The 57,671-nt window shown below is 34.0% G+C and carries 59 protein-coding genes, 2 tRNA genes, 1 other RNA gene and 1 other annotated feature (2 of these 63 cut by a window edge); of the genes, 16 read left to right on the top strand and 46 right to left on the bottom strand.

The window, feature by feature from the left end; genetic code table 11:
* Positions 1 to 1,350: the 3' portion of a bifunctional lysylphosphatidylglycerol flippase/synthetase MprF gene (mprF, locus tag PBV87_RS03240; RefSeq protein WP_053982439.1), read on the top strand. 1,017 nt of this gene lie to the left of the window's left edge; only the last 1,350 of its 2,367 coding nucleotides appear in the window; its start codon lies off the left edge, out of view; the stop codon is at positions 1,348 to 1,350.
* Between the two features lie 41 nt (positions 1,351 to 1,391).
* Here the strand turns inward: mprF and PBV87_RS03245 are convergent, their stop codons facing one another.
* The 15 genes from PBV87_RS03245 to PBV87_RS03315 form a co-directional block, all read right to left on the bottom strand.
* On the bottom strand, positions 1,392 to 2,090 hold the full coding sequence (locus PBV87_RS03245; protein WP_053982438.1) for a response regulator transcription factor: 699 nt from the start codon (positions 2,088 to 2,090) through the stop codon (positions 1,392 to 1,394).
* Between the two features lie 10 nt (positions 2,091 to 2,100).
* Entirely contained in the window at positions 2,101 to 4,005 is a 1,905-nt protein-coding gene (locus PBV87_RS03250; RefSeq protein WP_271011134.1) for a sensor histidine kinase, read from the bottom strand.
* Positions 4,006 to 4,017: 12 nt separating this feature from the next.
* A complete protein-coding gene (locus PBV87_RS03255) occupies positions 4,018 to 5,229 on the bottom strand; it encodes a DUF4097 family beta strand repeat-containing protein (RefSeq protein WP_271011135.1) in 1,212 nt (403 codons plus the stop codon).
* A 3-nt stretch (positions 5,230 to 5,232) separates the two neighbouring features.
* Entirely contained in the window at positions 5,233 to 6,048 is an 816-nt protein-coding gene (locus tag PBV87_RS03260; RefSeq protein WP_271011136.1) for an MFS transporter, read from the bottom strand.
* Between the two features lie 181 nt (positions 6,049 to 6,229).
* Complete coding sequence (locus tag PBV87_RS22820; protein WP_271011137.1) at positions 6,230 to 8,023, bottom strand: MutS-related protein; 1,794 nt, start codon at positions 8,021 to 8,023, stop codon at positions 6,230 to 6,232.
* Positions 8,024 to 8,025: 2 nt separating this feature from the next.
* Complete coding sequence (locus PBV87_RS03270) at positions 8,026 to 8,301, bottom strand: YkgJ family cysteine cluster protein (protein WP_271011138.1); 276 nt, start codon at positions 8,299 to 8,301, stop codon at positions 8,026 to 8,028.
* A 17-nt stretch (positions 8,302 to 8,318) separates the two neighbouring features.
* On the bottom strand, positions 8,319 to 9,449 hold the full coding sequence (locus PBV87_RS03275; RefSeq protein ID WP_271011139.1) for an ABC transporter permease: 1,131 nt from the start codon (positions 9,447 to 9,449) through the stop codon (positions 8,319 to 8,321).
* Positions 9,446 to 10,486 (bottom strand): ABC transporter permease, encoded by a 1,041-nt coding sequence (locus PBV87_RS03280; RefSeq protein ID WP_271011140.1) that lies wholly within the window; start codon positions 10,484 to 10,486, stop codon positions 9,446 to 9,448. Before PBV87_RS03280 ends, PBV87_RS03275 begins: the two co-directional genes overlap by 4 nt.
* A 10-nt stretch (positions 10,487 to 10,496) precedes the next feature.
* Entirely contained in the window at positions 10,497 to 11,432 is a 936-nt protein-coding gene (locus tag PBV87_RS03285; protein ID WP_271011141.1) for an ABC transporter ATP-binding protein, read from the bottom strand.
* 101 nt (positions 11,433 to 11,533) lie between these two features.
* Positions 11,534 to 12,154: a response regulator gene (locus PBV87_RS03290; protein WP_271011142.1), complete on the bottom strand. Its 621-nt coding sequence runs from the start codon at positions 12,152 to 12,154 to the stop codon at positions 11,534 to 11,536.
* A 4-nt stretch (positions 12,155 to 12,158) separates the two neighbouring features.
* On the bottom strand, positions 12,159 to 13,259 hold the full coding sequence (locus tag PBV87_RS03295) for a sensor histidine kinase (RefSeq protein WP_271011143.1): 1,101 nt from the start codon (positions 13,257 to 13,259) through the stop codon (positions 12,159 to 12,161).
* A gap of 71 nt (positions 13,260 to 13,330) precedes the next feature.
* A complete protein-coding gene (recR, locus tag PBV87_RS03300; protein ID WP_271011177.1) occupies positions 13,331 to 13,909 on the bottom strand; it encodes a recombination mediator RecR in 579 nt (192 codons plus the stop codon).
* Positions 13,910 to 13,932: 23 nt separating this feature from the next.
* On the bottom strand, positions 13,933 to 14,271 hold the full coding sequence (locus PBV87_RS03305) for a YbaB/EbfC family nucleoid-associated protein (RefSeq protein WP_053982427.1): 339 nt from the start codon (positions 14,269 to 14,271) through the stop codon (positions 13,933 to 13,935).
* Positions 14,272 to 14,283: 12 nt separating this feature from the next.
* Positions 14,284 to 15,891 (bottom strand): DNA polymerase III subunit gamma/tau, encoded by a 1,608-nt coding sequence (gene dnaX, locus PBV87_RS03310; RefSeq protein WP_271011144.1) that lies wholly within the window; start codon positions 15,889 to 15,891, stop codon positions 14,284 to 14,286.
* A gap of 55 nt (positions 15,892 to 15,946) precedes the next feature.
* Positions 15,947 to 16,306, bottom strand: coding sequence for an arsenate reductase family protein (locus tag PBV87_RS03315; protein WP_271011145.1), 360 nt, complete (start codon positions 16,304 to 16,306; stop codon positions 15,947 to 15,949).
* 134 nt (positions 16,307 to 16,440) lie between these two features.
* Here PBV87_RS03315 and PBV87_RS03320 point away from each other — a divergent pair, with 134 nt between their 5' ends.
* A complete protein-coding gene (locus PBV87_RS03320) occupies positions 16,441 to 16,701 on the top strand; it encodes a hypothetical protein (RefSeq protein ID WP_207642815.1) in 261 nt (86 codons plus the stop codon).
* A gap of 80 nt (positions 16,702 to 16,781) precedes the next feature.
* On the opposite strand, the gene ffs is transcribed toward PBV87_RS03320, so the two are convergent.
* From ffs to PBV87_RS03335, 3 genes are all read right to left on the bottom strand, one after another.
* Positions 16,782 to 17,046: signal recognition particle sRNA large type (gene ffs, locus PBV87_RS03325), an RNA gene on the bottom strand.
* Between the two features lie 68 nt (positions 17,047 to 17,114).
* Positions 17,115 to 17,555 (bottom strand): hypothetical protein, encoded by a 441-nt coding sequence (locus PBV87_RS03330; protein WP_053982423.1) that lies wholly within the window; start codon positions 17,553 to 17,555, stop codon positions 17,115 to 17,117.
* A 68-nt stretch (positions 17,556 to 17,623) separates the two neighbouring features.
* The gene (locus PBV87_RS03335; RefSeq protein WP_053982422.1) at positions 17,624 to 18,082 is read right to left on the bottom strand and encodes a nucleoside deaminase; all 459 of its coding nucleotides are present in this window, start codon (positions 18,080 to 18,082) and stop codon (positions 17,624 to 17,626) included.
* A 110-nt stretch (positions 18,083 to 18,192) separates the two neighbouring features.
* On the opposite strand from PBV87_RS03335, the gene PBV87_RS03340 reads away from it, so the two are divergent.
* Both PBV87_RS03340 and PBV87_RS03345 read left to right on the top strand, forming a co-directional pair.
* A complete protein-coding gene (locus PBV87_RS03340) occupies positions 18,193 to 19,620 on the top strand; it encodes a spore germination protein (protein ID WP_271011146.1) in 1,428 nt (475 codons plus the stop codon).
* A gap of 74 nt (positions 19,621 to 19,694) precedes the next feature.
* Positions 19,695 to 20,495: a protease inhibitor I42 family protein gene (locus PBV87_RS03345; protein ID WP_271011147.1), complete on the top strand. Its 801-nt coding sequence runs from the start codon at positions 19,695 to 19,697 to the stop codon at positions 20,493 to 20,495.
* Positions 20,496 to 20,524: 29 nt separating this feature from the next.
* On the opposite strand, the gene PBV87_RS03350 is transcribed toward PBV87_RS03345, so the two are convergent.
* The 9 genes from PBV87_RS03350 to PBV87_RS03390 all read right to left on the bottom strand — a co-directional run bounded on the left by PBV87_RS03350 (position 20,525) and on the right by PBV87_RS03390 (position 28,593).
* On the bottom strand, positions 20,525 to 20,959 hold the full coding sequence (locus tag PBV87_RS03350; protein ID WP_271011148.1) for a hypothetical protein: 435 nt from the start codon (positions 20,957 to 20,959) through the stop codon (positions 20,525 to 20,527).
* Positions 20,960 to 21,060: 101 nt separating this feature from the next.
* Complete coding sequence (locus PBV87_RS03355; RefSeq protein WP_271011149.1) at positions 21,061 to 21,639, bottom strand: restriction endonuclease; 579 nt, start codon at positions 21,637 to 21,639, stop codon at positions 21,061 to 21,063.
* 77 nt (positions 21,640 to 21,716) lie between these two features.
* Positions 21,717 to 22,508 carry an endonuclease/exonuclease/phosphatase family protein gene (locus tag PBV87_RS03360; protein ID WP_271011150.1) on the bottom strand — a complete coding sequence of 264 codons (792 nt, stop codon included), beginning with the start codon at positions 22,506 to 22,508 and terminating at the stop codon, positions 21,717 to 21,719.
* 5 nt (positions 22,509 to 22,513) lie between these two features.
* On the bottom strand, positions 22,514 to 24,178 hold the full coding sequence (locus PBV87_RS03365; protein WP_271011151.1) for a PTS transporter subunit IIBC: 1,665 nt from the start codon (positions 24,176 to 24,178) through the stop codon (positions 22,514 to 22,516).
* A gap of 32 nt (positions 24,179 to 24,210) precedes the next feature.
* Positions 24,211 to 25,857 (bottom strand): glycoside hydrolase family 13 protein, encoded by a 1,647-nt coding sequence (locus tag PBV87_RS03370; RefSeq protein WP_271011152.1) that lies wholly within the window; start codon positions 25,855 to 25,857, stop codon positions 24,211 to 24,213.
* 158 nt (positions 25,858 to 26,015) lie between these two features.
* Positions 26,016 to 27,014 (bottom strand): LacI family DNA-binding transcriptional regulator, encoded by a 999-nt coding sequence (locus tag PBV87_RS03375; RefSeq protein WP_271011153.1) that lies wholly within the window; start codon positions 27,012 to 27,014, stop codon positions 26,016 to 26,018.
* Positions 27,015 to 27,139: 125 nt separating this feature from the next.
* Positions 27,140 to 27,213 (bottom strand) — tRNA-Arg (locus tag PBV87_RS03380).
* Positions 27,214 to 27,345: 132 nt separating this feature from the next.
* Complete coding sequence (locus PBV87_RS03385; RefSeq protein ID WP_271011154.1) at positions 27,346 to 28,245, bottom strand: DUF3881 family protein; 900 nt, start codon at positions 28,243 to 28,245, stop codon at positions 27,346 to 27,348.
* Positions 28,246 to 28,395: 150 nt separating this feature from the next.
* Positions 28,396 to 28,593 (bottom strand): hypothetical protein, encoded by a 198-nt coding sequence (locus PBV87_RS03390; RefSeq protein WP_053982412.1) that lies wholly within the window; start codon positions 28,591 to 28,593, stop codon positions 28,396 to 28,398.
* 151 nt (positions 28,594 to 28,744) lie between these two features.
* Here PBV87_RS03390 and PBV87_RS03395 point away from each other — a divergent pair, with 151 nt between their 5' ends.
* Positions 28,745 to 29,620, top strand: coding sequence for a DegV family protein (locus tag PBV87_RS03395; protein WP_271011155.1), 876 nt, complete (start codon positions 28,745 to 28,747; stop codon positions 29,618 to 29,620).
* A 124-nt stretch (positions 29,621 to 29,744) separates the two neighbouring features.
* On the opposite strand, the gene PBV87_RS03400 is transcribed toward PBV87_RS03395, so the two are convergent.
* The 8 genes from PBV87_RS03400 to PBV87_RS03435 form a co-directional block, all read right to left on the bottom strand.
* On the bottom strand, positions 29,745 to 30,668 hold the full coding sequence (locus PBV87_RS03400; protein WP_271011156.1) for a polysaccharide deacetylase family protein: 924 nt from the start codon (positions 30,666 to 30,668) through the stop codon (positions 29,745 to 29,747).
* Positions 30,669 to 30,699: 31 nt separating this feature from the next.
* Positions 30,700 to 31,002 carry a hypothetical protein gene (locus PBV87_RS03405; RefSeq protein ID WP_271011157.1) on the bottom strand — a complete coding sequence of 101 codons (303 nt, stop codon included), beginning with the start codon at positions 31,000 to 31,002 and terminating at the stop codon, positions 30,700 to 30,702.
* 269 nt (positions 31,003 to 31,271) lie between these two features.
* Positions 31,272 to 31,652: a ribosomal maturation YjgA family protein gene (locus PBV87_RS03410; RefSeq protein WP_271011178.1), complete on the bottom strand. Its 381-nt coding sequence runs from the start codon at positions 31,650 to 31,652 to the stop codon at positions 31,272 to 31,274.
* A 220-nt stretch (positions 31,653 to 31,872) separates the two neighbouring features.
* Entirely contained in the window at positions 31,873 to 32,016 is a 144-nt protein-coding gene (locus PBV87_RS03415; RefSeq protein ID WP_271011158.1) for a hypothetical protein, read from the bottom strand.
* Between the two features lie 20 nt (positions 32,017 to 32,036).
* Positions 32,037 to 32,294: a hypothetical protein gene (locus tag PBV87_RS03420; protein ID WP_271011159.1), complete on the bottom strand. Its 258-nt coding sequence runs from the start codon at positions 32,292 to 32,294 to the stop codon at positions 32,037 to 32,039.
* Positions 32,248 to 35,097: a polysaccharide lyase family 8 super-sandwich domain-containing protein gene (locus tag PBV87_RS03425; protein WP_271011160.1), complete on the bottom strand. Its 2,850-nt coding sequence runs from the start codon at positions 35,095 to 35,097 to the stop codon at positions 32,248 to 32,250. Before PBV87_RS03425 ends, PBV87_RS03420 begins: the two co-directional genes overlap by 47 nt.
* A 381-nt stretch (positions 35,098 to 35,478) precedes the next feature.
* A tRNA-Arg gene (locus PBV87_RS03430) sits at positions 35,479 to 35,552 on the bottom strand.
* A gap of 66 nt (positions 35,553 to 35,618) precedes the next feature.
* A complete protein-coding gene (locus PBV87_RS03435; protein WP_271011161.1) occupies positions 35,619 to 36,527 on the bottom strand; it encodes a prenyltransferase in 909 nt (302 codons plus the stop codon).
* 166 nt (positions 36,528 to 36,693) lie between these two features.
* On the opposite strand from PBV87_RS03435, the gene PBV87_RS03440 reads away from it, so the two are divergent.
* From PBV87_RS03440 to PBV87_RS03450, 3 genes are read left to right on the top strand one after another with little or no spacing between them, the layout of a single operon-like run.
* A complete protein-coding gene (locus PBV87_RS03440; RefSeq protein ID WP_271011162.1) occupies positions 36,694 to 37,626 on the top strand; it encodes an ABC transporter substrate-binding protein in 933 nt (310 codons plus the stop codon).
* A complete protein-coding gene (locus PBV87_RS03445) occupies positions 37,626 to 38,360 on the top strand; it encodes an ATP-binding cassette domain-containing protein (RefSeq protein WP_271011163.1) in 735 nt (244 codons plus the stop codon). Before PBV87_RS03440 ends, PBV87_RS03445 begins: the two co-directional genes overlap by 1 nt.
* Entirely contained in the window at positions 38,357 to 39,109 is a 753-nt protein-coding gene (locus PBV87_RS03450; protein WP_271011164.1) for an ABC transporter permease, read from the top strand. Before PBV87_RS03445 ends, PBV87_RS03450 begins: the two co-directional genes overlap by 4 nt.
* A 56-nt stretch (positions 39,110 to 39,165) precedes the next feature.
* Here PBV87_RS03450 and PBV87_RS03455 read toward each other — a convergent pair whose 3' ends face one another.
* Positions 39,166 to 39,804: a TetR/AcrR family transcriptional regulator gene (locus PBV87_RS03455; RefSeq protein ID WP_053982400.1), complete on the bottom strand. Its 639-nt coding sequence runs from the start codon at positions 39,802 to 39,804 to the stop codon at positions 39,166 to 39,168.
* 337 nt (positions 39,805 to 40,141) lie between these two features.
* Between PBV87_RS03455 and PBV87_RS03460 the strand changes: the two genes are divergently transcribed.
* On the top strand, positions 40,142 to 41,410 hold the full coding sequence (locus tag PBV87_RS03460; RefSeq protein WP_271011165.1) for a D-alanyl-D-alanine carboxypeptidase family protein: 1,269 nt from the start codon (positions 40,142 to 40,144) through the stop codon (positions 41,408 to 41,410).
* A 39-nt stretch (positions 41,411 to 41,449) separates the two neighbouring features.
* On the opposite strand, the gene PBV87_RS03465 is transcribed toward PBV87_RS03460, so the two are convergent.
* The 3 genes from PBV87_RS03465 to PBV87_RS03475 are packed head-to-tail and all read right to left on the bottom strand — an operon-like array spanning position 41,450 to position 42,631.
* On the bottom strand, positions 41,450 to 41,851 hold the full coding sequence (locus PBV87_RS03465) for a zinc-ribbon domain and TM2 domain-containing protein (RefSeq protein WP_053982398.1): 402 nt from the start codon (positions 41,849 to 41,851) through the stop codon (positions 41,450 to 41,452).
* 12 nt (positions 41,852 to 41,863) lie between these two features.
* Positions 41,864 to 42,220, bottom strand: a complete 357-nt coding sequence (locus PBV87_RS03470) for a DUF2752 domain-containing protein (RefSeq protein WP_271011166.1) — start codon at positions 42,218 to 42,220, stop codon at positions 41,864 to 41,866.
* 15 nt (positions 42,221 to 42,235) lie between these two features.
* Complete coding sequence (locus tag PBV87_RS03475) at positions 42,236 to 42,631, bottom strand: DUF4190 domain-containing protein (RefSeq protein WP_053982396.1); 396 nt, start codon at positions 42,629 to 42,631, stop codon at positions 42,236 to 42,238.
* Positions 42,632 to 42,758: 127 nt separating this feature from the next.
* On the opposite strand from PBV87_RS03475, the gene PBV87_RS23025 reads away from it, so the two are divergent.
* Complete coding sequence (locus PBV87_RS23025) at positions 42,759 to 43,097, top strand: DUF2752 domain-containing protein (RefSeq protein ID WP_416388413.1); 339 nt, start codon at positions 42,759 to 42,761, stop codon at positions 43,095 to 43,097.
* Positions 43,098 to 43,315: 218 nt separating this feature from the next.
* Here the strand turns inward: PBV87_RS23025 and serS are convergent, their stop codons facing one another.
* The gene (gene serS / locus PBV87_RS03480) at positions 43,316 to 44,590 is read right to left on the bottom strand and encodes a serine--tRNA ligase (RefSeq protein ID WP_271011167.1); all 1,275 of its coding nucleotides are present in this window, start codon (positions 44,588 to 44,590) and stop codon (positions 43,316 to 43,318) included.
* Between the two features lie 66 nt (positions 44,591 to 44,656).
* Positions 44,657 to 44,859, bottom strand: a binding site (T-box leader).
* Positions 44,860 to 45,105: 246 nt separating this feature from the next.
* Positions 45,106 to 45,672: a sugar O-acetyltransferase gene (locus PBV87_RS03485; protein ID WP_053982394.1), complete on the bottom strand. Its 567-nt coding sequence runs from the start codon at positions 45,670 to 45,672 to the stop codon at positions 45,106 to 45,108.
* Between the two features lie 365 nt (positions 45,673 to 46,037).
* Here PBV87_RS03485 and adhE point away from each other — a divergent pair, with 365 nt between their 5' ends.
* The 3 genes from adhE to PBV87_RS03500 all read left to right on the top strand — a co-directional run bounded on the left by adhE (position 46,038) and on the right by PBV87_RS03500 (position 50,454).
* Entirely contained in the window at positions 46,038 to 48,650 is a 2,613-nt protein-coding gene (gene adhE, locus PBV87_RS03490; RefSeq protein WP_053982393.1) for a bifunctional acetaldehyde-CoA/alcohol dehydrogenase, read from the top strand.
* Between the two features lie 158 nt (positions 48,651 to 48,808).
* The gene (locus tag PBV87_RS03495; protein ID WP_271011168.1) at positions 48,809 to 49,531 is read left to right on the top strand and encodes a gamma-glutamyl-gamma-aminobutyrate hydrolase family protein; all 723 of its coding nucleotides are present in this window, start codon (positions 48,809 to 48,811) and stop codon (positions 49,529 to 49,531) included.
* Positions 49,532 to 49,593: 62 nt separating this feature from the next.
* Entirely contained in the window at positions 49,594 to 50,454 is an 861-nt protein-coding gene (locus PBV87_RS03500) for a stalk domain-containing protein (RefSeq protein ID WP_271011169.1), read from the top strand.
* A 74-nt stretch (positions 50,455 to 50,528) separates the two neighbouring features.
* On the opposite strand, the gene PBV87_RS03505 is transcribed toward PBV87_RS03500, so the two are convergent.
* Positions 50,529 to 52,238, bottom strand: coding sequence for a hypothetical protein (locus tag PBV87_RS03505; RefSeq protein WP_271011170.1), 1,710 nt, complete (start codon positions 52,236 to 52,238; stop codon positions 50,529 to 50,531).
* Positions 52,239 to 52,371: 133 nt separating this feature from the next.
* On the opposite strand from PBV87_RS03505, the gene PBV87_RS03510 reads away from it, so the two are divergent.
* Positions 52,372 to 53,283, top strand: a complete 912-nt coding sequence (locus tag PBV87_RS03510; protein WP_053982390.1) for a patatin-like phospholipase family protein — start codon at positions 52,372 to 52,374, stop codon at positions 53,281 to 53,283.
* A 62-nt stretch (positions 53,284 to 53,345) separates the two neighbouring features.
* Positions 53,346 to 54,023 (top strand): peroxiredoxin, encoded by a 678-nt coding sequence (locus PBV87_RS03515; RefSeq protein WP_242847628.1) that lies wholly within the window; start codon positions 53,346 to 53,348, stop codon positions 54,021 to 54,023.
* A 52-nt stretch (positions 54,024 to 54,075) separates the two neighbouring features.
* Here PBV87_RS03515 and PBV87_RS03520 read toward each other — a convergent pair whose 3' ends face one another.
* The 3 genes from PBV87_RS03520 to PBV87_RS03530 all read right to left on the bottom strand — a co-directional run bounded on the left by PBV87_RS03520 (position 54,076) and on the right by PBV87_RS03530 (position 56,570).
* A complete protein-coding gene (locus PBV87_RS03520) occupies positions 54,076 to 54,237 on the bottom strand; it encodes a FeoB-associated Cys-rich membrane protein (protein WP_198524836.1) in 162 nt (53 codons plus the stop codon).
* Positions 54,238 to 54,255: 18 nt separating this feature from the next.
* Positions 54,256 to 56,280, bottom strand: a complete 2,025-nt coding sequence (gene feoB / locus PBV87_RS03525; protein ID WP_271011171.1) for a ferrous iron transport protein B — start codon at positions 56,278 to 56,280, stop codon at positions 54,256 to 54,258.
* A gap of 62 nt (positions 56,281 to 56,342) precedes the next feature.
* Entirely contained in the window at positions 56,343 to 56,570 is a 228-nt protein-coding gene (locus PBV87_RS03530) for a FeoA family protein (protein WP_053982389.1), read from the bottom strand.
* A 247-nt stretch (positions 56,571 to 56,817) separates the two neighbouring features.
* Between PBV87_RS03530 and PBV87_RS03535 the strand changes: the two genes are divergently transcribed.
* Positions 56,818 to 57,201, top strand: a complete 384-nt coding sequence (locus tag PBV87_RS03535; protein ID WP_053982388.1) for a metal-dependent transcriptional regulator — start codon at positions 56,818 to 56,820, stop codon at positions 57,199 to 57,201.
* A gap of 127 nt (positions 57,202 to 57,328) precedes the next feature.
* Here PBV87_RS03535 and nifJ read toward each other — a convergent pair whose 3' ends face one another.
* Positions 57,329 to 57,671 carry the final stretch of a pyruvate:ferredoxin (flavodoxin) oxidoreductase gene (gene nifJ, locus PBV87_RS03540; RefSeq protein WP_271011172.1) on the bottom strand. The gene runs 3,221 nt beyond the window's last position, so the window shows 343 of its 3,564 coding nt (coding positions 3,222-3,564); its start codon lies beyond the right edge, outside the window — the gene reads right to left on this strand; it ends in the stop codon at positions 57,329 to 57,331.

Raw genomic sequence — 57,671 nt, forward strand, 5'->3', positions numbered from 1 at the left:
TTTTCCTACAGCATTACTTTATTTACTTTAGTGACAGGAAGTCTATTAGCTCTACTAAAAGGATTAAATATAGAAGTTGCATGCTTATTAATACTCATTGCTTTTCTACTTGCTCCAGCAAAACAAGTATTCTATAGAAAGGGTTCTACTCTTCAATGGAAAAAGGTATCGTTTTACTTTGTATGTACAACTACTATCAGCTTATTGTATGTCTTAATCTATAACTACTTTACCCAATTTAATCCTTCTTTAGTATTTAAGTCTATCTCAACATTCCACATTGTAGATACGGTTATCTTCCTTTTATTCATGCTAGTGAGTGCATGCTTGTTAAATGCTCTTTCTATCAAACGCACGGATTTTATCTATCCTACAGATGAAGACCTAGAAGAACTTAAAAGCTTTCTTACTCAATATGAAGGTAATGCTATGACTCATCTCCTATTCCTAAAAGATAAGTGTTTCTTCTATACACTAGATAAACAAGTACTCATTGCTTATCGTCCTTATAAAGATAAATTAATGGTATTAGGCGATCCTATTGGAAATCCTAAGCTTTTTAAAGAAGCCATCAATAACTTTAGACAATTTGCAGATCAGTATGATATGATTCCTATCTTTTACGAAATTACTGAAGATAAACTCCCTATTTATCACGAAAATGGCTTTAAGTTCCTCAAACTTGGTGAAGAAGCTGTTGTTGATTTAAAAGAGTTTACACTGGCAGGTAAAAAAGGTGCACCCCTTCGTACTATTAAAAACAAAATGAATCGTGGAGAACTCACTTTTGAGCTTTTAAATACACCATTAGAGCCTGAACTTATGACTAAGCTTCATCATATTTCAGAACTTTGGTTAGATGGTCGTTCTGAAAAAGAATTCTCTCTCGGTGCCTTTGACGAAGACTATATCAATCTTGCTCCTGTAGGTATTATTAAGGTAGAAGATGAGATTGTAGGCTTTGCAACCATTATGCCTATGTATAATAAGCATACTATTTCATTAGATTTAATGCGTCTTATTCCTAATCCACCTAATGGAGCTATGGATGCACTCTTTATCGGACTTATAGAATGGGCTATTAGTGAACAATATGACTATTTCATCTTAGGAAAAGCCCCCCTTTCTAATGTAGGTATGAATCAATTTTCTACTACTAAAGAAAAGGTTGCTAAATACATTTATCACTATGGCAATAAAATATATAGTTTCAAAGGACTACGAAAGTATAAAGAAAAATTCTATCCCGAATGGAAAAGTAGTTATCTTGCTTATCCAAAAGATACACACCTTCCAAGTGCACTTATTCAACTTACAAAGATGATTAGTGGTTCAAAAGATGATAAATAGAGGGCTGTTGCAGATATGCAACAGCCCTCTATTTGTAATGCTTAATCAATACCAAATTTGTATCCTACTCCCCAAACAGTAAATACATACATTGGATCCCTCGGATTTTCTTCTATCTTCTCTCTTAGTTTTCTAATATGCACCATTACTGTATTTGTATTTTCAAAATATGGCTGCCCCCATACACGTTCATAGATTGTTTCTGTCTTAAAGGTAATACCTTTGTTTACCCATAACAGCTTCAATATGCCATACTCTGTTGGTGTGAGTGGTACTTCTACATTATTTTTATACACTTTCCCTGCTTCTAAATCCATTGCAAGTTCGTCTTCTTCTAAAATATTTTCCTTATTTTTAGAAAAAGCATTAAGTTTTGTTGCACGTCTAAGCTGTGCCTTTACTCTTGCAATAAGCTCTAAAGGATTAAATGGTTTTGCAAGATAATCATCCGCCCCTACTGATAACCCCATTATTTTATCAATGTCTTCTGTTTTTGCTGAAAGCATAATAATGGGTACATTAGATGTTTGACGAATCTCCATACAGGCATCAATACCATTTACTTCTGGCATCATTACATCTAATATAACTAAATCTACTTCTACTTCTTTCATTACTTTTAGTGCAGCTAAACCTGTACCTGCTAAAATGATTTCATAGCCTTCATTTCGTAAATATATTCCTACTAAATCTCTAATTTCTTTCTCATCATCTACAACTAAAATTCTTGCTGTTTCCATTTTAATCACCTCATTCTACAGCTTTTCGTAATTTGACGTTGAAACTAATCATATCCTGATCAAGTTGCGCCCATATCTTGCCTTCATGCATATCTACTATATTCTTCGCGATAGCTAGGCCTAATCCACTACCGCCAGCTGTACTATTTCTAGAGCTATCACTACGATAAAATCTATCAAATAGTTTAGGTAAATCTTCTTGTTTAAGCTGATTACTCGTATTACGTACTGTTACATAAATATATTCTCTTGTTTCTTGTATAACAACCTGAATTCTGCCTCCCTCTTCTGAGTACTTAATAGCGTTCTCAATGAGGTTTTCAAATACACGGGTAATCTTCATTACATCCACCCATGCATTGGTTTCCTTTGCTGCAAGATGATAAGTAATGTTAATGGATTTCTCTTCTGCAAGTGGCATTAATTCTTCTGTAAGCTGGCTCACTAGAGTAGCTATAGAAAGTTGTTCTTTTTTAAGTTTAACAGAGCGATTGCTAAGCTTTGTATACTCAAATAAATCTTCTATTAAAATTTTCAAACGTTCAGCTTTATTATAGGCAATTTCTAAATATTTTGCACCCTCTTCTTCATCTAGTGCTTTATTTTCTTTTACAAGTCCAATATAGCCAATAACAGAAGTTAAAGGTGTTCTTAAGTCATGAGCTACATTGGTAATTAACTCACTTTTTGTCTTTTCTGATTGAGCACGCTCTTTCATTTGCTCTTTCAGTTCATACTCCATCTTAGTCATAGCACTAGCAACGCGAGCCAGTTCATCTTCTCCTCGCTTTTCAACCTCAAAATCTAAGTCACCCTTAGAGATTTCACCTAAGCAATATCCTAAATACTCAATGTACTTAATCTTTGACTTCGTTCCTCTCAAGATAATATAAATAAATACACCAACACCTACTAAAAAGCCTAATACAGCTGCTGTATCTGTATAGTATCCCTTCTCTACCCCTGTTAAAGTAGTATTGTTCATAATATAATGTACTTCACCTTCAATAATAACAGGATATAGGCTTGTTCTTTGTTCTTGCCCCTGTGCCTCTGTTGAAAGTGAAGATTTTCTAATTGCTTCTAAAAGATCTATACTTTTAATAAAGCTATCACCATAAATAATATTTCCTTTGCTATCTATAAGAAACGTTTTAGTATCACTAGCATAGCTAATATTAGCATCTAGACGATTTAGAACATACTTAACAGCTTCTTTTTTCAATCGGCTCTCGGTTAGGTCTTGTTGATCAAAAAATGTATTAAGTACTGCAACAACTTCTTCCTCTGTCCATTTATCATTGTCAATTAAACTTGCTAGTTGTTGATATACCTTTTGTATTTCTTCATCTGAAATAGCATAAATATCACTTTTAACTGATTCTATAGCATCATTATAACGTCCATAATTGCCTTCATATTCTAAGCTTTTCATTTCAACTAACACTTGTGATAAATAGCTTATACTAGCATCATCATTTTGAATAGCTATAATGGTTTCATATAATTCATCTAAATCTAAGCGTTGTATTAGACTAGCATATTCCATATCATTGATTTGTCTTACAGCTTGTGTTAACTTACTCTGAAGTTGCTTATTGGCCTCTGTGTAATCCATATAGGTATAGTAACCTACATCAAGCGCTCTTCCTATATTTGTTGTAAAAACACACGCTATTCCCGATAGTATAAAAGCTATAAAAACCATCCATAATATTTGTAGCCTGATACTCTCTAGGACCTTCTTTTTATAAGTAGCACAAAGGGCACAGCTTTTACTTCTTAGCTGTGCTCCTAATGTTTCCATCCTACTTGGGCCTTGTTTTTTATTTCGTTGCTTTTCCTCTTTTTTATTTCGTTTCTTCTCTTCTTTTTTCTTCTCTTTTCCGTTTTCCCTTTTGGATTTCCTAAACATTTTCATCCCTCTTTATTTAGTAATATAGACATTTCCATATCTAGAACCAATAAACATTTTCATAGCTTCATCACCATAATAGATTCTTTTAAGTCCACTATTAATATTTTCACTTTTCACTTCAAAATCTATAAATATATTGCGATCTTCACTTGTTTCTTCTATTGTATTGCCATAATCATCTTCATAGCTATAATAACTTTCATCCATTTGTTTTTTAATTTCAAAACCTGTAATACTTTCTGGAAGTACTGCATGGACATTTATTTCATCGCCAAGGATTTCTACACGTTTAGGTGTATTTGTTGGATATAACTTAACATCTCCACTATACCCCTCAACTATTACATTTTGAAGATTTCCTTTTAAATTTACATCTGTATATTCTGAAGTATGAACTGTTGCATTATATGGTGTGCTACTATTAGCAACTAAGCTACTACTATTTGTATTCAAGTTAAGTTCTCTTACCTTACCATCTACCACAATGTCACCATAGCTCTTGTTAATATTAAGCTTAGCTTCTAAATCGCTTTCAATAGTAAGTGTATCATCTGAACCATGATATTGACCTTTTGTCACATCAACTGATGCAATTTGTCCTTTTAGCTGTGCTGCAAATCCACCTTGTAATTTAACTTGGGCTGGTGTGTTAGATACAATTTCAACTGATCCATTATTCGCTACAATATCAATATTATTATAACTTCCTTTTAAAGAAAGGTCGATGGATGAAACATCCAAATTCACATTTTTAATATTAGCCGTTGAGCTTAATGAAAAAGGATATCTACCATAATTTGTTGAGTTTGTTGATACATTTAAAGTGTCCATATCTTGCTGTGGAATGTACACAACGAGTTCTTCTTTTACATTATTTGTAAATATAAAAATCTCTGTGTTTTGAATCTCTTTTAAGTTGATGCGTGAAGTATCTCCTTCACTTGTTACATCTAATTTAAACTTTGGCTCTGGAAACATAACGCCATTGCCTGTTGCTTCAAATGTTACATAGGCTTGACCATCTGTTGGTACGATACGGACTGGTACATCTGAATTGATATATAAATTCTTAAGCGCTGTAGCTTTAAGCTCTTGTCTTTCATTTACTTCATATACTGTTTGATTGGTTTTGTACATTTCACCAAGTGTAACGCCTGTACCTACTACACCTATCCCTATTAATACTAAACATCCTGCTACAAAAAATTTTAAGGCTTTCATGGATTATGCCTCCTCTCTTTCTTTTCTAAGCTGTCTACGTTGTTTTGATCCTACAATTATATTTTTAATTCCAATAAAGATTAGAGCAATAATACAGCATCCTAATCCACCAACACCAATAGCAACCAAGCTACCAAATAAACATAGCATACCCATTGATGCCATTCCTGCTGTTGCTGTAAAGCCTGCCATTCCTAACCCAAGCACCCCCACTCCTAATGCTAAGACACTAAAGAAAATACCCATTCCTAGTACAAAGATTGCTGCTCCTCCAAATGTCACCGCTATAGGCAAACCAAATAAAATAGCACATGCTAGTAGAATACCATTTAATAATGAACTTCCTACTTTCTTCTTCTTCTTTTTAAATTCTTCTTTTTTAGCAGAATTATATGATGCGTAAGATGTATCTTGTCTAGGTCCTGCTGTATCTTGTTGTTTATATGATTGCTCATTTGTATTTGTATACTTTTGATATGCCGCTTGATCTTCACCTTGATTATTATGATTTACATTTACCTTTGGTTCACTATAAGTATTGGCCTTTGGTTCTGTGTGAACCTTATCTTCTGTATAAGTGTTATATGCTGATTCATTATGCATTTTCACTTCTTCTTGCTGTTTTGGTTTCTCCTCTACTTGAGGCATTTCTATCTCTTGCACGTTTCTTGAAATCTTTTGAACAGCAACAGCAGCTGTTTCACCTTGCTCCATTCCACCGGTTTTTTCACGTTTAAAATCTTCATCCTCTAATACTGGTAAGAACTCTACATCTATAATATCTGATAACTGATTTAATTTATCTCTTTCATCGCTCATCTTCCCTAGCTCCTTTTTAACTTTATCTTATAAATCTATATTACCCCGAACTTCTTAATGTCCATACCGGATAAAGTTTAAGATTTCTTAAGAACTTTCTTATATTAAATAAAGATAGCACCTCCAAAGCTAGATATACTTTGTCTAACCTCTAGAGATGCTATCTTTAAAACTGTTTATTTTATTCAATAACCTCTATACCAACCATCTTCATGAGATACTTAGCGTTTGTAGTCGTAGAGTGACCTTTTCTAAGCTTATAATCAAATTTAATAGTATCTTCTCCATACTGCTCTTCAAAGTGATAATTACTTACCCCTTTTTCTTCGCCTAACTTACAAAGCTCCATATCATGGGTTGTAATTGCACCAATACTTCCATATTTGCTAAGTGCCTTTACAACACTTATAGAACCTATAATCCTATCTCCTGAATTGGTTCCTCTAAAGATCTCATCTATAAGGAAGCATTGCTTACCTTTATCTTTTCCTGCCTCTATAATCTCTTTTATACGTGTAAGCTCTGCATAGAAGGTAGAGATTCCATGGCTTAGATCATCTCGAATACGCATTGATGTTGCAAGATTCATCTTACTACACTTTAAGTTTTTAGCTACTACTGGTGCACCGCTATAAGCAAGGATCAAGCTTATACCTAATGTTCTCATAAAGGTTGTCTTACCTGACATATTGGATCCTGTGATTACAAATATTTCATCTCTTAGCTGTACATCGTTACATACTCTTACCTGCTGTTCAATAAGTGGGTGGCCTAGCACTTGGGCCTCAATATACTGCCCCTCCATAGATACAAGAGGAAAATGTACATCTGATTCAATGTGCCCAATAACACTTAAACTAATAAGGCTTTCCACCTCTCCAATTGCTTTTAGATAACTTTCTATACTTGCTCCATATTTCTTACGCCAGTTTTCTGCTTTCAATATAACTTGCAAATCCCATACCATTAAGCCATTTAATAAAATAGCTACAATAGGCTGATAGGTAATATGTGCTAAGTTACTAATGTGCTCTAATTCTTTTAAGCAATTTAAAGCGTTCTGTTCATCTTTAAATAAACATTCTGTTTGCTCTTTTAAATAGGAACTATTAAATTCTTTATCTTTGATTACATCTAGAATACCTACATACTCTTGCAAATCATAAAGCATACTCATAAGGATTTCTTTCACCTTTGAGATACGTGGCATATAAAATACAACTAATCCATATGTTGCAATAATCAACACTGTTGTTAATGTCTTAATCCAAGAATAAGGTGTTATAAAGCTTAAAACAACTAATATTATTAGTGGATAAGGCAATCCTTTTATAAGCGCTTTAAGCCATCTTTCTTCTATAAAGTTCTCTGTATCTGTAGCATATTCAAGTAGTTTTTTAGGCTCTTCAATTCCTTTTTTACGTCTACTTGTAATCCCCTCAACTTTTTGGCAGAAATCTAAGTCATTTAATAACTCTTTGATAGCCTTTTGCCTTTCCCCTATAATTTCTTCTGTAAAATGATTTTCTAGTAAAGATTCAGCAAGTAGCTTTCTTCCATGCCAAGTATGGGTTGTATTAATCTTTTGAAATAATGACTGTGGTCCTACTATGTCTAAATCTAAAGCATAGGGATGGCTATCTATTTCAAACTCATCGCCTCTATCCCTAAATCCATGCCACTCCTTGGTCATTCTCATACTATACTTCTTATTAACATTCTCCATACTTTCATAGTAATCCATTTGATCTTTTATCTTCTGATGTTTATAAAGTAAATAAAAAAAGATAGCAAAAGAAGCCCCAGCTCCTATTATCCATAATAGTTGCTTAGGACTTTTGATGACTAAATAAGTCATATACCCTGCTAAAATTAATACGACTAACCTTAAATTAGCTATTTGATTGTACCTTTTTTTCTCTTCTTGCCACATCTTATGGTACTTTGCTTCTAATTCTTTGAACGGTGCACTCACACTTACTCCTCCTTACTTGATGTATCTGGACTTGTTAACCTCTCTAGTTCTTGTAAATACTCTAAAGCTTCCTTATTACAAGTCTTACACATTTCTTGACTTGGTTCTAACCCACCACATACTTTAGGTCGATCTGGACTTCCAAATATCTTACATCTATTCTCCTCATCTAATTGAATACATCTAACATTTGCAGGCTTACCTTTTGGCATACCTGGTATAGGTGATGAAATAGAAGGAGCAATACAACATGCTCCACATTTTTCTCTACATTCCATGGTCGTCCTCTTTTCTTCTATTCTTGTTCTTGATAACTTGATGTCAATATTAAACTCACTAAAATGAGCACTGTTGCAATAAGTACTGCAATGCCTAATCCACTTAACATATCTTGTATTGGTCGATTATAAACCATATCTTCATAGCCTTTTACAATCCATCTAATAGGTGAAAGATAAGATATATTTTGAATCCATGTAGGCAATAATTCTATAGGTAAAAAAAGATTACTCAACATACAAAGTGGTGTAAGACCTATCCCCATAATTAAATAATAAGTCATACTTTTTTTACTAATAGCAAGGATTAATAAGCTTATCGAAATTCCTACAATACAAAGCACTACTCCAATAATAAGAAACTTAAACCCATCTAGATTAAAATCTACCTTTATCCATTTCATCCCGCAAAACTGAATAATAATCTGGGTAAATACAATGATAAAAGCTCCTACTACATGCCCTAAGATATACTGATACTTCTTCAGTGGTGCTACGACTATACGTTCATACACATAGTATTCTCTTTCTCGCATCATAGGACTAAGGCTAATCCCTACAGTAATAAGAAACATCATTACAAAGAAACTAAAGCTAATCTTCATGGTCATCATTGTCTTTATATCATTTAAAACATGAATCTTAGGTTCACTTTGTTTGACTTCCTCATATAAGCAATAAAAGCCATCTTCACTTTGAGATGCTTTAATTAATTGATTAAAATAGTTCACTTGAGTCGTAAAAACTTCCTTTAAAGTTTCTATCTTACCACTTACTTGATCTTCTTCTAATCGTACAAACTCATAAGGCATAGAGTCCTTTTTCAGAGCTTCATAACTATTATCATACGCCATTATTATGCCTAAGTCTATGTTGTTTAATCTAACTGCGTCCTCTAATTTTCCCTTATCCTTGTAATGAGTAATATTGACTTGAGCTGCTATAAGCTTTTCTTCTATCAACTGTGTCACATCACTTGTATCTTCTACATAAATTCCTATGGCTCCTATTGCCATCACCTGACCATCATTAAATAGAAACTGTGTAAACACTGATAGGAGTATAGGTACAAATAAAATCAATATTCCCCAAGGCCTTAGAAAAAACATTCTTATATTATGCTTTGCTATTTTTAAGATTTGATTCATAAACTCTCCTCCCCCCTTCTAAGCTTCAATACAACAATTCCTAATAAAATTACAAAAATAATTACTATATACCCTATAAAAGAACCCCTATTCATTAGCTGACCTGTTTGTATGATGTCTTCTAATTGTTCCACTAAAGGCTTAATAGGAGATAAATTTGTGATTTTACCTAACTCAAACATAGGCATTAGTTTGCCACTAAGTATAGCTGAAAATGTAATAATAATAGAAAGGATATTTTCTCCCATGTCTTTCTCTCTTACATACAACCCTATCGTCATCCCTAGAAGCGTTGTTAATAAGCTTGCAATGAGTAATATTAAAATTGTAATGGTAGGTACTTTGAAAAAGTTCACATTAAAAATAATTTGATAACATACCGCTGTTACTATTCCCATGATCCAGATAATAAAGGAACTTGTCGTATACTCCATTATAAATAACTTATAGGATGATATAGGAGCTGTTAAAGCACGCCACCCTACAGCTTGCTTCATATAAAATATTTGATTGATACCAAAGCTCCCTCCTAACATAATCCCAAATACTAACATGGTCACTACTAATGGCGTAAAAAAATCACTAGTTCCTTTGCCTTGTATAATCGTTTCTTCTATTACTATGGCTTCTTCTTGTAATACTTGCATCTTTACTTGTAATCCATATCTACTTGCAAATTGCTCTAGTATGCTGATAAGTGTACTTTCCTCTATCATGTCTCCTGATTGATTAACTACGCTTATCACCTGCATGGCTTCATCAATCTGAATAACCAAAGCTGCTTCTTCCTCTTGTACAAGCTCTAACTGTATGGATTCTTCATGAGAAAGTTGCTCCATGAAACTAGATACAGCTCTCGTTAATGCCGCCTCTTGTTGCTGTACATGAACACTTAAAGTAATAGTCCCATCAACATTATTCGTTACTGTAAACATCTTTACAAAGATTATTGTAAGCATAATAGGAAAGATACTCATAAGTAAAAGTGTCTTATAATCTTTTAGCTTCCGTCTTAAAATATTTAGCCATATTGTCATCTAATCTCTCCTAATCTCTAAGCGCTCTCCCCGTTAAGTTTAAGAACACATCTTCTAAATTTAGTTCTTTCATATGGATATCCGTAAGCTCTGCTCCACCTTGTATCAATACCGCTATAATTTGATCTAAGTTGGTCACTTCTCTCCTTGAATAAATGGTTAAAACATTCCCTTCAAACTGAACACGTTCTACTCCCTTTACTACAAGAAGCTTTGCTTCTTCAACCTTTGAAATTTCTCTCACTGTAACTTGTAGTGTTGAACATTCCTCAATCAAATTAGCTAACATCTCCTTTGTACCTAATGCAATAATATCGCCTCTGTCTATAATGGCGATTCTATCACAGATGCTTTCTGCCTCCTCCATATAATGGGTTGTATAGATAATAGTCGTCCCCTTTGCCTTCAAAGCCTTAATAGACTCTAATATATAATTTCTAGACTGTGGGTCTATCCCTACTGTCGGCTCATCCATGATAACAAGCTTAGGTTCATGCACAATGCCACACGCTATATTCAGCCTTCTTTTCATGCCTCCGGAAAAATGTTTTGATTTATCCTTCATTCGATCTTCTAAACCTACAAACTTTAATGCTTGATTAACCTTATCATTTAGCTCTTTTCCTTTAAATCCATAAAGACTTCCAAAGAAGCTTACATTTTCATAAGCACTTAACTCCTCAAAGATTGCAATTTCTTGAGGTACTACACCTAATTTACTTTTAATCTCCATAGATGCTTTCTCTATATCTTTACTCATTATTTTTACTTCACCTAAATCTTTTCTCTTGACCATACTTAAAATATTAATAAGCGTTGTCTTACCTGCTCCATTGGGCCCTAACAATCCAAAGATTTCACCTTCTTCTACTGAAAGATTTATATTTTTAAGAGCGATAAGTTCTTTAAAGTTTTTGTATAATCCTTTAACTTCTACTATTTTCATGTTTTCCCTCCCAAACTTCTCTATTTTATATTTCTATTGTAATAAAATAAGATGTTACTTTTAAGTACTAAAAGTAACATCTTACTATGACTTTAGTCATATCATTTTTTTAAATACGCTATCGCAATTTGTGTGCGATGTTTAAGGTCCATCTTAGTTAAAATAGATGTCATATAGTTTTTAACTGTTCCTTCAGATATGTATAATTTATTTGCTATTTCTTTATTTGAAAGTCCTTCTGCAACCTCTTCTACAATCTCCATCTCTCTTTGAGACAATCCATAAGTATTCCAGTCTACTTTATGATTTGTTTCTACATTCCCTATACTCTTCAGTACATCTGGGTGGAATACACTATTCCCACCGGCTACTGTTCTAATAGCATGTACAATATGATCTGGCGTACTATTTTTAAGAATATATCCATCTGCCCCATAATATAAGGCACTCTTTATAAGATCATCTTCATCAAATGTAGTAAGAACTAAATAACGCTCTTTTTTCTCCTCCTGACTTTTTTGCTTTAATACTTCTATCCCATCCATAATAGGCATACGCAAATCAAGCAAAACCAAGTCCACTTCATTGTCTTCCAAAAAATCTAAGCATCCTTTTCCACTCTCACAAGTCCCAATAACATCTAGATCCTCAAAAGTAGATAAAATAAGCTTTAGGCTTTCTCGAATGAGTATATCATCATCTACAAGCAATACTTTAATCATTTTCTTACCTCTTTATCAACATAATCGTTTCAAATCCATTATCTATATTCAAAATAAGCTTACCACCAACGCCTAGCGTTCGTTCTTCTATTCCTATTAACCCTAAACCTGATTTGATAGGCCCCTTTATAAAGCCATTATCCTTAAAACTTACTTTAATCAATTGATGTAATACTTCAATCTTCACTTCAAATTGATCCCCATTAGAGTATTTCATAAAATTAGTTAAAGTTTCTTTTAAGTTTTCTTGTATAACAAACCATATATCTAAGCTAATTCTTTCTAAATCCCCTTTATAAATAAGTTCACTTACTATGCCAGATTTTTCTCTAAATCCTTCTAGTATCCCTTTAACCTGACTTAATCCGCTTTCACTTGCCGCTGGTTTTAATTCTTTAAGAGTATAACGTACTTCTTCCATTCCTCCTCTTAAACTTTCTATGACTCGTGTCATAAGCTCTAAGCCTTTGGCTTGGTCTTTAATTATAATCAACTTAATCGCTTCTAGCTGCATAACATTTCCTGCTAAGAGATGCCCTATTTTATCATGCAACTTCTGTGCTAGCTGATTACGTTCAGACACCTTTGTAATATAAGTTGTTTGTTTCTTTTCTTGCTTACTAGCCTCTACTGCATGTCCTAAAGAACTTATCTGTCCCATAAGTATGGTTCTTTGCTTATTAAATGTCTCTAGCTTACTCCTATCCCAGTAATGACAGATCTCAGATATCGTTAGTACACTATATATAAACCAATTAACCAGTATATGTTGTATATTAATGAATCCTATACCTAAAATTCCAACTAATAGAATTACCTTCTCCATAGGACTGCTTATATCACACCAATAGGCTAATAATACTAAAATTAATAGAATCATAAAAATCGGATATTGTCCTATGACTAATACACTTAAATAGGCCATATCTACACTTAATAAAATCTTTTTAACTGCTATAGTATGTACAACTTGGCTAGACAAATAAATAATAAGATGTACGGACAACAATAATATAACTTGCTCAATAGACAATTGTCCACCTAACACGTTTTGTCCACAAAACAATACAGCTAGCCCCTGTAAGAAGAATTCTCTTCCTTTCATTCTAGCCTCCTTAAGTAATAAAAATAGGAGTTACCACAAAACAATTGCTTTATGATAACTCCTGATGTTTTCTATATTTCGCGTCTTCCTTGTAAAGCACGTGATAAAGTAACTTCATCTACATACTCTAAGTCCCCACCTACTGGTACACCATGTGCAATACGTGTTGTCTTGATACCCAGCGGTTTAAGAAGCTTACTCACATACATAGCTGTTGCTTCTCCCTCAATATTAGGGTTAGTAGCAATAATTACTTCTTCAATTTGCTCTTTTTGTATACGCTCAAGTAATTCTTTAATTTTAATATCACTTGGCCCTACTCCCATCATAGGAGAAATCGCTCCATGAAGAATGTGATAAAGGCCTTTGAACTCTTTTGTACGCTCATAAGCAGCCATATCTCTTGAGTCTTCAACAACCATAATTTGATGTTGATTACGCGCATCATCTTTACAGATTGGGCATAACTTATCATCTGTGATTGTACAACAGCGCTCACAATAACTAATGTGTTCTCTTGCATCAATAATAGTATGCGCTAATTGTTGCACCTTATCTTTTGGCAGACTAATGATATGAAAAGCTAGCCTTTGAGCTGACTTGGCTCCTATACCTGGTAGCCTTGATAACTCTTCTATAAGAGATATCATTTTGTTGCCATAGTAGCCATTCACTAGAATAAGCCTCCTGTTGGCATACCACCTGTTAATTTGCCCATTTCTTTTTGACTAAGTTCTTCAGCTTGGCGAATTGCTTCATTAACAGCTGCAAGTACTAAGTCTTCTAATGTTTCAATATCATCTGCATCTACCACTTCTGGTTTGATTGTAATAGATTTAACTTCCTTGTTACCAGTAGCAACAACTTCTACCATTCCACCACCAACTGTAGCAGTTACTTCCATTTCACCAATTTTAGCTTGTGCTTCTTCCATTTGTTTTTGCATTTTTTGTGCTTGTTTCATAAGTTGTTGCATATTAGGCATTCCGCCACCAAATCCTTGTCTTGCCATTGTGTAATCCTCCTAATTTATAGTTTCTATTTTATAATTTATTTTTGAATAAATATCTCTAAGTGTACCACTAATCGATTGTGTTACATCGTTTTGTGGCATTTTAGTTCCATGTGTTTCTTTAACTTTAGATTCATAGTGTTTCACATCAATCGGTACAACCTTAACTTCTTTTTGCATCGTTTGGTTAATAAGTTTACGTACTTCTTCTATATGTGAATTAATACTAGGCTCCATATTTACACCATGTACAATATAGAAAGTATCTCCCTCTATAAGTCCTGGAGAAGTTGATTTGAACACAAGCTTAGCTGCTGTTCCTAGCTTCTCTTTGATACCATCCCACTTCCCTACAAGTGCCTTAATATCTTCTGGCACAGCTTCTGGAAGTCTCGTTGGCACAATTTCCTTTTCTGGTTCTTTAGGTGCTGCTTGATGAACAACTTGAACTGGTTCACGTGCTTCTAGTTTTTCAAGTTTTGCCTGAAGTGCTAAGAGCTTCTCTTCTAGTCCATTAGAGGATTCATCTACTACCGCTTCACTTAACCTAAGTACTGTAACTTCTAATAAAATACGTTGATTCGAAGCTATTTTCATCTCTGAATCTAACTCTGAAAACACTTTGATATATTGCATCAATGCATGAACATCTATTCCACTTGCCTGTTCATTAAGTCGTGCAATATACTCCTTGCTATAGTCTAACACACTCGTATCACCCTGTGTAGTCTTTACAACCAATAAATTGCGCGCATGTCCTAGAAGGTCAAGTGCAAACTGTCTAATGCTGCGTCCTTGCGTATTAACCTCTTGAACTACCTCAAGAGCCCTCTTACTATCATATGTGCTAAATGCATCAATCATATCAAATAAGTAATGTGTATCTACTGCTCCTACTAAATAAAGTACCTTATCTACAGTAATATGCTCATCAAAGTAGAAAGAAATACACTGTTCCAATATACTTAAGGCATCCCTCATACCACCATCTGCTAGACGTGCAATATAACTTAATGCTTCATCTTCAATATCTATCTTTTCTTCTTCCATGTATTCATGTAAGGTCTCTTGGATAGAAGTAGCTGGAATACGCTTAAAATCAAAACGTTGACATCTAGATAATATGGTTACAGGAATCTTTTGAGGATCCGTTGTTGCTAAAATAAAGATGACATGAGCAGGTGGTTCTTCTAAGGTCTTTAATAAAGCATTGAATGCACCTGTAGAAAGCATATGTACCTCATCTATGATGTATACTTTATACTTTCCCACTGCAGGGCTATACTTAACCTCTTCATTGATCTCACGGATATTATCTACCCCGTTATGAGATGCAGCATCTAGCTCTATAATGTTAATACTTGCACCATCTTCAATTTGTTTACATGCTTCACATGCCATACAAGCTGAACCATTATTAGGATTAGTACAGTTAACTGCTCTTGCAAAGATTTTAGCAATAGTCGTCTTCCCTGTTCCTCTACTTCCTGTAAAAAGATAGGCATGAGAAATACGACCTGTTTTTATTTGGTTTTGTAATGTCCTTACAATATGTTCTTGTCCCACAACTTCATCAAATGTTCTAGGTCTATACTTTCTATATAGTGCTAAATAACTCATAGCCTATTCCTTTCTCATTTTGGTATGATTTTCTTTCTATATTATACCACAAAATCTATTTTCTAAGTGTCTCTTCGTAAGCTTCTTGTTTAAATCCTACAAGGACTTTATCATCTGTTACTAAGATAGGACGTTTAATAAGCATGCCATTAGAGCTTAAAAGTTCTACTGCTTCATCTATAGAAAAACTTCCTACTTTATCTTTTAAATTCATTTCTTTATAAAGTTTGCCTGATGTATTGAAAAACTTTTTAACTTCTAGTCCACTTTTTTCAATCCATGCTTTCAGCTCTTCTTTTGTTGGTACCTCTTCAACGATATGTCTATCTTGAAATTCTACTCCTGTATCTTTTAAACAGTTTAATGCTTTTTTACATGTAGTACATTTTGGATATTGTACGAATAAATTACTCATCTAAAACACTCCTTATCTTTTGATTTATTTTGTCCCCTCTTCTTGCCTCAATGTATATACTGATATAGAACAAATTCTTTATGTCTTAATTTTTTTAATGAGGTGAAATAATGTCCTATATCATATCTCCTTCAATGATTAACTACGTATTTGTAAATGATTTAATTGAAATCCAACTAGAGGAGCCTCCTAATAACAGAAAATGGGAACTTGATCTCCCTCGTGGCTTCCAAACTATAAAAGGTAGTTATAACCCCAATGGCTATACATTAATTAGAAAATGGGTTATACAACCTCTTGTTCCTGGTGAATTCACCATCTATTGCTACTATCGCCAGCTTTGTTGTGGTAACCCTATCGTAGAAACAAGGGCCTATAGAATTATTGTTCAATAGTATATTATACACAAAGTGGCTCCTGAAAGATTATATCCTTCAGGAGCCTATTTATATACGTTATTATATGCTTTTTAAATCCGTGCACTCAGCTTCGACATTAGCCCATAAGCGTGACCCTAGTAGTTAACTCCGACTAGGCACTCTCACGGCACATAGAGCGTGCTCCCTTAGTGCTGCTTCCTTCCGGACCTGACACGATTCAAGAGTGCCTATTGCGTAAGACCTAATCATCAACATCACTTGCTAAGGGCAGACCCTACAAGATACTGCCTCGGCTAGAGCATCACCCCTGCTACAGCGGGTTGCAGGTACAGGGCACCGCTATTTCCCCGGCTAGCACGGAAAATGGTTGACATATGAAAATGTCATGTAAATAGTATAACGACTTTATGGCACTCTGTCAATGCCTGTTATTCTCCTAAAACTTGTAAAAAGCGTGCATAGTGATCTTTTGCAATAACTTTAAATAATTCAATTGTACATTTAACAGCTGTTCCTGCATCAAAGTTTGCTTCATGTGCATGGAAAATAGCAGAAGTCATAATTTGTCCTGTTGGAGTAAGTACATATTTTACTGTTGGATACTCAAAGTGGATTTGATTAATTACTTTAAGCATTTCTTCTCTTTTTTCTTCTGGCACTTCAGCTACAATAAGAGATTGCATAGTCACATAGATTGAATCATCTATAATAAACATGAATTGTTTTTTATCGTCTTCTCTCACTGGGTACATACTTCTAAAGAGTATAGCATGTTCCTTTTCTTCTTCCTTAAACATATTTACGCCATCTGTTTCGATAAGAAAATCTCTGAAGATTCTCGCCTTTTTATGTTTTGCTGTAACGTTCATTGAAGTTTCCCCCATTTCTTTTTTTCGGACTACCCTTATATTATATCATTGATTAAACAACTCTCCAATTACTTTTTTTGACGCATTTTTTTGAAGTATTCTTTTAAAATTGCTGCACTCTCTTCCGTACATACGTCACGTATAACTTCACATCGGTGATTCAGCTCTTCTAATTGTAAAATATTAAGTACAGAGCCTCCAAAACCAGCTTTAGGGCTACTTGCTCCATATACCACTTTGGGGATACGTGCTTGTACAATAGCTCCTGCACACATTGGACAAGGCTCTAATGTAATATAAATAGTACACTCCTCTAAACGCCAATCCCCTATATATTTACAAGCTTCATCAATGGCCAGTATTTCTGCATGTGCCAGGCTATTTTTATCTGTATTTCTTCTATTACAAGCTCTAGCAATAACTTCACCATTATGTACAATAACTGCACCTATTGGCGTTTCATCAAGCACATAAGCTTTATTTGCCTCCTCTAATGCTATCTGCATATATTGAATATGTTCTTCCATTTCATTACCTACCTCACCATTTCTTTGCCTCTATTGTAGATAAAAATGTATATTTTGTATAGTCCTGCATATGCTAACTACATTATTTCTAAAAACTGGGTGGTTAAACAATGAAACTAACTTCGAATTTACAAGAAAATTTACATGCGCTCCACAAAATTTTACCTGTTGGTAAATCTTTTGACCTTCTAGAGAAGGTCCTTTATATTCATGGTCGTACCTTTTATCTTTACTTTCTAGACGGTTTTGCTAAAGATACAAACTTAGAATATATACGTCGTGATATCTATGCCCTACCAAAAGAAGAACTAGACAAAGTGCATTCAGCAGAAGAGCTCATTCGCTTAGGTATTAGTTCTATAGAAGTCTCTACTGAAACAGATATAGATGAAATGGTTAAGGCTCTCCTTGCTGGACAAACTATCTTACTCTTTGACAACTCCAGTTCTGCTGCAATCATCGACTTACGTACTTATCCTACTCGTGGCATTAATGAACCTGAAAAAGAAAAGACTATTCGCGGTGCTCGAGATGGGTTTGTTGAAACAATCGTATTTAATACTGCACTTATTAGACGTCGTATTAGAGATCCGCATCTTATTTTTGAAATGATGAATATTGGTCAGGTCTCTAATACAGATGTAGCTATTGGCTATCTTAGCAATAAAGTAGACAAAAAGCTCCTAAAAAAAGTTAAAGATACACTTAATCAATTGCACGTTAACGCACTCACAATGGGTGATCAAACGCTTATTGAAAGTATTAATGAAGAAAAGTGGTTTAATCCTTTTCCTAAGGCACGTTACACGGAGCGTCCTGATGTGGCCGCTGCACAAGTAACTGAGGGAAAAATTGTTATCTTAGTAGATAACTCACCAACTGCAATCATTGTCCCTACAGGTATCTTCGACTTCTTACAAGATGCAGATGACTACTATGTACCTGTTATTACTGGTAATTATCTACGCTTTGTACGTCATATCATTTTCCTTGTGAATCTATTTTTGACACCTGTATATGTCCTTATTGTACGTTATGAATCTATGATTCCATCATCGCTCTCCTTCTTACTGCCAGATGACCCACTAAATGTAGCGCTCTTTATTCAGTTCTTAGCTCTAGAGTTCGCTGTAGATGGGCTTAAAATAGCTTCACTTAATACACCTAGCTCATTAGGTACTTCATTATCTGTTATCGGTGGTCTTATTTTAGGTGAATATGCTGTTAAAACAGGTTGGGTTGTACCTCATACTATTTTCTATATGGCAATTGTAGCACTTTCTAGCTTTACTCAACCTAGCATTGAACTGAGCTATGGTATAAAAATGATGCGTATGATTATGCTCCTTGGAGCTGGATTATTTGGTATATGGGGATTTGCTATTGCTGTTGTATTAGATATTATTCTTCTTCTAACAACAAAGACTTTTACTGGCGAACCATACCTTTATCCACTTATTCCATTTAACTGGTCTGCCCTTCGTACCTTAATCTTTAGAACAAAAGTTCAAACTAAACAATCTGCAAATAAACATTAATATGAGATATCTATGATTACATTCCTTCAAGTGTTATACTATAAAAGAAGTTAATATTTGAAGGAGTGTGTATCATGCCAAAATTAAAATTAACTCATTTAGTCCTCATTGCTCTAGTAAGTTGCAGTTCTTATGTCTATGCTAATGATACGCCTAAAGAGTTTGTAACAATCCTCTTAGATGGACAAGTAGATACTAAAGTTATTGCCAGTGATAATACAACTTATTTCCCTATTAGACTAATCAATAATTCACTAGGCTATACCCTTACTTGGGATGCTTCTACAAAATCTGTCTTACTAGAAAATAATCAAAACAAAATATCTATAACTGCAGGAAAATCGAATTACATATTAAATAATATAACGCATCAACTTCCAAAACCTATAAAACTTATAGAAAATATACTTTATGCACCTCAAGAGTTCTTTGAACTTGCTTTTAATATCAAACCTACTCATGTGCAAAATAGTATTGAGCTTGTACCATCTACACCAGAACCTACAACGCCAGAAGAACTGTTAGAAACACCTCTACCACCAGATAAGGAAACACCATCTACATCAGCCGAAGATCGTGTTCTTCCTCTTTTTGAAGGCACTAATACCTATAATGTTGGTCAAAAGCTTACTATCAAACTTGCAGAGAATCCTTCTACTGGCTACAAATGGCAAGTAACCTTCCCTGAAGGTATTACTATCCTAGAAGATTATTTTACGCCTAGTGGAACAAACTTACCTGGTGAAGGCGGAGAACATACTTGGATTATACGTGCAAATGCTGTTGATACATATGTCATTGAATTTAAAAAAGCCCGTCCTACCGAACCAGATAATGTCATTGATACTAAAGTATTTAAACTTAAAACCAAATAAAAAAGAGGTGAATATATTCACCTCTTTTTTTATTCCATAATAATAGCTTCATTATTCATATCATCTGACATACCCATGTCGCCACCCATATTCATGCCATCTTCTATGTTCATCCCATTATCCATACTTTGATTTGATCCACCAAAACTTCCAATGAATGTAATAGATACAAGTGCAATGCAAGTAACGCCTACCGCTACCCAGCTCCACCATTGTTTGTACCAAAGCTTGCCACCCTTTATTGCAACAAAAAGAAAGACTGGTAAAATTGTAATACCAATAATCATACCTTTCATGATCTCACTCTTCTCTTGAAGAAGTGTTTGTCCTAATGATGGTATTGCAATAAATAAAGTAACAATAATAGGAATACTAATAAGGCAAATCCCTAATATAATAGAACCTATTGAAAGCGTTGGCTTCTTTACTACATTCTCAACATTTTGTTTTGTTTCTAATTGCATTAAATTACCCCCTGTTTATGTCTTATAGTTTAACAATATACTAACACAAACAAGGGCACTTATTAATAACTTTTCCATTATTTATTATTACAATATGATTACTATACTTCTTGTGTACTAGAAGATACTTTTGTTGCTTCTTTTTCATTTGTTACTTTCATAATCTTTTTTAATAGTTCTTGTTGATCAATTAGGTTTACATGATTAGCCTTTGCAAATTGCTTTGCCTTTTCACTATACGTACTTGTTGTAATCAGCATACACTTGTTAGCTTTATAGAGATTCATACTTCCATATACTTGTTGAAGTGGTAAAATCCCAATCTCCTCTGCACCACTTACACACTTAATGCAAATTATATCCTGCTTTTCCCTCGCAATGATATCGCACCCTAATTCATCTTTAGATTTCAACAAATCAATAAAATACCCTAATCTCTTATAAAGATTAGCAGTATACGCTACGAATTCATCTTGTTCCATTTTCTTAATCTGATTAATATCTGAACACATTAAAAATGTCTTTTCTCTATCTCTACGTACACTCTCCATTCCAAGTAAAAGTAAAGCTACAATAAGTATTTTAGTTAAGGCGCTAATAATATTAGAAGAACGTAATATAAACCAAAAATATAATAAAAGAGCACTAACGAATAAACTTATTTTAATCCATGTTTTCATTTTCTCACCTCTTAGTGTGATTATGGGTTAAAATAAAGATTTTTATTCACTAGTGCAACTTAAATACTTACTATATTCTACTTTTGTATCTTCACTTCTACGCCGAAGTGGTCTGATACAATAGGTTGATTCTCACCATTAAAGCATACTTGTGAAGAAATGACCTCAACAGGCTGACTAGACCATACCAAATCTATTCTAAGTTGTTGTTTATTTTCTTCCCAACCATCTATTTTACCCAATACTGTTACACCTGAGTCTTTGTTCTGTGCTAGTGTATACGTATCTTGCCAACCTTTTGAAAGCATGTAGTCATATCCTTCACTCCTTGTATTGGCATTATTATTAAAATCGCCCATTAGAAATGCAAGACGCCCATTTTTAATCTCTTCATCTAATCTATCTACTTGGAATTTAAATGATTCTTCTTCATCATTCCACCAACCTAAATGGCAAGAATAAAAATCAATTAATTCTTCATTATACTGGATCGTTACTTTAATAATCCTTCTAGTCTTCCAGTAGTTAGTATCTGTACCATTGGTAATGAAAAATTCCTCTTTCTCATAAATAGGATGTTTAGTCAAGATACCAAGTCCTTCTTCATACACCTCATAGCCAATATGAGAGAATGCCCATGCATAATCATAATCTGTTACGCCTATTTGCTTTAGCTCATCTAATAATGCGTAAAGATAGTTACCTTCTTTAAGATTATCTCTTATAATTTTGCCATTTTGATGTTGGCTTACTTCTTGAAGGGCTATTACATCATAGCCCTCCTCTTTAATTTGCTTTGCTAAACATTTTAATTTATATGCTTGCTCTTCCTCTTGCCAAGAATGACAGTTAAGCGTTAGTAACTTCATACCTCTTATCTCCCTAAGATATCTTGTATCGTACACTTAAGCACATCTACTTGTGGACCATAGATTGCTTGCACACCATTATTTTTGTGCACAAGACCAATAGCACCATTTTGTTTCCATGCTGTTACATCTCCTACTAAACTAGAATCTTTAACTGTAACACGTAATCTAGTCATACATGCATCTACATCTACGATATTTTCTTCACCACCTAAAAGCTCAATAGCTCTTATAGCTTGCATATCTTTTGATCCTGATGCTTTTGCTAATTTTACTCCATCTGCTGCCTTTGTATCTTCAGCCTCATCGTCAATATAGTTACCTTTACGTCCTGGTGTTGCAATGTTGAATTTCTTGATTAAGAAGCTGAATGCTCCAAAGTTAAGGAAGAAAAATACAACACTTGTAATAATAAAGTTTACAATATCCATACCAATTCCTGCATTGACCATCATTGGTGCACGAGTAAGGAATTCAATAAATCCAAATGCATGTACTCTAAGGTTGATAATATCTGCTAACGCAAATGCAAGACCTGTTAACACTGCATAGACTACATAAAGAATTGGTGAAACAAACATGAACATAAATTCAATTGGTTCTGTTACCCCTGTTAAGAATACAGCTAAAATTGCAGATAAGAAAATAGTTTTGTATTTAGATCTTTTATCTGGATCTACATTTTTGTACATCGCATAAGAAATACCTAATAATGATGCACTTGAAAGAATAACTTGTCCTACTTTAAAACGAGCTGGTGTTATTGTTGTTAATAATTCATTGTATGCTGCCATATCTCCAGCAGCTTTTAAGTTATTAAGGTCTGTAATCCAAGCTAACCAAAGTGGATCTTGCCCTGCTACGACTTGTCCTGCAGCTGGACCTGTTAACATAGTATATAAGCCACCAAGTTCTGTATAGTTCACTGGTACTGTTAACATATGATGTAATCCAAATGGTAAAAGAAGTCTTTCTAATGTTCCATATACAAATGGAGCTAATACTGGAGCTGTATCTTTTGATGCAGCTAACCATTGGCCAAAGCTATTTAAACTACCTTGAATGAATGGCCATACAACTGAAAGGAAAATAGCCATTACTGTTGAACCTACAATAACCATGAAAGGCACAAAACGCTTACCATTGAAGAATGCTAATGCTTGAGGTAATTTATCAAAGTTATAATATTTATTATATAAGTATGCACCTAAGAAACCTGAAATAATACCGATAAATACACCCATATTTAATGCTGGTGCACCTAAAATAGATGTAAAATAATCTGGTACTGTAAGTTGTTGACCAAATAAGCTTGTTACTACTGCACTACTATCACTAAGCATGCCTGCACTTACACCAAAGATTGCACCTGTAATTCTATTTGTTAAAATAAATGTTAATAATGCTGCAAATGCTCCACCTGCACGGTCATTTGCCCAAGATCCCCCGATTGCTACTGCAAATAAAATGTGTAAATTCCCAATGATGGCCCAACCAATGTCTTCCATAACTCTAGCTACAGTCTGAAATACTTGAGCATCAAAATTCATCCCAATAAGTTTACCAAATGAAACCATTAACCCCGCTGCTGGCATTACTGCAATAACTACTAATAAGGCCTTACCAAATTTTTGCCAGAAATCGAATGAAAATATTTTTTTGTCCTTCATCTCGCTACCTCTCTTCACCTTTTAATATTGTCTCAGCTTATTTTGTATAATCTTGCTTCATAAGGTTTAAGAACCCCTTCACTTATCTCATCATCTAGATAGTTGCATAAAAGTAATTCCTTATATGCTAATTGTTGATCTAGTTGATAAAGTGCTTCTTGATCTGTCAAATTACATAAGATTAAATATTGACCCTCTCTATCTGTACGTGTATAGGCATAGATTTTTGGATCTTCTTCAAGTATTAAGTTATATTTACCATATACTAATGAAGTATGTGACTTTCTTAATCTAATCATCGCCTTGTAGAAATTCAAAATAGAATTTGGATCTTCTAATTGATATGCTACATTAATCTCATGATAATTCGGATTCATATCTATCCAAGGTGTACCCGTTGTAAACCCTGCATTGTGGTCATCATTCCATTGCATAGGTGTTCTTGCATTATCTCTTGAACAATTCCACATATATTTGAGGGCTTCTTCTTCACTTTCACCCATTGCAATCATTTCATTATATTTATTTACAGAAGATACATCATTGTATTCTTCTATATGAGTATAACGTACATTTGTCATACCAATTTCTTGTCCTTGGTAAATAAAAGGTGTACCTTGTTGCATGAAATACATAAGCCCTAGAGCCTTTGCGCTTTCAGCCCAATACTCTTTGTCGTTACCCCATTTTGATACTGCTCTTGGAATATCATGATTTTCAATAAATAATGCATTCCAACCTTTTTCATGAAGCGCATCTTGCCATTTAGAAAGTGTCTTCTTAAAAGTTAGAACATCTAAAGGTTCTTCACCATTTGTATCCCATAATTCAAGATGCTCAAATTGAAAAATCATATCAAATTTACCTTGTTCTTCATCTACCCATAAATAACCTTCATCCGCACTTACCCCATTAGCCTCTCCAACAGTCATAATGTCATAATGTGCAAATGTACGCTCTTTAAGCTCTTTCAAGTAATCATGAATACCTTCCATATTCATATGCTTACTAAAGGAAGATACATATTTAAGTCCTTCTGGATTATCTAAATCTGTAAGACCTTCTTCCTTTTTGATATGGCTAATAGCATCTACTCTAAAACCATCAATACCTTTATCTAACCACCAATTGATCATTTGATATAAGGCTTCTCTAACTTCTTTGTTTTCCCAATTTAAATCTGGCTGGCGCTTACTAAATAAATGTAAGAAATATTCATCTGTAGCTTCATCATATTCCCATGCTGAGCCACTAAAAATACTTTCCCAGTTATTTGGTTCTTCACCCTCTTTTCCTGATCTCCAGATATACCAATCTCTTTTGTTACTATTTTTTGATGACCTAGATTCTAAGAACCATTCATGTTCATCTGAAGTATGATTAATTACTAAATCTATAATAAGCTTCATACCTCTTTTATGAACTTCAGCAAGTAAAGCATCAAAGTCTTCCATTGTACCGAAGTCCTGTAAAATATCTTCATAGTCGCTAATATCATAACCATTGTCATCATTTGGAGATTTGTACATTGGGCAAATCCAAATAACATCTATACCTAAATCCTTAATGTAATCTAATTTTGAAATAATTCCTTGAAGATCACCTATGCCGTCCCCATTAGAATCCATAAAACTACGAGGATAAATTTGGTAACCTATAGCTTCTTTTTTCCAGTTCATGTCGTCTCCTTGTTGTGCAACCGCTTGCATTGCTATTTAAAAAATATATGGCTATTATGACCATATTTTCATTGAAATAACCGATTACTTTGTACAAAAAATATACTGTACCCATATTATAGCTTTTTTATACGTTTTGCGCAACCGGTTTCATAATATTATTTTGATTTTCTTTTAATAAATTCTGTTTCTACTATATAATGTGTTTGCTCTTGTCGCTTTTCTTCTAATTGCCCAATAATTAGCTTACCTGCATACCATCCTAACTTTTCTGCATTAATATCTACAGATGAAAGTGGAGGATTTTGATAAGCACCTATTGCTGTATTATTAAAACCTATCAGCTCTTTTGAGTCTATACCTACCTCATCAAAATAGTGTTTTATACCTACTGCAATAAGGTCATCCGTTGTAATGATAGCTGTTAACTCATCTAATTCTACTAACCTCTTAGCAGCTTCTTCGCCTGTTAATTCATTAAATTCTTTCCCGTGATAAATATATCTTTCATTTAAATCTATACCATAAGCCTGTAATGCTCTTTTATACCCTTCATAGCGGTCTTTAGATACAGCCCACTCTGTATTAGCCCCCACAAATCCAATGGTCCTGTGTCCACATTTAATGAGTTCTTCTGTTACACGATATGTAGCATCTATATTATCATTATCTACCCATAACGTTTCATCTAATTTTTCAGGATGACCTATTACAACAAAAGGAAATTTCATTTCTTGTAAGTAAGCTATTGTTTTATCTTGTACTTCAGCTTTTAAGATAACAATTCCATCTACCCTTCTATTGTCTGTAAGTTCCTTTACGTACTTGAGCTCATCCTTTTTATCTTTTGCAAAAGCATACATTACATAGTAATGATATTGGCTTGCATATAAACTAATTCCTTGCATTACTTGTATAAAAAACGGATTTGAAAAAGAATTCTCTATTTCATTAGGTAACATGATTCCTAATGTTTGGGTCTTGTTATTTGCCAAACTCCTTGCTATCGCATTAGGCTTAAAGTTTAACTTCTTAATAGCTTCACGAACTTTAGCCTTTGTCTCCTCGCTAATACGTTCACTATTAGAAAGTACTCTTGATACAGTTGATGGCGCTACTCCTGCTTCTTTTGCCACATCTCGAATAGTTACTTTCATTGTTTCACTCCTTCAATCCATATTGTATTTCTTTATCATACTCTTTTTCCTTATTAAATTATAGCCTCTTTGTATAAGAAAATATAATACAAAAAAGGTGCTACGAGTAATCGTAACACCTTTTACGTTCCCGACTGGAATCGAACCAGCGGCCTACCGCTTAGGAGGCGGTCGCTCTATCCTACTGAGCTACGGAAACAGAACTATTTGACTATTTTATATTACGCCTTTAATAGTTATTCGTCAAGTATCATAGCTATACTTAATACTATGATTTTTATAAGTATTATTTTTAATCATTAGAATAAAAAGTGCAAGTTGTTTTGCACTTTTATTCCATTATGACTTGACCTTGTATCCAGCAAGTTCCCATAAAGCGCATACCTACACTTGGCATGCCTATTAATTCATCCTTATGAATAACAACTTCTAGTATTAAATCATTAACGTCTAAGGTGAGGACATACATTTCTTCATCAGTGATTTTATTTTTTCGCTCTTTAATAGCTAAAATCTCACCTAGAATAGCATATACAGAATCTTCTACTGTAGCCGGCATAAAGTACCCACTCATTACAGTTAAAAAGTCTTCTTCTCTAAGACGCTCTTTCAGTAAAAGGTCTAGTTCTTTTTCTTCCTTTTCTAATAATGATCTTGCTTCTTCATCTCCTTCTTTCATCTTTTGAAGGATACTACGTAGTTTTTCTCGTTCTTCTTTTTCAACACGTTCTTCTTCTTCATCTTTTTCAATAGGTAAAATAATTGTGCCTTCAGAAGCTATTCCAACTACGTTAACTTCTTTGATGGTCTTTCCTTGTCGTACACCTTCTAAATACTGTACCGTATTTTGCAAAATAAAAATAATTTCCATTGAACTTTCTTTTTCTTCAAATATTACATAGTAATCAGTATCTTCTTCATCGTATTCATCGCCTCGTTCAATAGAAAGCTCTTCAATTTGCATATTATTTTCTGCTTCAACGAATGCATCACAGTTATAAACTGTAATTTCTGGGTCTTTGTCACTATCATTATCTTTTTTTACTGTTACTCTGACAATAAGATATGTATTTTCTGCTAGCTCCTGTAAGTATTCTGCAAAGATGACCTCTGGTGTAAGTTCAATTGCCATTTGTTTAGATGGATTGTTTAAAATACCTTCAATAATATCTTCTGTATCATACTTATTTGAGGATTTTGAAAACCCAACTGCATTTAGTGGAGATTCCATAGTCGTCCTCCTCTCCATTATTTTATCTTACATTATACATGAGTAAGTAAAGACCTTGCAAGTAGATGCTTCTTTACATTGTATGAAATTTTTTTATATTTCATACTCATTATGATTATATAAGAAAAAGAGGTGTCTAAGACACCTCTTTTAATAATGTTTAATCCACTGACCTACTTGTCCACAATTAGGACAGCGCACTGAATTATTAATTTGACTATTGTAAAGTCCTGCTACATCCATAAATGTTGTATCAACACCTGGATAAAATGTTGAATTTAAAGTAGATGCATATCGCTCTATACCTGTCATGTCATATCCGCAACTTTGGCATTGAAATTGTTCCATTATGCTATTCCCTCTTTTCATTCATTAACTTAATCCTTAGTGTATATGAATTTTAAGATTTTATACATTTTGGGCCAACAATGCCCTTTCATTGGTTTTTTCACTAGAATATGTTATAATATTTAAAATATTTTCGTTAGGGAGTGACTATATGAATTTTGTTATTGCTGTAGATTCAGGAGCTGATTTATCTCTTTCTTATCTTGAATCTGAAAACTTATATCTTTTTCCTTTAACTTTCACTCTAAATGGGTATGAAATCAAAGATGATTTTGGCAAAAGCTATTCCCATAAAAGTTTTTATGATTCTTTACGTAGTGGTGCAATGCCTACTACCTCTCAAGTAAATATCTTTACCTTTAAGGAGCAATTTACGATATGGGCTAAGGAAAATATACCTGTACTTTACCTCGCCTTCTCTTCTGGTCTTAGTGGTACATATAACAGCGCTTGCATAGCACTTAAAGAAGTGCAAGAGGAATATCCTGATGCACCTATTACAATCATTGATACATTAGCTGCCTCTAGTGGTGTAGGATTACTTGTTTACCATGCATGTACCCTACGTAAGCAAGGTAAGGATATTAAGGAGGTCGCAGATTATATACGTGCAACAGCACCTTACCTTTGTCACCTCTTTACAGTAGATGATTTATATCATCTTGAACGTGGAGGACGTGTAAGCCATGCTTCTGCTTTTGTTGGGTCTTTACTTCAAATCAAACCTGTACTCTATGTCAACGATGAAGGAAAACTCATTCCTTATCAAAAAGCGAGAGGTAGAAAAAAAGCTTTGCATGCTTTAGTTGACCTTTTTGGTAGTCTAGTAGAAGATACGACTCAACCTGTTATGATTTCACAATCTGATTGTGAAGAAGATGCACGTCTTGTTGCCAAGCTTCTTCAAGAAAAATATAATGTGGAAGTGGCTATGATTAATCCAATTGGTTCAGTTATTGGCTCTCATTGTGGTGCCAATGTTATTGCCCTTTTCTTCAGTGGTAAGCAAAGAGTGCCAAATAAATAGTACTTCTTCTTGAAAACTTTACATAAATATATTATAATTTACGCCTAATCACTTTATACACTTATATTACAAAAGATAAATCGGAATCAAAAAACCGCCCTTTACATCAAGGGCGGTTTTCTTTTTATTTAAATTTAACTGGTTCTGATTCTGGAGAAAGCGCTTCAAATACAAAACCTTGTTGTTTTAAGCCTTCTACGATTTGAGGTAATGCTTCTACTGTTGTTGTCTTTGCAGCTGCATCATGCATTAAGATTACTGCATTGTCATTGTATTTTGCTTGATTTAAAACAGAATTTACAATCACTTGAGTATCTTGAAGACCTTTTGCAGCATCTTGAGAATCTACATTCCAATCATAGTATACATATCCTGCTTGTGTGACTGCTGGAATAATCTTATCCATAATATCTTTTCCACCATAACGATGGCTTACTGTATTATTAGAGCCACCTGGGAAACGAAGTACCTTAGTCTCTACGCCTGTAAGATCTTTAATATGTTTAGATAAACTTTGTACATCTGCCATAAAGTTATCTACATTTTGATAGATTTCTGCATAGTCATGTGTACTAGAGTGGATAGCAATAGAATGCCCCTCGTCTACTATACGTTTATAAAGATCATCATACCCATCTTTTTCAAGTACAAAAAATGTTGCACGAATTTGATTTGCTTTTAAGAAATCTAAAATCTTAGTTGTATTAGCACTTGGACCATCATCAAATGTTAAATATGCTACTTTTCTATCTTCTTGCTCTTCAGTAATTACAGAAACATCTACACCTTGTTTTTCTAATTCTTGAATCTGAATATTAAGCTCTTCGATTTGTTTAAGAAGCTGCTCATTCTTTGTTTCTAATTCTTGTACTTGTACTTCTAAATTAGCTTTACTTGCTTCCACTGTAGTAAGTTCTTCTTGTGCTTTTGTAAGAGTTTCTTTTCCTCCACTACTCTTACTAGCAAGGAACCCAGTTCCTGCAAATAACCCTAAAGATAATGCTATAAGTAAAATAGTTATACCTATTTGATTATTTCTTTTCGCCATTTTCAATCACCCAATCCTTCTGCTTCTATTATTATTTCATACTATCCGGAATTATAATAGGCTCAAAGCGCCATAAACCTTCTTCTACTTTTTTTACTTGAGCTTCTAACTCTTTTGTCTGCTCTTGTAATTCATTAACTTGTGCATTTAATGCTTCTTTTTGTGCTGTTACTTCTTCAATACGTGCTGTAGTCTCATCTATCTTTTTATCTTTCAAATAGGTATTAATACCTACACCACCACATGCTACTAAACTTACTAAGAAAAGTCCAATTGCTATCTTCTTTACTTGTACTCCTCTTGACTTTGTTTTGGAATAACGATATGTACTCATTGACTTAGATCCTTCCTCTATATTTCTGCTAATTTATTTGTGTCTATATGCTATTTTTCGGCATCTTAAGTAATATTTTTACTTTATTAGCCATTCTCTGTCATCTTATCTAGTATAGCATATTCTCTTTAAAAGAGGGGAAACCACTAGGAATTTTTAATAGAAAATTTTTCCTCATTTTTATGACTCATTTTTATAGTAATTAGTTTCACACTTTCTTTAAAATTTATAAAAGAAATTTAGAAATAACAAAAATTATTTTATGCGCTTTAGCTTTTTTCATTCATTAATAACTCTATAATGCCCCCTATTAAGATTCCTACACTATAACAAACTAAATCACTCCATAAAAATCCATATCCTAGCACAAGACCACCTAGAGTTGTCGCTCTTATAGCATCAATCCATGGGGCATGATAGAGTTGACTCAATTCTATTCCAAATGCAACAACAAATGCCATCAACATTACATATTTAATAGATACATTTTTAAATACAAAAGCAATCCCTAAAAAGACCATCAATGCCCATAGCGTATCCCCTGAATATATCGCTATAAATTCTGGAAGTCCTGATATTCTTCTGGATAAAATCCCTAGTACTATCGTAATAATTACCAATCCTCCATACCAAATCCTATTTCTATTCATCTTCTTCACCTTTTATTCCTCCTCTATAAAAATAGGCCTAATAAGCTACATCATTGAATACTTTTGCTTCTCATGTAGTCTTATTAGGCCGTTTAGTTTTATACTGAATAGATTTATTATATCATACTCACTTCGAAAATATATAAATTTTATCCTACTAGTCCCTTTTCAGTAATTCTTCTTCATTACTGTAATCATTCCAAATTTTATTAGTAATTTTCTATTTCACCCATTTTACTAATCCTTTTTCTGTTAGAACATACTTATGTTCTACACTAGCTTCCATTAAATCTGCAAATACACAATGTGTTGACTTAATATCTATTTTTAATTCTTCAGCAGCCTCTAACATTCCATTATTCACAACAGTAGCCTTTTCATTAGTTAAATCTTTAAATATCGTACTCCTATAGAACCATTATTAGCATCTTCTATAAGGCTATAAATGACTTGTACTACCTCTTCTCTAGTTACTGGTTGGTTAGGCTTAACCTGATTGTGCTTGTCCTTTTGTATATACCCTTTTGCCGTATGTACTACTCCTACTTGATCTCTTAAAGGTTGTAATAAAGGTTTTTTATCTACATTTTCTTCTTTACTTAGAAGAATTACTAAAAGTGCTGCTAGTATTCGTATTATCATCTTCACTGTTATCTATAACTAGAGCTTTAGTATTGAACTTAATACCAAAAGTTTTTCCTTCTGCTTTATTTACATCTACTGCAAACTTAATGGTTGGGCTTAAACTTATTATTTCTATTCCTTCTGATTTTGTTATAACATTATACGCTTTCTGATTAATTTCCACTTCAATTTTTCCAGTGTTTTTCATCGTTGGATCAGAAATAGCTACTTCTAACGTATTCTTTTGTTGTTTTTTCATAATAGAAGCTTTTTTATTAACTGTTAGATTATCTACAGTTAATACTTCATCCTCCCAGAAGTTAGCCGCTAAGATACCTAGTTCTTTTTCCTCTACAGCCTGTACTTGTGGTGTATTAGATAAGATTTCAATATTTGGATTAGTAGCATACTTTGCAACTTCTTGTTGTGATTTGCCTGGGAGTAAAACATAGTCATAGGTTTTACCAATTGGATTGGCCCCATGTGATAACCACATTTCTACATAATTTTTTGTTACTAACTCTTCTGAACTTTTCTTTTTTACATCTGCCCATTTCCCAGTATTAGCAACTTTTTTCACATTAATTTCTGCTTGTGAAGGGAAGTAATATCCTATATCTGCACCTTGTACATTGCCTTCTAAATATGCCCAACTCGCCTTTATAGTTTCTTCTTGCCCTAATGTATGAACTGCTTCTTTTCCATTTATGGTCACTCTATTCGTTGCATCATCTTTAATTTTTCTATTCTCTATGATTGTTTCAATTTCTCTGCCTTCTGTACTATTGATGTCACTACCTAACATTACAATCTCATCATCGAACATAAAATAAGATTTTTTAGCTTGTAGAGATTTATATTTTGCCATAGGAGATTCTGATCCCCTATCAGTCACTAAATCTCCATTTAATTGCATACCTGATACACCATATGCTCCAATTTGACTTCCTCCTACCCAGTTTTCTTTAGAGAATAATTTTTGTCCAATACTTGCATTATCCCCTGGGTTATTAATATCTAACTTGATAGTATCCACAGTTGTCCCTGGAAGCCTATAAGGATTTACTGTATTCCAATAATCATCACTATACTGAGCTAAATCACTATTGTAAAGATAAGTCATACCATCTGAAATATGCCATCCTCTTAGATTTTCTCCATTCATATACTCATAGTTACTGATTCTACTTGAGAACATACTTAATCCTAGTAAATAATCTCTTCCCCTATGTACAGTACGGTCCATTAATCCAAAATGCTTATGTATTTCCTCAAAAGGTGCTACCGCTATACTTGTATCATTTAAAACAGACTCTGCTAGATTAATCAGTTTAATGTTATTTGTATTTGCTGTAAAATTCGTAGAAGTATCTTCTAGTATCCAAGATTTAGCATATGTTTTTAATTCATTAGCAAGTTGTTCATCTACGATTTCTGAAAGCAGCAGAAATGATCCTATAATATTATGTCCAGAATTTCTATCTGTTTCATTATTTCTAGCTATAGCACGCCCTCTTACCATATCAAGTGCAGCACCTTTATAAATAAATGGTGCAAACGAATCTAAAGCAAACGAAGTAAGTACTTCTAATTTTTCTTTAGGCACTTCCCATTCACTGCCTTCTAATGCTTGAATCACTGTAGATGCACCTGTTAAAAATACGTTACCATAAGTTCCTACATAAGGCACATGTCCATGTTGCACAAATGAACCATCTGTATAGAATCCATCTACATATCTCCCACTACTTTCTCTTTGTTCATACTTTAATAAACTACTAATTGCATCCCTTGTCATAACTAATTGTTCATAATCGTTTCTAAGTGCTCCCATTACAAGTGATATCATAGATACATCCACTCTATTAGCAGCTTCAGATTCTCGGTATTCATTTGCTGATGCACCACTTGCTCCTGAATGAAATGGATCTGGCTGATAGAAATAGATAACATCTGTATATTTGTTAATAGTTTCTTGTCCTAACTCATCAAACAACATGATACAAATATTATTTAATGCCTTTGGTATCCCAATTTCCCATTGCCACCAGTTTCCATATTGCTGTTTAATAGAATATGCATTTTCATGTAGCCATTCTAACGCATACTTAATATCCTCTAATAGTTCTTCATTTTTATAGTATTTACTTTCTGGCATTGAATAGCCTTTTGCAAGCCATTCTAAATTAAGATACATTGTTCTGATATGTGCTGGATCTTTTTTATAATTTGCGACATTTTTAGTATCCCATAATATACCACCATCTTTTTTGAGTCCACTCCAATGTGTGTCCACAAAACCTTCTATTCTACTAATAACTCTATTGATATTCTTACTATTTGTATCATTTTCTTTTCCTATAAGGGTCTCTAACCATTTCTTTCTCATTTTTGCATATACAGCATTATCTACTTCTGGAATAGTATCTATATACATGACATCTACTTTCCATATAACTTCATTATTATAGTTATCTTTTGCTGTAATAGTGCTAAACCCCTTTTCATGAGCTAATACTTTTCCATCCCCATTTACACTAGCTATATTATTATTACTCGATGCCCATGTAATAGGGTCTATCAAGTTTGGTGGCACTTGCAACTGCATCTCTTGATTTCTAACAATCTTAATAGAAGATGGAGTTGTAATTTGTATACTACTACTTGTTGTAACATTTACCCCTCTATATAATGATTCTTTCAGATAAGGCTTACTTTCCTCTGCTTCTTTTGCATATGTATTCATCATTGGTATTATACTACTAGTAGTATGGACTGTTACGACTGTTGCCATTAACAAACATATTCTTTTTTTGCTCATATTAATCTCTCCTTTTTAATTTATACTTCACATTTATGATAACCCCAATTTTTTGTATAATAAATACACATTTTCCATCTTTATATTCATTTATACATGAATTTTTATTATTTTTTTTATGATATATCTAAAATCTTTTATGTATTTGGTTTATAAATGCCTCTTTAAATATCTATTTTTTGTATTTTTTACCCTCTACTGAAATAGTCTCATACAAAAAAAGCACTAACTTTATAATTTCTATAAAAGCTAAAGCCTAGAATCTCTTTTTAGATATACTCAATATATTCTATTAGATTTTATTTTTATTACACATACACAAAGCAAAAGAGACAGCCTATGAGTATTAATTGATACTCATAGGCTGTCTCTTTTTAACAACACACGCGGTAGGATTCGAACCCACGACATTCTGATCCGAAGTCAGACGCTCTATCCAGCTGAACTACGCGTGCTTATCTTGGAATAGTTTAACATATCTATATACTAGTTTCAATGGGTATAACTTCTTTAATCCTTACTTATTTCGATACTAGTAAGGATAAGATAATAATTAAGTTAAACGTCCAGTGAACATTATTTGTATAAGGTATACCTAGTCCTTTAAATGTACTGACTGCTTTATAGGCCTTTAGAGCAATTGGCAATGTAAAGAGTACTACTAATGCAACCCATGAATAAAGCCCTAATACCACATAGAGAACTGTTAAAATATAAGCTCCAAAAACTAAGCTTGCATAAAGTTTTCTACTCTTCTCACTGCCTATACGTACACTCAATGTTCCTAAGCTTAATCCACTATCTCTTGTAAAGTCTCTCATTTCATTACTTAGCATTAATGCTGGTATAAAGAAACTTGGTGGAATAGCAATAAGTATAGGTTCCCATGAAAAGCTCATACTAAATGGGAAGTAAGCACCATATACCATTAAAGGTCCCATTAATAAGAATGATAACGGTACGCCTAATCCTCTACGCTTATATACAAATGGTTCTCCTGTATAAGCATAAGAACCTATAATGCCTATAAAACCTATTATAAGTAACTTCCAGCTACTCATTAGTACAAGTAATAGCCCAAGCCCTGCTGCTCCTACAAAAGAAGCCATGCCGCATAGGAAAACAAGTACATCAAAATAAGTACGCTCTACTCCTAAAAATACAATCTTTCTGCCTGCAGGTCTATGATATCTAAAGGATCCTTCAAAATAATCATTAATAAAGTTGGCTCCTAATTGTGCTAATATCCCTGCTACTGTAATCATTAAAATTTTGCTAATATCTATAAAATTAGCTTGAATAAGTCCTTGTCTGTAAGCGACTAAAATGCCTATTGTTGTCGATGCAACTGCTAAAGTTAGTGAGAAAGGCCTTGATGCAATCCACAAATCCTTAATCAGTTGTATAAAATATTGTCTGTCTCTTTTCATATTCTTCACCTTTATATGTTTTTACTCAACTATTCATTATGTCATAGTTCCCATAAATATACAACCTGCTTTACTTTTCTCATTTTATCCAAATAAATACATGGTCATATCTGGAAATTTGTAGTACAATACTGCTTGTCTAATTTTATACTTAGGAGGATCTTTCATGAAATTAAATAAAATTTTAGCTCTATGTATATGTATATCTACACTATTTGTCGGATGTAGTTCTACTCCAAAAGAAGAAGTACCAAGTACTTCAACTGAACAAGTAACACATATGCTTAAAGTTGGTGTTATGCCAGCTGTTGATACTGCACCCATTTATTTAGCAGAAGAAAAAGGCTACTTTGATGAACTTGGTTTAGACCTTGAAATCATTCGTTTTAACAATGCGCAAGAACGTCAAACAGCCCTTCAAACACATACAATTGATGGGGCACTTACTGATCTTATTGCTGTAGCTACAAACGTAGATGGTGGTTTTGATCTTAAAGCAACTACATTAACAGATGGGGTATTCCCTGTTCTTGTACGTGAAGGTTATAAAGAGACGCCTGATATCAAAGTAGCTATGATGGAAGTTTCTGTTTCTAACTTCTTAATTGATGAGTGGCTTTCAAAAGACTACAATATAGAAAAAATATTTATTAACGATATTCCTGCACGTCTTGAGATGATTAAATCTGGAAAAGTAGATATGGGTCTTTTCCCTGAACCAATGGCAACAAATGCTACAGCTGATGGCACACTTGAAAAACGTATCTATACACCAGAGGATGGTATTTGTCCAAATGTTATGGCATTTACCTCTCAAGCTTTAGAAGACAAAGAAGAAGCCATCAAACTTTTCCATGAAGGCTTCAACAAAGGTGTAACAGATCTTACTACAAATCCTGATGAAGCACGTGATATATTAATCACAAGCTTAGAACTTAATCCAGCCATCAGAGATACAATGATTCTACCAACTTATACATCAGCACATCTACCAGCTACTGATTATATGCAAAAAATCATTGATTGGGTTCAAGAAAACCTAAAACAAGATATTACTGTTACACCAGATATGTTAGTAGAAGGAAAGTTCGTACAATAATGATCGAACTTTCTAATGTAACTTTTAGTTATGAGGCTAAGAGGGTTTTAGGCCCTCTTAGCCTTTCTATTCAAGCTGGTAGCACTTGTGCCCTTATTGGCCCCTCTGGCTGTGGCAAGACAACCTTGCTCCATTTATTAGCCGGGCTTCTAACACCTACTGAGGGTACAATACAAGTTGCACAACAACCTTTAATAGCCCCTAGAGCTCAAACAAGTGTCATTCTACAAAACTTAGGCCTACTTCCTTGGAAGACTGTTTATGATAACGTAGCCCTTGCTCTTATTAATAGCAAACTCTCTAAGGTACAACTACAAGACAAACTCCTTCCTCTACTAGACACTTTAGGACTTAAGGAATATTCCTCTAAATATCCTCATCAGCTTAGTGGTGGACAAAAGCAACGGGTAGCTATTGCTAGGACACTGATTACTAATCCAGATGTGCTGCTTCTTGATGAAGCAACTTCTGCCCTTGATGAAATTACTAAAGAAAAGCTTCAACATCTTATTCTAGACATCTATCATCAAAATCCTATGACACTTGTATTTGTGACCCATAGTATTGAAGAAGCTGTTTTTCTAGGACAGACCATCATCATTATGAATAATGGGCATATCTCTCATACTCTTTCTAATCCACTTTTCGGGTGTAATGATGCCAAAGAACATCTAGACTTTTATAAACAGTGCCTAGAAATTCGCAAGCTTCTAAAGGAGGACCAGGCTTTATGAACCTACTGAAGAAAATTACCAAATTCCCTACCTTATATGGTATCTTAAGTGTTATTTTTATGTGGCAGCTTCTAAGTTTGGCTCTACAGTCTAATGTTTTGCCTACTCCTTTTAAGGCTATTACTAGCTTTATAACACTTTTTCCTACTATTTTATATAAGCATATTTTAGTAAGTATCTATCGAATTGCTTTAGCCCTTTCTATTTCCTTACTTCTAGGCATTTCCTTAGGAATGGCTTGTGGGCTATATCCAACCTTAGATAAACTTCTTTCCCCTATTACTTATATTTTATATCCCCTACCTAAAGTAGCTTTCTTACCTCTGTTTATGATTTTCATGGGGATCGGAGATGCTTCAAAGGTAACACTTATGGTATCTATCATTATTTTTCAAGTACTTATTGCTGTTAGAGACGGGATTAAAGAAATTCCACTTGAGCTCTTTCAATCTATGAAAACACTTGGCCTAACACCTATTCAGCTTTATAAACATTTAGTTGTACCAGCCATGCTCCCTAAGCTTTTTTCAGCTATTCGCATCAGCCTTGGTATCTGTATTTCTGCCCTCTTTTTCGCTGAAAACTTCGCTACATCCTATGGTATCGGCTATCTCATTATGAATGCTTGGTCCATGGTTGAATATCCTAAAATGTTTGCAGGTATTATTGGACTAAGTTTACTTGGCCTTATCTTATTCAAATTAGTTGACCTCTTAGAAACTAAATGCTGCCCATGGCTAAAAAAATAGGACTAAGTAACTCACCCTAGTTACTTAGTCCTATTTTCTTTGTTCTTTTTTCATCTTTACTTCCAAATTTTACTAAATACTGCTAAATGATCAACGTCACCATTCATTTGATCTGTAATATAACTTGATACAAGTACGCCTGCAAATAAGTTTGCAAGTTCTTTAGGTTGGTCACTTAAGCTAATTTCTTTTGCTTCTTGTGCTTTCTTACAAATATCTTGGAATAAAGTATTTAAAGTTAAGTTATTGTAGTAAGCATATTCCTCCTCTTCAATACCGTTGAAGAAATATACAAACTCTGCATCAATAAGCTTCATTTCATTATTTTCTTCACCTACAGTAAGTAAGAAGTTAATATAACTATCTACAAAACGACTATATTGAGTTTCTTCATTAAACCATTTGTAAATTTCTCTGATCTTTTCTTCAAAACTTAAATCATCTGGCCACTGTTTGATACGTAATGCAATACGGATTGTAAAGATTCTTAAGAAATAATGGAATACATGATCCTTGGTTGAGAAGTAATTAAAGAAAGTTCCTCTTGAAATTTGAGCACGGCTACAAATTTCATCTACAGTGATAGAAGAGAAGTCCTTCTCTTTAAGTAAGTGGCTTACCGCCTTCAAAATAGTAGTTCTTGTTTTAACAAAATTTATCTTCCTTAATGGAAAATTTTCTAATGATTCGTACATAATAAATCTCCTTTCAATTCCCTTACTAAACTATTCCTTTAAAGTATGGTCCATTTTAAATATTATATTCATTTTTAGGATAATATTTTTTATGGTACTAATAACCTTTTTAATTACTGGTTTTTTAACTGCCTTTTATATTTTCTACCAATCTTTTCATGAACGAACGCCTTACCTATTTCTATTATAACTCTATTTTTTTAACCTAATGTAAAATTGTTATTAATAAATTATGAGACTTATATAAATAAAATATTCATTCTATAGGTATAAATAAAACTAGCTTTTGGCAATAAATATTGCTATATTATAACTAAAAAAGCAAGGACCTGATTCAATGAAAAAAAGTAGCTTATTTCTTTTATTATGTACCTTAGTGTGTACACCTTTAACTTACGCTTCACCTTCTCCTGCTGTAAATGCTGAAGGTGCTATTCTAATCGAACCACATACACGAACAGTTTTATATAAGAAAAATATCAACTCTCCTTTTTATCCAGCAAGCACAACTAAAGTTCTTACTTCTTTATTACTTGTAGAAGATTTAAAAGAAGATGGAACAATCACAAAATCCGCAGATAGTGTAGCTAATGTACCTTCTGATAGTAGCCATATAGGCCTTAATATTGGTGATACATACTCTTATGTAGATGGTATCCATGGTATTATGATGGGTTCTGATAACTTCATTTCTTATGATATGGCAGTCTATGATGCAGGTAGTATTGATGCTTTTGCAGCTAAAATGAATGAAAAAGCTAAAAGTCTAGGTGCTAATAACTCTAACTTTGTAAATCCACATGGCTATCATGATCCAAATCACTATACAACACCTTATGACTTATCCTTAATTACTGCTGCTGCTTTTGAGGATCCAGTATTATGTGAAATTGCCGGAACACCTAAATATAATTTTAATATTATTAATTCAGGTAAAACACTTCCTCTTTCTCATACAGCCCAATTCTTTAAAGAAGGGTCTCCTTATTTTAATGAGAATGTACTGGCTGCTAAGACAGGTTATCATACCCCTGCAGGACGTACACTTGTTGCCAAGGCACAATATGGCGACTTAGAGCTTATTGCTGTTGTTATGAAGTCTGGGTATCCAACTTACTTTGAAGATATTAATACCCTCTTTGAATATGGCGCAGAAAACTTTGAATTTGTAAGTGATGCCAATCATAATGTAGGTGTTAAAAATGTTTCCTATTCTGACTGGTCTGCACCTTATGTTCAACATGCTCTATCAAATAAGTGGATTAAACCTTCTGCTAAAAGCTATATGGATAAAGCCTCTGCTAATGAATTTCTTACTATGATTGAGAACATGCTTCCTTATGCTTTAAAATCTGTTGTAACTGAATATATGCCTACTAATAGTACTGGACCATTTAAATTTAACCAACCCATTACACGTAGTGAGAGTATTCGTCTCTTCAAGCAAATAGCTGGTTCTTTAGACCTTGAATGGCCTCATATAGAGCAAGGTGTAAAGTTTATACAAAAAGATCAAAGTCAAACACCTCTTACCATAGAAGAGTGTATTTATCTCACTCAGTTAATCGGAGATTCTATTTTAACTGATACGTTAATTACAAATTAAAAGGGATGTAGCCTATAGGCTACATCCCTTTTATCTTTATCAATCTTTAAGTGGTACACCATCTGCATCTGTTTGCACTTGCCCAGCTAAAATTAAAATAGAATCTACAAATGGCCAAATAGCGCCAATACCACATGTAAATATAGTTACTAATATTTGTGCAATAGCAATTGAATTATAACCTAAATAGAAACGGCCTACGCCACCCCATCCTAAAACAAGTTGTAAAATCCCTGCAACAAGTCTAGATTTACGTGTATCAAGTGGTTGATAAGGTTGTTGGTAGTTTGTTTGTTGATACGTTCCTTGTTGCTGACTACCTTCTTGATAATTTGTTTGTTGATAGCTTGCTTCGCCTGCCTCTTTTCTAATTTCAGCACCACATCTTCCACAAAAACGATCAACATCTCTTACTTCTGCTCCACAGTTTGGACAATTCATACTTATTCCTCCTTAAAAGGTTATACCTTTAAACATTTTCTTAATAATCCAATCTAACAAACTTTCTTTATCATATTGTCTATTTATAATTTTTCTGATCACCATATAAAGCTCACTTAGTACAATGCTTAGAGCTATTATAATCCATACATACACTAATGGATTTAGTCTAAATGCCTCTAACATATTCCCTCTGCTCAGTTGGAATAATGCTGCTCTAATATTACACCCTAAACATTTGCTGCCTAATGTATCAAATATACAAGTAGTTTGGTTATTACTAAGTATCCCTACTCCCTTTAACATTAATGGTCCTAATATTAGAAATGCACTAGCTAATATAAGCTTATATTTCGTTATCTTTTTCATTACTTTATCTCTTTCTTATAGTCCTACTACTATTCCTAACATCACAATAAGGAATAGCCCTCCACAAAGTGCAATTCCGATTCCACCTAGGACAATACCTGCAATAGACATGCCTTTACTTGATGGATACTTTAATCCTAAAACCCCAAAAATAATCGCTGCAATAGAGGGAATAACTCCAATGAAAGGAATAATGCAACAGCTAATAAGACTTACAATCCCTAGTACTAAACTGGCAATTCCAAAGCCTATGCCTTCATTATTAGGTGTTACTGCTTGATATCCATTATAAGGTCCATTTATAGGTGGTCTAGGTTGTTGATAATTATTAGTATGCTCAGGTGCTACAGGTGTATAGTTAACTTGGTTAGGGTCTTTACCATCTTGGTTCGTGTGATTGTATTCATCCATTTTATCTCCCCCTTTACATGATTTTATTGTATTATAGTTAAAGATAAGTTGCAATTATTTTTAGACTAATCAATCATTAAACATTCTTAATTATTATTAACTAAATTATTAAGAAAGGAGTGTTAATTTGCATCTGCTACGTTTATTCTGCTACCTTCTTATCATTCCACTTGGCTTTATCGCATCACATACTTCTCTAGCAAACGAAAGTATCTGCTACTGGTATACTCATTACAATCTCTTATGCCCTATGTGTGGTGGAACACGCTCCTTTATACATTTTATTACCTTTCAGTTTCAACAAGCCTATAGCTACAACCCTGTCTTAACTCTAAGTGTTTATCCTATTATGGCTTTCCTTGTCCTACAAGATAGTTATACCATCATAGCTAACCACTTCTTTAGCAGGAATCAAAGTTCTCTTTTACTTTTCTTCATTAACTTATTGAATAGAAAGGAATCCTAATATGTCCCATTGGCTTCCTGTTACACTAATCTATATTACTTTTCTTCTTGGGCTCATTCTCTATATGATACCATTCAACCTAAGAAACTTTAATAAGCTCCGTTTAACTTATCTAGGCTTTCTCCTTACATCACTCATTCTCTATCTTATCTGGGGGATTTTCCGTAACTTTAAATAAATAAAAAAGAGCTGTCTTATGACAGCTCTTTCTTTAAAATCTATTTTGTAATACGCTTAGCACCACCCATGTATGGACGAAGTGCTTCTGGGATAATAACTGACCCATCTTCTTGTTGGAAGTTTTCTAAGATTGCAGCTGTTGTACGACCTACTGCAAGACCACTACCATTTAATGTGTGGATGAATTGTGCTTTATCTTTAATATTATCTTTAAACTTAATGTTTGCACGTCTAGCTTGGAAGTCTTCGAAGTTAGAACAGCTTGAGATTTCTACATAACGACCGTAGCTTGGCATCCAAACTTCAATATCATATGTCATTGCTGAACTGAATCCTAAGTCTCCTGTACAAAGTCTAACAACACGGTATGGAAGACCTAATGCTTGTAAGATACCTTCAGCATCATTTGTAAGTGTTTCAAGTTCTTCATATGAGTTTTCTGGTCTAGCGAATTTAACCATTTCTACTTTATTGAATTGGTGTTGACGGATGATCCCTCTTGTATCACGACCTGCTGAACCAGCCTCTGCTCTAAAGCATGCTGTGTAAGCACAGTGTTTGATTGTAAGGTCTTTACCATCTAAGATTTGATCTCTGTACATATTTGTTACTGGTACTTCAGCTGTTGGTACTAAGAAGTAATCTGTACCTTGTACTTTGAAAGCATCTTCTTCAAATTTTGGAAGCTGACCTGTACCTGTCATACTTGCACGGTTAACCATGAATGGTGGGAATACTTCTGTATAACCATGTTTGTCTACATGCATATCAAGCATGAAGTTCATGATTGCACGTTCAAGTCTAGCACCTAAACCTTTATAGAATGTAAAACGAGCACCTGTTACTTTTGCTCCTTTTTCAAAATCAAGAATATCTAAACCTTCACCAAGATCCCAGTGTGGTTTAATTTCGAAATCAAATTCTCTAACATCCCCAACTCTTCTAAGTTCGATGTTATCTTCATCACTAGCACCTTCTGGAACTTGTGGGTTTGGTAAGTTTGGAAGTGTAAGAAGAATGTTTTGGAGTGTATCATCTACTTCTTTAACTTTTTGATCAATACCTTTGATTTCATCTGATAGCTCTTTCATTTCAGCAAGTACAGCTGTAACATCTTTACCTTCTTTTTTCATAACTGGGACTTGTTTTGATACAACATTTTGTTTGTTTTTAAGTACTTCTACTTCTGCAAGAAGTTCACGTCTTTTAGTATCTAATTCTAAGAATCCTTCTAAGTCATAGTTACCACTTCTCTTAGCTAATGCTGCTTTTACGCCTTCAAAATCGCTACGTAGTCTTTTAATATCTAACATATCTTTCACCTCGTAAATATAAAAATAATAATAAAATAAAAAACGCCCTTTTATCTCGTAAAAAGATAAAAGGACGATTGCATACTCGTGGTGCCACCTTCATTCATCAGTAAATAAACTGACCTCTTATTGCTATAAAGGGCAACTCCCTTCTGGCTCATCACCAGCAACTCAAAGAGCGGAACACTAAAGTCTGTTTACTAGTTCACACCATCCACTAGCTCTCTTAAAAACAAAATCTTAAGCTTTTCTCTCATCAACGTTATTTTACCTATATAATGAAAGTTTTCATATTTGTTTCATTATATGCCATTCATATTCAAAATGCAAGACCTGAATATTGTTTATATTTTTTTTAAATAATGTGTATATAACTTTTTTATTTGGTCCATACTACCATTGTACCAAGTGTGAGGTACATCGCTAAATCCCCCCTCAACCTAGATTTCCTCCCCCGAAGTCTAGGTTATTTTTTTGCCTTTAGGCCTTTCCCCTTAGCATGAACCATCGATTACTTACTTTCCAGTTTGACTTTCAATCTTTCTTATCACTTTGCAAGGATTTCCTACTGCAACTACATCATCTGGAATATTTTTAGTTACTACACTCCCTGCTCCTATAACAACATTCTTACCGATAGTAACACCTGGACAAATAATACTTCCTCCACCAATCCAAGTATTATCTCCTATTACAATAGGATAACCCATTTCTATACCACTCACTCTTAAGTCTGCCTCCACTGGATGGGTCGCTGTATAGACTTGTACATTAGGAGCAAACATAACATTGTCCCCAATAGTTACGGTATTTACATCTAGTATAGTACAGTTATAGTTGGCATAAAAATTCTTTCCTACTTTGATGTTGTATCCATAATCACAAAAGAAGTTAGGCTCCATATATAAATTTTCTTCTGTTTGAAGAAGCTCTTGTAAAACCTCTAATCTTTCTTCATGGTTACCCGGTTCGAGATGATTAAATTTATAGCACAATTGTCTTGCACGTGTACGATCTTCTGTAAGTTCTTTATCTGATGCATCATAGCCTAAACCTTTTAACATTTTTTCTTTTTCTGTCATGGGATTCTCCTTTTCAAATGATCTGCTGAATTCCCTTATATTATATAACTTTCATACATGTATTTACATAGTTCTACTTTTTATCTAACTATTAATTTATACCTTCTAAAAAATTTTTCGTTATTTTTTTAACACTTTTTATTGACACCTACCCTAACCCATGTTATTATTCTAGTGTAAACAGCATTATTTCTTAATCAAAAACTTAATCAAGTCCAGATTAAGTTATATTTTTTAACACGCCTTGTTAAAATTATAACTATGTTTGCCTAATTTAAAAGCATATGCTAATTCCTAATTAGGCAAACTATTTCAAGCAGATTATTTCTTAAAATATAAACACATACCCTAAGGAGGCTTTAATCATGGCAGATCAAAAAAAAGAACAAAAAGCACCAGTTATCGACGCTAACGTAATGGTAGACGAGCTTGTAAAAAAAGCTAACGTTGCCCTTGAACAATTTATGGAACTTAATCAAGAACAAGTAGATGAAATCACAAAAGCTATGGCACTTGCTGGTCTTGCAGCTCAAATGAAACTTGCAAGAATGGCAGTTGAAGAAACTGGTCGTGGTATTTTCGAAGATAAAGTTACAAAAAACATTTTCGCAACAGAATACATTTATCACAGTATCAAACATGATAAAACTGTAGGTGTTATTGAAGATAATGAAGATGAAGGTTACATGGAAGTAGCAGAACCAATCGGTGTTATTGCTGGGGTTACACCTGTTACAAACCCAACTTCTACAACAATGTTCAAAGCTATTATTTCAATGAAAACAAGAAACCCAATCATCTTTGGTTTCCATCCATCAGCTCAAAAATGTTCAGTAGAAGCTGCTAAAACAGTAAGAGATGCTGCTATTGCTGCTGGTGCTCCTGAAAACTGTATTCAATGGGTTGAATATCCATCAATCGAAGCAACTTCAGCTCTTATGAATCATCCAGGTGTTGCAATGATTCTTGCTACTGGTGGTTCTGGAATGGTTCGTTCAGCATACTCAGCTGGTAAACCAGCTCTTGGTGTAGGTCCTGGTAACGTACCTGCTTTCATTGATAAAACAGCTGTACTTGAAAGATCTCTTACAGACCTTATCCTTTCAAAATCATTCGATAATGGTATGATTTGTGCATCTGAACAAGCTGCTATCATTGAAGCTCCTGTATATGATAAAGCTATTGCTTACATGAAAAAACATGGTTGCTACTTTGCAACTAAAGAAGAAATCAAAAAAATCGAACCAGTTGTTATCAATCCTGAAAAACAAATGGTTAACCCAGATATCGTAGGTAAATACCCATATGAAATTGCTGCTCTTGCAGGTGTGACAATTCCAAAAGAAACTAAAGTTCTTTGTTGTGAAATCGAAGGTGTAGGTGCTGAGTATCCACTTTCAAGAGAAAAACTTTCTCCAGTACTTGCTGTAATCAAAGCTAAAGATGCTGCTGATGGTATTGAAAAAGCTGCACAAATGGTTGAACTTGGTGGTCTTGGTCACTCATCAGTTATCCATTCAACAGATCAAGCAACTATTAATGCTTTTTCTGATAGACTTAAAACAGGTCGTATCATTGTAAACTCACCTTCTACACATGGTGCAATTGGTGATATCTACAATACAAATATGCCATCACTTACACTTGGATGTGGTTCATACGGACGTAACTCTACTACATCAAACGTTACAGCTTCAAACTTAATCAACAAAAAAAGGGTGGCGAAAAGACGCGTGAATATGCAATGGTTCAAAATTCCAGAAAAAATCTACTTCGAACAAGGTTCTATTGCTTACCTTGCTAAAATGCCAGAAATCTCTCGTGCAATGATCGTAACTGATCCAATGATGGTTCAATTAGGTTATGTAGATAAATTAGTATATCAATTAAACAAAAATCAAAATAAAGTTTCTATCGAAATCTTCAGCGATGTTGAGCCAGATCCAGACTTAACAACAGTAAGAAAAGGTGCTGATATGATGCGTTCATTCAAACCAGACGTAATCATTGCACTTGGTGGTGGTTCTGCAATGGATGCTGGTAAAGCAATGTGGTTATTCTACGAACACCCAGAAGCTGACTTCGAAGGTATGGCTCAAAAATTCTTAGATATTAGAAAACGTGTTTACAAGTTCCCTAAAATGGGTAAAAACTCTAAATTCGTAGCTATCCCAACAACTTCAGGTACAGGTTCAGAAGTAACATCATTCGCAGTTATCTCTGATAGATCTAAAAATATGAAATACCCTCTTGCTGATTATGAGTTAACTCCAGACGTAGCGATCATTGATCCAGAATTCGTTATGAGCGTTCCAGCTTCTGTAACAGCAGATACAGGTCTTGACGTATTAACACATGCGATTGAAGCTTATGTATCAATCCTTGCATCAGATTACACAGATGCACTTGCAATTAAAGCAATTCAATTAGTATTTGAATACTTACCACGCTCATACAAATTCGGAGCTAAAGATCCAGTAGCTCGTGAAAAAATGCATAATGCATCATGTATCGCTGGTATGGCATTTACAAATGCATTCCTTGGTATCAACCACTCAATGGCTCATAAATTAGGTGCAGAGTTCCATATTCCTCATGGTCGTGCAAACGCTATCTTACTTCCTCATGTTGTTGAATACAATGGTCAAACAACACCAAGTAAGTTTGCTATCTTCCCTAAATATGAAAAATATATTGCTCCAGAAAAATTTGCTGAAATTGCTAAAGCTCTTGGACTTAAAGCTTCTACTCCAGAAGAAGGCGTACAATCTTTAGTTAAAGCAATCCGTGATCTTATGAAAGAACTTAACATTCCAATGACAATCAAAGATTGTGGTATCGAAGAAAAAGTATACATGGCAGCAGTAGAAGATCTTGCTTACAAAGCATTCGAAGATCAATGTACAACAGCTAACCCACGTTTACCAAAAGTTGTAGAATTACAAGAGCTTTACAAAAAAGCTTACTTTGGTAAATAGTTTCCTTTAAATAAATTTCCTCAAAGTCACAAAGAGGCACGATCAGGTTAGGCGTGCCTCTTTTTGCTTTGTCTATTTTTGAATAGTTTGAATAGGCATTTATTCTTCTCCTTTGCATAGTATATAGTATTTATCCATTTTAGGAAGGAGCTTTAAATATGCCAAAACCTATTATCGGTATTACTAGCAATCTACTTTTCCGCTCTAATGCCTATAGCGGCCGCTACTCTACTAATAATAATCAAGATTATGAAGAAGCTATTTTTAAAGCCGGTGGTATGCCTATATTGTTACCCCCTACCTCTAATCCATCAGATATTCAGGCTCAACTTAATCTATGTGATGGTATACTTCTAGCTGGAGGAGATGATCTTAACCCTCTTCTCTATGGTGAAGAACCTAACAAATACCTAGGTGAAACTAATTACCTTGTTGATATCCATCACCTCACTCTTACTAAGCTTGCTCTAGAAGATCATAAACCCATCCTAGGTATCTGTCGTGGCATGCAAGTTCTTAATGCTGCAAAAGGTGGCAACGTCTATCAAGACCTTAGTGAATGCCCTCACGCTTCTTTACAACATCAACAACAATCTCCACGTACTAATCTCACTCACACTGTTTCAACAAGCAAAAATACTTTACTTCAACAACTTATAGGAACATCTTTTGCCACTAATTCCTTTCATCATCAAGCGATTCATCAACTAGGTAAAGACCTTATTGCTACTGCTTGGTCAAAAGATTCTATTATTGAGGGTATTGAACTTCAAAACTATCCATTTGGAGTGGGTGTACAATGGCACCCTGAAATTATGCTTGCCACCTCTTCTTCTATGCTTCCTCTTTTCAAAAAGTTTATTAGCCTGTCTCAAAATTAGTCTACTTCTTGTCCATAGGCATATATATAGGTATAAAGAACTATTTAAAAGGAGGAAAATATATGCCAAAGTGCTTATTACGCTTCTCGACATTCCTACTTACTCTGTTATTTATACTACCACTTACTTATGCTACCCCTAGTAAGTCACCCTTACTTTTTATCAATGATCAATTAACCTCTATTACTTCTCCTATTATTGAGACCCGTGATCAAATATATGTACCATTAAGAGCAATTAGTGAATGCTTAGATTTGGACCTCTCTTTTGATGATCTTACTCATACTGTCAACGTACAGTACGAAAATAATATATTTACTTATTCTCTTAAAGATACTTGCTCATATTTCAATACTCAACCTATTTCTTTAGATACCTTTGTCCAAGAAGGTAGAATATATATCGATGCACTTCCTTTCTTTCCTCTATTTGGATTTGATGTAGATTATGATCAATCTCTTTTTATTAGTACTTATTTGGGGCAAGAGCTCTTAGATTTACCTTATTTACCTGAGCCTATGCTCATAGATATTTATGACGATGTACCTGTTACTTCTGTTCTTATCAATCAAATTAAACCTGCTAACAGCTATTGTGAAGGAACTTTTGGAGGCAGAATTATAGATGGTTTTTATGAAAATGAGACACTCTTTATTTCTTTCATACCTTATACGCTCATTCCCTGCCCTGATGAATACAATACACTCTCTACCCCTTGTATCATTAACTTTGATAATCAAGCACTCTGCTTACCAGTGGCACCAACTTTTGAGTATACCTATCTCACAGATCCAGACTTACCTATCAAAAGTCGTGACTTAGATTTACTCTATAAGAAACTTCTAAGAGGAGAAATTTATCTTTCAGAACTTACTACCTCTAATGCATCTATCTCTTCTCTTAAACAACTCTACACACCTTAATTTCTTTTCTAAATGAATATAACAAAAAAGTACTTCACCGCAGTAGAAGTACTTTTTTATTTACTATAATTTTTTTAAAGTGGTCTGCCTAATACAGATAAGTATTGCATAAATGGTTCAAATCTATTTGTTGCACCTCTCCATCTTAAATAAGTTTCAACTAATCCTAAGGTATCCATATTACCTATTCCGATTACCCTTTGTATTGCAGAAACATTAAATTCCCCATTTACATCATAATCAATAGGATTCAATGAAGATAGGCCAAGTAATGCACCTTCTGTTGGTTGCCTTAACTTTCCATTGATATCATATAGAGTAGCTAAATAGGCTCTATCTCTATCACTGATATCTATTGTATATTGCCATCTAGGTCTATTGGTAATAACCCTAACCTTATAATTATCCTCATATATTACCTTACCCGTGTAATTTTCATTAAATATTTTAGAATCAAATAATAGCCTTGGTTGCTCATTTTCAAAAGTATAGATATAACTTGTGATAAATCCACCTGATCCACTTGCAAAGATGTTTACCAGAACGTCAGGTATACCATTGGCTGTTAGATCTCCTACAAATAAAATTGGGCTATATCCATCACCATAAGGAAAATCAACGCTTAAAGTTTTTCCGCCTGTTTGTACTCTAAGTCCCATATTTCGGATACGGTCAGTACTATTTCCTGTCTGCCTATCTCCAACTAGATAAATACTATCTTGCATACCATCTCCTGTTACATCTGCTTGTGTAAAGTTGATCACTTCTTTATCTAGTACCGCTTGATAATCTGCTGTACTATTTCCATTAGCTATTGGAGACTGCCCTTCTTCATTTACAACCTGATTTGTTTCATTAATACTTGTAATAGGTGTAATTACATTTTGATCTAAAGCCTCTTGTGCCTGTTGGGTATTAATATTTTCTGGTGCTTGTAATTGACCACTAGTAATGGCTTGGAACTGCTCTGATGTTAGATTGAGCAAATCTAATATTTGCTGCATTCCTGCATTTACAACTTGATCAGTCTCAGTAATACTTGTGATAGGCGTAATTACATTTTGCGCTAAGGCATCTTGGGCTTCTTCTGTGTTAATATTTTCTGCCGGTGGTAACTGTGCAGTAAAAATAGCTTGTAATTGCTCTGGCGTTAGATTAAACAAATCTAATATTTGTTGTATTCCTGCATTTACCACATTATCTGTCTCAGTAATACTAGTAATAGGTGTAGTTACATTTTGTTGTAAAGCTTTCTGTGCTTGCTCTGTATTTACTTTTTCTACTGGTGGTAACTGAGGATTAGTAATAGATTGGAGTTGTTCTAAAGTTAAATTTATCAAATCAACTGTACTATTAGCATCTTTACTAGTTTTTGAATTCTCTCGTGTTGGCTGAATAACTATGCCGTGATAGGCCATGTCATTAATAAACGCAACAAATGGCTGATTTTCTTCTCCAAACAATTGCTCTAACTCTACTACCTCTCCTACTAATGCTGGAGTAATAGAGCTATTCTCTATTGTATTTACTAAATTACCTAATCCAATAGTTTTGTGCTCACTCTCTGGCATAGTATCCATAAAGTACCATTTCATATCTTTGCGCTTCAAAATAGCAATATACTTTTCATCATCATACATATAAGTAAATAGAATTTCTGGCATAGCGTCTTGGTCAATATCTACCAAAACGAAGTTAGGTGTCTGTCTTACTCTACATTCTAAGTCTATGCTAGCATCTTTGGATTTGAATCCTCTAAGAACATTACAAAAGTAACATTTCATTTTTTGATCTCCCTAACCATTTAGTATCATAACATTTTATGATACATTTACTTTATGTATGATATTTTTTGGTCTAGTGTAGTATCTCTTTTCATAAAATAATCTTGATATATATTGTAAGGGAGGATCTAATATGTCTGTCTTCCGTATCATTGCCTTTGATGGAGGTGGTATACGTGGTGCACTTTCTACACGACTTTTAAGACGTATTGTTGAAAAGTATCCTACACTTCTTGACCAAACCCATATGTTCGCGGGAACTTCTACAGGCTCTATTATTGCCCTAGGGTTGGCCTATCAAAAATCCGTAGAAGAAATTGATGACTTTTACTCCTATGATAAAGTAAAGTATATCTTTACCCCAAAACGTCCTAATCTCTTTATTCCTAAGTATAGAAATATTCATCTTCAGGAAACTCTTGAGGAGGTATTCCCCAAAAATCTTTCTCTTGCTTCTCTACCTAAATATGCTTTTATTCCGTCCTTTAATGTAAAAGGTTATACATGTAAGGGTTTTGAAGGTGTGTTTTTTACTAACTTAGTCAATAATCCTACAATTTCTGAAAAGGTCATTGATGTAGCACTCTGTAGTAGCGCTGCCCCTACATACTTTCCTTCCGTGAATAACTTTATTGATGGTGGTGTATTTATGAATTCTCCTACTGCTGCTCCTGTTATTTGCGTACGTTCTGTATTTCCAACAACATATAATCTATCCGATTTTCGTTTGCTTTCTATTGGTACAGGATTTTATCCTGAACGTATTGTACGTCGTACAAAAAATTGGGGTGTTCTTCAGTGGGCTATTAATCCATTTACCAAATCAAAAGCTCCCTTTTTGAGTGTCCTTTTGAATACGAATACACCTATAGAAAATCGTTATAGCTATGAGCTATTAAAATCAAATTATTATCGTCTTGATCCTCCTCTTGAAGAACCTATAGAGTTAGATGATTATAAAAAGGTACCTTACCTTAAAGACTTTGCAGACAAGGTTGATTTAAGTGAAGTCTATCGCTATATTGAACGGTATTATCTTCATTAATAATTTTTTTCATAATACAACTCCTATCTTGAATATAAATAGTGTTGTAGGAGGTGATAGGATTGGCAGAAATTATGGGGAATCTTCCTTTAATAGGAGATAAGTTCCCTGATATGACAGTTCAAACAACTTATGGAGTGAAAAAGCTCCCTGATGACTACAAAGGTAAATGGCTTATACTCTTTAGCCATCCTGGTGACTTTACGCCTGTGTGCACAACTGAATTTGTATCTTTTGCTCAGAATTATGATACATTCCAAGGACTTAATACGGACCTTCTTGGTCTTTCTGTAGACCAAGTACAGCCTCATATGAAATGGGTACAATGGATTGAAGAAAATCTAGGTCAAAATATTCCATTCCCTATTATTGCAGATCCACTTGGAACAACAGCTACAAAACTTGGCATGATTCAACCTACTAGGAAAACTTCAACTGTAAGAGCAGTATTTTTTATTGATCCTACTAGTACTATTAGACTTATCTTATACTACCCTCTTGAGATTGGTCGTAACATTAGTGAAATTATTCGTGCCCTCGTCGCTTTACAAGTAGGTGATGCAAATAAGGTGGCCCTCCCTGCTAATTGGCCAAACAACGAATTGATCGGAAATAAAGGTATCATTCCTCCTCCAACTGATATTCCTACTGCTGAAAAACGTGAAGGAGAATATACCTGCTTTGACTGGTGGTTCTGTTATAAAGAAATTGACTTTAAACTCCCACCCCAACCAAAATAACTCCCCCTAAGTACATTAAAAGGCGGTATAGCATGCACTATACCGCCTTCTTTTATTTATCTTTATCTTTAGCTTGATGTTTAGATGGGCAGCTTTTTTGTGCACATCCTGAACATCCACAACCGCAAGGGTTATTCTTTTTATCACGATAGATCTTATAACTAGCTCCTGCCATCAGTAATACTATAATTCCTATAATAATAAAATCTGCCATCTTCATCTCACTCCATTTCTATTTAATAAATAATCCGCCTACTTGGTAAATTAAAAATGCTACTATCCATGCAAGCCCTGTTTGATATCCTAGTGCAATAAGTGTCCACTTCCAGTTACCAAACTCTCTTTTCATAGCACCAATAGCTGCGAAGCATGGTGCTGCAAGTAGTGTAAATGCCATAAATGCATAAGCACTAAGTGGTGTAAATAAAGCACCCATATTTGTAACTAATGTTGGGTCTGACTCTGCAACTTCACCTACTCCAAGTAAAACACCAAATGTGGCAACAATAGCTTCTTTTGCTAAGAATCCTGTTACAGTAGCAACAGATGCCTGCCATGTACCAAATCCAAGTGGTGCAAATACTGGAGCAATAAAGTGACCAATAGATGCTAAAATACTTTGATCTGTTTCTACCATTTGAAGACTAAAGTTGAATGATTGTAGGAACCAAATAAGGCCTGAAGCAACAAAGATTACTGTACCAGCTTTTACAATGAAAGCTTTAGAACGATCCCACATTTGCATAAATACGCCTTTAAAGTTAGGCACATGATATTCTGGTAATTCTAAAATATAAGGTGCTGCTTCACCTTTAAATAAAGTATTTTTCAAGATTAATCCTGAAATGATAACCATTAAAATACCTAAAAGGTACATAGAAGGCCCTACCCATGCATGATCAGGGAAGAATGCTCCTACTAAAAGTGCAAATACAGGTAGCTTAGCACCACAAGGAATAAATGGTGTAAGCATGATTGTCATCTTACGATCACGCTCATTTTCAATAGTTCTTGATGCCATAATCCCTGGTACAGAACAGCCTGTTCCAATAACCATAGGAATGAATGATTTTCCTGATAAGCCAAACTTTCTGAAGATCTTATCCATGATAAAGGCAACACGTGACATATAGCCACAATCTTCAAGGATACCAATTAATAAGAAGAGAATCATAAGCTGTGGTACGAATCCAAGTACAGCTCCTACCCCGCCAATAATTCCTTCTACTACTAATCCATGAATCCATGGTGATACACTCATACTTTCAAGGAATATCCCTACTTGATCACCAATACCACCAAATAACTCTTCCATAAATCCAATAGTCATATCACCCACTGTTTGGATTGATAAGAAGTATACTAACCACATGATTCCAAAGAAAATAGGAATAGCTAAAATTCTATTTGTAACAACTCTATCAATCTTATCTGATAGTGTTACCTTATGGCTCATTCTGTTTTTAACAATTTCGTTAATGTACTTAGTAATATACTCATAACGTTGATTAATAACGATGCTTTCAACATCATCTTCATATTCTGCTGTAAGTTGCTCGATACAGTTTTTAATCACTTGGTTATCAGCACTTGATAAGTTAAGTTGCGCTACAACTTCTTTATCTTGCTCAAGTACCTTTAATGCAAACCAGCGCGTATCATAATGTGCATCAATTTTTTGATCCTGTAAGATTGTTATTACTTCTTCAATAGCAACTTCTACTGACTTTTCTAATGGTAATGCTTCTGTTTTAATTTGTACTTTCGCTACACATACCTCTAAGGCAAGCTTAATAAGTTCTTCTAAACCTTTATTTTTTGCAGCTGAAATAGGTACAACTTTAACTCCAAAACGTTTTTCTAGTGCTTTAAGATCAATTTTTTCTCCACGTTTCTCAACGATATCCATCATATTTAAAGCAATGATAGTTGGTCTACCTAATTCAACTAATTGATGAGTTAAGTAAAGGTTACGCTCAATATTTGAAGCATCTATAATATTGATAATTAAATCCGGTTGTTCTTTAATAATGTAGTTTCTTGCTACTACCTCTTCTGGAGTATAAGGTGAAAGTGAATAAATACCTGGTAAATCAACAAGTGTTGCTTCTTCTTTAGTACCTCTTAATCTACCTTCCTTCTTTTCAACTGTTACACCTGGCCAGTTCCCAACATAAGCCTTACTCCCTGTTAGAGCATTAAATGCAGTAGTCTTCCCACTATTCGGGTTTCCTACTAATGCTATATTATATCCCATAGTTCGCTAACTCCCTTTCTATTTGTTAGACTAGGCTAACTTATCTCTCAAAAAAAATCGAGTTATACTAACTCAACTAATATGCTCTTCGCATCTTCTTTTCTTAAGCTTAATGAGTATCCTCTTACAGAGATTTCAATAGGATCTCCTAATGGCGCTACTTTTTTAACTGTTACTTCAACACCTTTTGTAATACCCATATCCATGATACGTCTTTTAAGTGTGCCTTGCACATCTATTTGTCTTACGATAGCACTTTTACCACAAGGTACTTTCTTTAAATTACTCATACTATCCCTCCCAAGTTATACAATCATAATACTTCTAATAAGTATCTTTTCTCTATTTTATCAACTAACTTGATTTTCATTATATTATATGTTAACATTAGCAAACAATGTTAACCTTAACTAACATTATTTTATATCGACTTGAATGTTCTGTCAATATTTTTTCACAACTAAAGTGTTTTATTTTTAATTCATTAAAATATTTGTTATAATATATAAAGGGATACTATGAAGGAGGAGGGAAACCATGACTCTAGGACAATCTGGTGAAGATTACCTTGAAACTGTATTAGAACTTGAACAGCAAAATGGTGTTGTCCGTTCTATAGACATAGCAAAAAAACTTAATGTATCTAGACCAAGTGTTAATAAGGCTATTAATAACTTAAAAGATGCTGGTATGGTTACACAGCAATCTTATGGAGATATCAGGCTCACTGACTTAGGGCGTAAAACAGCAAAAGATATCATTTATAGACATACCCTAATCAAGAAGTTCTTGACTCATGTCCTCGGTCTAAGCCCTCAAATTGCAGAAGCAGATGCTTGTAAAATTGAGCATATATTAAGTCCTGAAACTATAGAGAAACTAGAAGACTTCGTTATAAATTATAAAAAATGCCCTAATTAGATTTAAGTATCTAATTAGGGCATTTTTATTGTCTTTCATCTATTGTATTAAAATATTTTTTATCAAAAAAACAGCTGTCACATTTTATGTGTGACAGCTGTTTTTAATCGTATGAGAGGAGTATTTATTATTCTTGTTCAGCTAATTTTTTGTAGCCTTCATAACGTTGTCTAGCATGTTTCTCTGCTAATTCAAATAACCCTTCACTATCTTCTGGGAATTGTTTTGCAAGAGATGAATAACGTACTTGATCCATAAGGAAGCTTCTGAAGCTTTCTGTTGGTTCTTTAGAATCTAAGATAAATGGATTTTTACCTTGTTCTTCTAATAATGGGTTGTGTCTGTATAAATGCCAGTATCCAGCTTTAACTGCATCTGCCATATTTTCCATTGAGCAGCCCATACCTTTTTTAAGACCGTGGCTAATACATGGTGCATAAGCAATGATGATAGATGGACCTTCATATGCT

Origin of the sequence: Holtiella tumoricola (assembly GCF_027857615.1) — a bacterium.
GTDB lineage: Bacteria > Bacillota > Clostridia > Lachnospirales > Cellulosilyticaceae > Holtiella > Holtiella tumoricola.

Bases quoted from the DNA above. Each gene is read 5' to 3' on its own strand.
- PBV87_RS03245 (WP_053982438.1), bottom strand. From the start codon at position 2,090: ATGGAAACAGCAAGAATTTTAGTTGTAGATGATGAGAAAGAAATTAGA.
- PBV87_RS03250 (WP_271011134.1), bottom strand. From the start codon at position 4,005: ATGTTTAGGAAATCCAAAAGGGAAAACGGAAAAGAGAAGAAAAAAGAA.
- PBV87_RS03255 (WP_271011135.1), bottom strand. From the start codon at position 5,229: ATGAAAGCCTTAAAATTTTTTGTAGCAGGATGTTTAGTATTAATAGGG.
- PBV87_RS03260 (WP_271011136.1), bottom strand. From the start codon at position 6,048: ATGAGCGATGAAAGAGATAAATTAAATCAGTTATCAGATATTATAGAT.
- PBV87_RS03270 (WP_271011138.1), bottom strand. From the start codon at position 8,301: ATGGAATGTAGAGAAAAATGTGGAGCATGTTGTATTGCTCCTTCTATT.
- PBV87_RS03275 (WP_271011139.1), bottom strand. From the start codon at position 9,449: ATGAATCAAATCTTAAAAATAGCAAAGCATAATATAAGAATGTTTTTT.
- PBV87_RS03280 (WP_271011140.1), bottom strand. From the start codon at position 10,486: ATGACAATATGGCTAAATATTTTAAGACGGAAGCTAAAAGATTATAAG.
- PBV87_RS03285 (WP_271011141.1), bottom strand. From the start codon at position 11,432: ATGAAAATAGTAGAAGTTAAAGGATTATACAAAAACTTTAAAGAACTT.
- PBV87_RS03290 (WP_271011142.1), bottom strand. From the start codon at position 12,154: ATGATTAAAGTATTGCTTGTAGATGATGATATACTCATTCGAGAAAGC.
- PBV87_RS03295 (WP_271011143.1), bottom strand. From the start codon at position 13,259: ATGAAAGGAAGAGAATTCTTCTTACAGGGGCTAGCTGTATTGTTTTGT.
- recR (WP_271011177.1), bottom strand. From the start codon at position 13,909: ATGATATCTCTTATAGAAGAGTTATCAAGGCTACCAGGTATAGGAGCC.
- PBV87_RS03305 (WP_053982427.1), bottom strand. From the start codon at position 14,271: ATGGCAAGACAAGGATTTGGTGGCGGAATGCCTAATATGCAACAACTT.
- dnaX (WP_271011144.1), bottom strand. From the start codon at position 15,891: ATGAGTTATTTAGCACTATATAGAAAGTATAGACCTAGAACATTTGAT.
- PBV87_RS03315 (WP_271011145.1), bottom strand. From the start codon at position 16,306: ATGAGTAATTTATTCGTACAATATCCAAAATGTACTACATGTAAAAAA.
- PBV87_RS03320 (WP_207642815.1), top strand. From the start codon at position 16,441: ATGATTAACTACGTATTTGTAAATGATTTAATTGAAATCCAACTAGAG.
- PBV87_RS03330 (WP_053982423.1), bottom strand. From the start codon at position 17,555: ATGAACGTTACAGCAAAACATAAAAAGGCGAGAATCTTCAGAGATTTT.
- PBV87_RS03335 (WP_053982422.1), bottom strand. From the start codon at position 18,082: ATGGAAGAACATATTCAATATATGCAGATAGCATTAGAGGAGGCAAAT.
- PBV87_RS03340 (WP_271011146.1), top strand. From the start codon at position 18,193: ATGAAACTAACTTCGAATTTACAAGAAAATTTACATGCGCTCCACAAA.
- PBV87_RS03345 (WP_271011147.1), top strand. From the start codon at position 19,695: ATGCCAAAATTAAAATTAACTCATTTAGTCCTCATTGCTCTAGTAAGT.
- PBV87_RS03350 (WP_271011148.1), bottom strand. From the start codon at position 20,959: ATGCAATTAGAAACAAAACAAAATGTTGAGAATGTAGTAAAGAAGCCA.
- PBV87_RS03355 (WP_271011149.1), bottom strand. From the start codon at position 21,639: ATGAAAACATGGATTAAAATAAGTTTATTCGTTAGTGCTCTTTTATTA.
- PBV87_RS03360 (WP_271011150.1), bottom strand. From the start codon at position 22,508: ATGAAGTTACTAACGCTTAACTGTCATTCTTGGCAAGAGGAAGAGCAA.
- PBV87_RS03365 (WP_271011151.1), bottom strand. From the start codon at position 24,178: ATGAAGGACAAAAAAATATTTTCATTCGATTTCTGGCAAAAATTTGGT.
- PBV87_RS03370 (WP_271011152.1), bottom strand. From the start codon at position 25,857: ATGAACTGGAAAAAAGAAGCTATAGGTTACCAAATTTATCCTCGTAGT.
- PBV87_RS03375 (WP_271011153.1), bottom strand. From the start codon at position 27,014: ATGAAAGTAACTATTCGAGATGTGGCAAAAGAAGCAGGAGTAGCGCCA.
- PBV87_RS03385 (WP_271011154.1), bottom strand. From the start codon at position 28,245: ATGGAATCTCCACTAAATGCAGTTGGGTTTTCAAAATCCTCAAATAAG.
- PBV87_RS03390 (WP_053982412.1), bottom strand. From the start codon at position 28,593: ATGGAACAATTTCAATGCCAAAGTTGCGGATATGACATGACAGGTATA.
- PBV87_RS03395 (WP_271011155.1), top strand. From the start codon at position 28,745: ATGAATTTTGTTATTGCTGTAGATTCAGGAGCTGATTTATCTCTTTCT.
- PBV87_RS03400 (WP_271011156.1), bottom strand. From the start codon at position 30,668: ATGGCGAAAAGAAATAATCAAATAGGTATAACTATTTTACTTATAGCA.
- PBV87_RS03405 (WP_271011157.1), bottom strand. From the start codon at position 31,002: ATGAGTACATATCGTTATTCCAAAACAAAGTCAAGAGGAGTACAAGTA.
- PBV87_RS03410 (WP_271011178.1), bottom strand. From the start codon at position 31,652: ATGAATAGAAATAGGATTTGGTATGGAGGATTGGTAATTATTACGATA.
- PBV87_RS03420 (WP_271011159.1), bottom strand. From the start codon at position 32,294: ATGATAATACGAATACTAGCAGCACTTTTAGTAATTCTTCTAAGTAAA.
- PBV87_RS03425 (WP_271011160.1), bottom strand. From the start codon at position 35,097: ATGAGCAAAAAAAGAATATGTTTGTTAATGGCAACAGTCGTAACAGTC.
- PBV87_RS03435 (WP_271011161.1), bottom strand. From the start codon at position 36,527: ATGAAAAGAGACAGACAATATTTTATACAACTGATTAAGGATTTGTGG.
- PBV87_RS03440 (WP_271011162.1), top strand. From the start codon at position 36,694: ATGAAATTAAATAAAATTTTAGCTCTATGTATATGTATATCTACACTA.
- PBV87_RS03445 (WP_271011163.1), top strand. From the start codon at position 37,626: ATGATCGAACTTTCTAATGTAACTTTTAGTTATGAGGCTAAGAGGGTT.
- PBV87_RS03450 (WP_271011164.1), top strand. From the start codon at position 38,357: ATGAACCTACTGAAGAAAATTACCAAATTCCCTACCTTATATGGTATC.
- PBV87_RS03455 (WP_053982400.1), bottom strand. From the start codon at position 39,804: ATGTACGAATCATTAGAAAATTTTCCATTAAGGAAGATAAATTTTGTT.
- PBV87_RS03460 (WP_271011165.1), top strand. From the start codon at position 40,142: ATGAAAAAAAGTAGCTTATTTCTTTTATTATGTACCTTAGTGTGTACA.
- PBV87_RS03465 (WP_053982398.1), bottom strand. From the start codon at position 41,851: ATGAATTGTCCAAACTGTGGAGCAGAAGTAAGAGATGTTGATCGTTTT.
- PBV87_RS03470 (WP_271011166.1), bottom strand. From the start codon at position 42,220: ATGAAAAAGATAACGAAATATAAGCTTATATTAGCTAGTGCATTTCTA.
- PBV87_RS03475 (WP_053982396.1), bottom strand. From the start codon at position 42,631: ATGGATGAATACAATCACACGAACCAAGATGGTAAAGACCCTAACCAA.
- serS (WP_271011167.1), bottom strand. From the start codon at position 44,590: ATGTTAGATATTAAAAGACTACGTAGCGATTTTGAAGGCGTAAAAGCA.
- PBV87_RS03485 (WP_053982394.1), bottom strand. From the start codon at position 45,672: ATGACAGAAAAAGAAAAAATGTTAAAAGGTTTAGGCTATGATGCATCA.
- adhE (WP_053982393.1), top strand. From the start codon at position 46,038: ATGGCAGATCAAAAAAAAGAACAAAAAGCACCAGTTATCGACGCTAAC.
- PBV87_RS03495 (WP_271011168.1), top strand. From the start codon at position 48,809: ATGCCAAAACCTATTATCGGTATTACTAGCAATCTACTTTTCCGCTCT.
- PBV87_RS03500 (WP_271011169.1), top strand. From the start codon at position 49,594: ATGCCAAAGTGCTTATTACGCTTCTCGACATTCCTACTTACTCTGTTA.
- PBV87_RS03505 (WP_271011170.1), bottom strand. From the start codon at position 52,238: ATGAAATGTTACTTTTGTAATGTTCTTAGAGGATTCAAATCCAAAGAT.
- PBV87_RS03510 (WP_053982390.1), top strand. From the start codon at position 52,372: ATGTCTGTCTTCCGTATCATTGCCTTTGATGGAGGTGGTATACGTGGT.
- PBV87_RS03520 (WP_198524836.1), bottom strand. From the start codon at position 54,237: ATGGCAGATTTTATTATTATAGGAATTATAGTATTACTGATGGCAGGA.
- feoB (WP_271011171.1), bottom strand. From the start codon at position 56,280: ATGGGATATAATATAGCATTAGTAGGAAACCCGAATAGTGGGAAGACT.
- PBV87_RS03530 (WP_053982389.1), bottom strand. From the start codon at position 56,570: ATGAGTAATTTAAAGAAAGTACCTTGTGGTAAAAGTGCTATCGTAAGA.
- PBV87_RS03535 (WP_053982388.1), top strand. From the start codon at position 56,818: ATGACTCTAGGACAATCTGGTGAAGATTACCTTGAAACTGTATTAGAA.